General features: G+C 53.9%; 52 protein-coding genes and 2 pseudogenes (1 of these 54 running past the window's edge). 32 read left to right on the plus strand and 22 right to left on the minus strand.

Features of this window, described 5'->3' with window-relative positions; genetic code table 11:
* Positions 1–190, minus strand: a pseudogene (locus BV390_RS31315) (hypothetical protein); the annotation flags it as partial.
* A gap of 58 nt (positions 191–248) precedes the next feature.
* Here BV390_RS31315 and BV390_RS25620 point away from each other — a divergent pair.
* Positions 249–950, plus strand: a complete 702-nt coding sequence (locus BV390_RS25620) for a FadR/GntR family transcriptional regulator (RefSeq protein ID WP_032690145.1) — start codon at positions 249–251, stop codon at positions 948–950.
* A gap of 12 nt (positions 951–962) precedes the next feature.
* Positions 963–2,360 carry a multidrug transporter subunit MdtD gene (gene mdtD / locus BV390_RS25625; RefSeq protein WP_032690146.1) on the plus strand — a complete coding sequence of 466 codons (1,398 nt, stop codon included), beginning with the start codon at positions 963–965 and terminating at the stop codon, positions 2,358–2,360.
* Here mdtD and rbsR read toward each other — a convergent pair.
* The 7 genes from rbsR to kup form a co-directional block, all read right to left on the minus strand.
* Positions 2,357–3,340, minus strand: coding sequence for a ribose operon transcriptional repressor RbsR (rbsR, locus tag BV390_RS25630; protein WP_032690147.1), 984 nt, complete (start codon positions 3,338–3,340; stop codon positions 2,357–2,359). The genes mdtD and rbsR overlap by 4 nt on opposite strands.
* A 12-nt stretch (positions 3,341–3,352) precedes the next feature.
* Positions 3,353–4,285 carry a ribokinase gene (gene rbsK, locus BV390_RS25635; RefSeq protein ID WP_162180056.1) on the minus strand — a complete coding sequence of 311 codons (933 nt, stop codon included), beginning with the start codon at positions 4,283–4,285 and terminating at the stop codon, positions 3,353–3,355.
* 99 nt (positions 4,286–4,384) lie between these two features.
* Positions 4,385–5,275: a ribose ABC transporter substrate-binding protein RbsB gene (gene rbsB, locus BV390_RS25640; protein ID WP_004869247.1), complete on the minus strand. Its 891-nt coding sequence runs from the start codon at positions 5,273–5,275 to the stop codon at positions 4,385–4,387.
* A 27-nt stretch (positions 5,276–5,302) separates the two neighbouring features.
* Positions 5,303–6,268: a ribose ABC transporter permease gene (gene rbsC / locus BV390_RS25645; RefSeq protein WP_004869245.1), complete on the minus strand. Its 966-nt coding sequence runs from the start codon at positions 6,266–6,268 to the stop codon at positions 5,303–5,305.
* Positions 6,269–6,273: 5 nt separating this feature from the next.
* The gene (gene rbsA / locus BV390_RS25650) at positions 6,274–7,779 is read right to left on the minus strand and encodes a ribose ABC transporter ATP-binding protein RbsA (RefSeq protein WP_032690149.1); all 1,506 of its coding nucleotides are present in this window, start codon (positions 7,777–7,779) and stop codon (positions 6,274–6,276) included.
* Between the two features lie 10 nt (positions 7,780–7,789).
* Positions 7,790–8,209: a D-ribose pyranase gene (gene rbsD / locus BV390_RS25655; RefSeq protein ID WP_032690150.1), complete on the minus strand. Its 420-nt coding sequence runs from the start codon at positions 8,207–8,209 to the stop codon at positions 7,790–7,792.
* A gap of 185 nt (positions 8,210–8,394) precedes the next feature.
* Entirely contained in the window at positions 8,395–10,263 is a 1,869-nt protein-coding gene (gene kup, locus BV390_RS25660) for a low affinity potassium transporter Kup (protein ID WP_004869240.1), read from the minus strand.
* Positions 10,264–10,480: 217 nt separating this feature from the next.
* Here kup and ravA point away from each other — a divergent pair, with 217 nt between their 5' ends.
* Both ravA and viaA read left to right on the plus strand, forming a co-directional pair.
* Positions 10,481–11,980, plus strand: a complete 1,500-nt coding sequence (ravA, locus tag BV390_RS25665; RefSeq protein ID WP_032690151.1) for an ATPase RavA — start codon at positions 10,481–10,483, stop codon at positions 11,978–11,980.
* On the plus strand, positions 11,977–13,425 hold the full coding sequence (viaA, locus tag BV390_RS25670) for an ATPase RavA stimulator ViaA (RefSeq protein ID WP_032690152.1): 1,449 nt from the start codon (positions 11,977–11,979) through the stop codon (positions 13,423–13,425). The genes ravA and viaA overlap by 4 nt, the downstream gene beginning before the upstream one ends.
* Before the next feature lie 17 nt (positions 13,426–13,442).
* Here the strand turns inward: viaA and asnA are convergent, their stop codons facing one another.
* The gene (gene asnA, locus BV390_RS25675; protein ID WP_085397467.1) at positions 13,443–14,435 is read right to left on the minus strand and encodes an aspartate--ammonia ligase; all 993 of its coding nucleotides are present in this window, start codon (positions 14,433–14,435) and stop codon (positions 13,443–13,445) included.
* Between the two features lie 153 nt (positions 14,436–14,588).
* Between asnA and asnC the strand changes: the two genes are divergently transcribed.
* The 13 genes from asnC (at position 14,589) to BV390_RS25740 (ending at position 26,084) form a co-directional block, all read left to right on the plus strand.
* On the plus strand, positions 14,589–15,047 hold the full coding sequence (gene asnC, locus BV390_RS25680) for a transcriptional regulator AsnC (protein WP_004869233.1): 459 nt from the start codon (positions 14,589–14,591) through the stop codon (positions 15,045–15,047).
* Between the two features lie 91 nt (positions 15,048–15,138).
* Positions 15,139–15,579: an FMN-binding protein MioC gene (gene mioC / locus BV390_RS25685; protein WP_004869231.1), complete on the plus strand. Its 441-nt coding sequence runs from the start codon at positions 15,139–15,141 to the stop codon at positions 15,577–15,579.
* 381 nt (positions 15,580–15,960) lie between these two features.
* Complete coding sequence (mnmG, locus tag BV390_RS25690; RefSeq protein WP_032697069.1) at positions 15,961–17,850, plus strand: tRNA uridine-5-carboxymethylaminomethyl(34) synthesis enzyme MnmG; 1,890 nt, start codon at positions 15,961–15,963, stop codon at positions 17,848–17,850.
* 114 nt (positions 17,851–17,964) lie between these two features.
* Positions 17,965–18,588, plus strand: a complete 624-nt coding sequence (rsmG, locus tag BV390_RS25695) for a 16S rRNA (guanine(527)-N(7))-methyltransferase RsmG (protein ID WP_085397468.1) — start codon at positions 17,965–17,967, stop codon at positions 18,586–18,588.
* 614 nt (positions 18,589–19,202) lie between these two features.
* Positions 19,203–19,583, plus strand: coding sequence for a F0F1 ATP synthase subunit I (gene atpI / locus BV390_RS25700; RefSeq protein WP_004869225.1), 381 nt, complete (start codon positions 19,203–19,205; stop codon positions 19,581–19,583).
* 8 nt (positions 19,584–19,591) lie between these two features.
* On the plus strand, positions 19,592–20,407 hold the full coding sequence (gene atpB, locus BV390_RS25705; protein ID WP_004869223.1) for a F0F1 ATP synthase subunit A: 816 nt from the start codon (positions 19,592–19,594) through the stop codon (positions 20,405–20,407).
* 47 nt (positions 20,408–20,454) lie between these two features.
* A complete protein-coding gene (atpE, locus tag BV390_RS25710; protein WP_000429386.1) occupies positions 20,455–20,694 on the plus strand; it encodes a F0F1 ATP synthase subunit C in 240 nt (79 codons plus the stop codon).
* Positions 20,695–20,748: 54 nt separating this feature from the next.
* Positions 20,749–21,219: a F0F1 ATP synthase subunit B gene (gene atpF, locus BV390_RS25715; protein WP_004869221.1), complete on the plus strand. Its 471-nt coding sequence runs from the start codon at positions 20,749–20,751 to the stop codon at positions 21,217–21,219.
* A gap of 14 nt (positions 21,220–21,233) precedes the next feature.
* A complete protein-coding gene (gene atpH, locus BV390_RS25720; RefSeq protein WP_004869220.1) occupies positions 21,234–21,767 on the plus strand; it encodes a F0F1 ATP synthase subunit delta in 534 nt (177 codons plus the stop codon).
* A 12-nt stretch (positions 21,768–21,779) separates the two neighbouring features.
* Complete coding sequence (gene atpA, locus BV390_RS25725; protein WP_004869219.1) at positions 21,780–23,321, plus strand: F0F1 ATP synthase subunit alpha; 1,542 nt, start codon at positions 21,780–21,782, stop codon at positions 23,319–23,321.
* Positions 23,322–23,371: 50 nt separating this feature from the next.
* Entirely contained in the window at positions 23,372–24,235 is an 864-nt protein-coding gene (gene atpG, locus BV390_RS25730) for a F0F1 ATP synthase subunit gamma (RefSeq protein WP_004869218.1), read from the plus strand.
* A 26-nt stretch (positions 24,236–24,261) separates the two neighbouring features.
* Positions 24,262–25,644, plus strand: coding sequence for a F0F1 ATP synthase subunit beta (gene atpD / locus BV390_RS25735; protein WP_004869217.1), 1,383 nt, complete (start codon positions 24,262–24,264; stop codon positions 25,642–25,644).
* Between the two features lie 20 nt (positions 25,645–25,664).
* Positions 25,665–26,084 (plus strand): F0F1 ATP synthase subunit epsilon, encoded by a 420-nt coding sequence (locus BV390_RS25740; RefSeq protein ID WP_004869216.1) that lies wholly within the window; start codon positions 25,665–25,667, stop codon positions 26,082–26,084.
* A 420-nt stretch (positions 26,085–26,504) separates the two neighbouring features.
* Here the strand turns inward: BV390_RS25740 and BV390_RS25745 are convergent, their stop codons facing one another.
* Entirely contained in the window at positions 26,505–28,676 is a 2,172-nt protein-coding gene (locus tag BV390_RS25745) for a right-handed parallel beta-helix repeat-containing protein (protein ID WP_085397469.1), read from the minus strand.
* A 345-nt stretch (positions 28,677–29,021) separates the two neighbouring features.
* On the opposite strand from BV390_RS25745, the gene glmU reads away from it, so the two are divergent.
* From glmU to phoU, 7 genes are all read left to right on the plus strand, one after another.
* Positions 29,022–30,392 carry a bifunctional UDP-N-acetylglucosamine diphosphorylase/glucosamine-1-phosphate N-acetyltransferase GlmU gene (gene glmU, locus BV390_RS25750; RefSeq protein WP_032690157.1) on the plus strand — a complete coding sequence of 457 codons (1,371 nt, stop codon included), beginning with the start codon at positions 29,022–29,024 and terminating at the stop codon, positions 30,390–30,392.
* Between the two features lie 187 nt (positions 30,393–30,579).
* The gene (glmS, locus tag BV390_RS25755; RefSeq protein WP_032690158.1) at positions 30,580–32,409 is read left to right on the plus strand and encodes a glutamine--fructose-6-phosphate transaminase (isomerizing); all 1,830 of its coding nucleotides are present in this window, start codon (positions 30,580–30,582) and stop codon (positions 32,407–32,409) included.
* 340 nt (positions 32,410–32,749) lie between these two features.
* Positions 32,750–33,790 carry a phosphate ABC transporter substrate-binding protein PstS gene (gene pstS / locus BV390_RS25760; RefSeq protein WP_032690159.1) on the plus strand — a complete coding sequence of 347 codons (1,041 nt, stop codon included), beginning with the start codon at positions 32,750–32,752 and terminating at the stop codon, positions 33,788–33,790.
* 121 nt (positions 33,791–33,911) lie between these two features.
* Positions 33,912–34,871, plus strand: coding sequence for a phosphate ABC transporter permease PstC (pstC, locus tag BV390_RS25765; RefSeq protein WP_004869204.1), 960 nt, complete (start codon positions 33,912–33,914; stop codon positions 34,869–34,871).
* The gene (pstA, locus tag BV390_RS25770; protein ID WP_032690160.1) at positions 34,871–35,761 is read left to right on the plus strand and encodes a phosphate ABC transporter permease PstA; all 891 of its coding nucleotides are present in this window, start codon (positions 34,871–34,873) and stop codon (positions 35,759–35,761) included. The genes pstC and pstA overlap by 1 nt, the downstream gene beginning before the upstream one ends.
* 45 nt (positions 35,762–35,806) lie before the next feature.
* On the plus strand, positions 35,807–36,580 hold the full coding sequence (gene pstB, locus BV390_RS25775; RefSeq protein WP_004869200.1) for a phosphate ABC transporter ATP-binding protein PstB: 774 nt from the start codon (positions 35,807–35,809) through the stop codon (positions 36,578–36,580).
* A gap of 51 nt (positions 36,581–36,631) precedes the next feature.
* A complete protein-coding gene (gene phoU / locus BV390_RS25780; RefSeq protein WP_004869199.1) occupies positions 36,632–37,357 on the plus strand; it encodes a phosphate signaling complex protein PhoU in 726 nt (241 codons plus the stop codon).
* 97 nt (positions 37,358–37,454) lie between these two features.
* Here the strand turns inward: phoU and yieH are convergent, their stop codons facing one another.
* Entirely contained in the window at positions 37,455–38,120 is a 666-nt protein-coding gene (gene yieH, locus BV390_RS25785; RefSeq protein ID WP_085397470.1) for a 6-phosphogluconate phosphatase, read from the minus strand.
* A 168-nt stretch (positions 38,121–38,288) separates the two neighbouring features.
* Between yieH and BV390_RS25795 the strand changes: the two genes are divergently transcribed.
* On the plus strand, positions 38,289–39,626 hold the full coding sequence (locus BV390_RS25795; RefSeq protein ID WP_004869195.1) for an NCS2 family permease: 1,338 nt from the start codon (positions 38,289–38,291) through the stop codon (positions 39,624–39,626).
* A 55-nt stretch (positions 39,627–39,681) separates the two neighbouring features.
* Here BV390_RS25795 and BV390_RS25800 read toward each other — a convergent pair whose 3' ends face one another.
* The 11 genes from BV390_RS25800 to BV390_RS32140 all read right to left on the minus strand — a co-directional run bounded on the left by BV390_RS25800 (position 39,682) and on the right by BV390_RS32140 (position 48,130).
* On the minus strand, positions 39,682–40,248 hold the full coding sequence (locus BV390_RS25800; RefSeq protein WP_032690162.1) for an NADPH-dependent FMN reductase: 567 nt from the start codon (positions 40,246–40,248) through the stop codon (positions 39,682–39,684).
* 37 nt (positions 40,249–40,285) lie between these two features.
* Entirely contained in the window at positions 40,286–40,870 is a 585-nt protein-coding gene (locus BV390_RS25805) for a hypothetical protein (protein ID WP_181890566.1), read from the minus strand.
* A gap of 310 nt (positions 40,871–41,180) precedes the next feature.
* Positions 41,181–42,140 carry an HTH-type transcriptional regulator YidZ gene (yidZ, locus tag BV390_RS25810; protein ID WP_032690164.1) on the minus strand — a complete coding sequence of 320 codons (960 nt, stop codon included), beginning with the start codon at positions 42,138–42,140 and terminating at the stop codon, positions 41,181–41,183.
* A complete protein-coding gene (locus tag BV390_RS25815) occupies positions 42,109–43,293 on the minus strand; it encodes an MFS transporter (RefSeq protein ID WP_032698485.1) in 1,185 nt (394 codons plus the stop codon). Before BV390_RS25815 ends, yidZ begins: the two co-directional genes overlap by 32 nt.
* A 118-nt stretch (positions 43,294–43,411) precedes the next feature.
* Positions 43,412–43,816: a GNAT family N-acetyltransferase gene (locus tag BV390_RS25820; RefSeq protein ID WP_032690166.1), complete on the minus strand. Its 405-nt coding sequence runs from the start codon at positions 43,814–43,816 to the stop codon at positions 43,412–43,414.
* A gap of 181 nt (positions 43,817–43,997) precedes the next feature.
* Positions 43,998–45,362, minus strand: coding sequence for a tRNA uridine-5-carboxymethylaminomethyl(34) synthesis GTPase MnmE (gene mnmE, locus BV390_RS25825; protein ID WP_064384771.1), 1,365 nt, complete (start codon positions 45,360–45,362; stop codon positions 43,998–44,000).
* Positions 45,363–45,445: 83 nt separating this feature from the next.
* Complete coding sequence (gene yidC, locus BV390_RS25830) at positions 45,446–47,092, minus strand: membrane protein insertase YidC (RefSeq protein WP_032690168.1); 1,647 nt, start codon at positions 47,090–47,092, stop codon at positions 45,446–45,448.
* A gap of 2 nt (positions 47,093–47,094) precedes the next feature.
* A complete protein-coding gene (yidD, locus tag BV390_RS25835) occupies positions 47,095–47,352 on the minus strand; it encodes a membrane protein insertion efficiency factor YidD (protein ID WP_015585463.1) in 258 nt (85 codons plus the stop codon).
* Positions 47,316–47,675, minus strand: coding sequence for a ribonuclease P protein component (gene rnpA / locus BV390_RS25840; RefSeq protein WP_085397471.1), 360 nt, complete (start codon positions 47,673–47,675; stop codon positions 47,316–47,318). The genes yidD and rnpA overlap by 37 nt, the downstream gene beginning before the upstream one ends.
* Positions 47,676–47,690: 15 nt before the next feature.
* Positions 47,691–47,831, minus strand: coding sequence for a 50S ribosomal protein L34 (rpmH, locus tag BV390_RS25845; RefSeq protein WP_004871828.1), 141 nt, complete (start codon positions 47,829–47,831; stop codon positions 47,691–47,693).
* 218 nt (positions 47,832–48,049) lie between these two features.
* Complete coding sequence (locus BV390_RS32140; RefSeq protein WP_418325380.1) at positions 48,050–48,130, minus strand: hypothetical protein; 81 nt, start codon at positions 48,128–48,130, stop codon at positions 48,050–48,052.
* Between the two features lie 322 nt (positions 48,131–48,452).
* On the opposite strand from BV390_RS32140, the gene dnaA reads away from it, so the two are divergent.
* The 7 genes and pseudogenes from dnaA to BV390_RS25880 form a co-directional block, all read left to right on the plus strand.
* Positions 48,453–49,859, plus strand: a complete 1,407-nt coding sequence (gene dnaA, locus BV390_RS25850) for a chromosomal replication initiator protein DnaA (protein WP_032690170.1) — start codon at positions 48,453–48,455, stop codon at positions 49,857–49,859.
* A gap of 4 nt (positions 49,860–49,863) precedes the next feature.
* Positions 49,864–50,964 carry a DNA polymerase III subunit beta gene (gene dnaN, locus BV390_RS25855; RefSeq protein WP_004869173.1) on the plus strand — a complete coding sequence of 367 codons (1,101 nt, stop codon included), beginning with the start codon at positions 49,864–49,866 and terminating at the stop codon, positions 50,962–50,964.
* 139 nt (positions 50,965–51,103) lie between these two features.
* The gene (recF, locus tag BV390_RS25860; protein WP_032690172.1) at positions 51,104–52,177 is read left to right on the plus strand and encodes a DNA replication/repair protein RecF; all 1,074 of its coding nucleotides are present in this window, start codon (positions 51,104–51,106) and stop codon (positions 52,175–52,177) included.
* A 28-nt stretch (positions 52,178–52,205) separates the two neighbouring features.
* Positions 52,206–54,620: a DNA topoisomerase (ATP-hydrolyzing) subunit B gene (gene gyrB, locus BV390_RS25865; protein WP_004869170.1), complete on the plus strand. Its 2,415-nt coding sequence runs from the start codon at positions 52,206–52,208 to the stop codon at positions 54,618–54,620.
* 213 nt (positions 54,621–54,833) lie between these two features.
* Positions 54,834–55,646: a sugar-phosphatase gene (gene yidA / locus BV390_RS25870; protein ID WP_032690173.1), complete on the plus strand. Its 813-nt coding sequence runs from the start codon at positions 54,834–54,836 to the stop codon at positions 55,644–55,646.
* Positions 55,647–55,909: 263 nt separating this feature from the next.
* A complete protein-coding gene (locus tag BV390_RS25875; protein WP_064794057.1) occupies positions 55,910–57,043 on the plus strand; it encodes a BamA/TamA family outer membrane protein in 1,134 nt (377 codons plus the stop codon).
* A 339-nt stretch (positions 57,044–57,382) separates the two neighbouring features.
* Positions 57,383–57,671 (plus strand): annotated as a pseudogene (locus BV390_RS25880) (DUF3748 domain-containing protein) (its annotated part continues 914 nt past the right edge of the window); the annotation flags it as partial.

Here is a 57,671-nt window from a genome sequence, read left to right on the forward strand (position 1 = left end):
GTTGGCGTTCATCTCTGAACCCCGCTGACCCGGCGGCTTGCGTGCCGTTGTTCCGTGTCAGTGGAGGCGCATTATAGGGAGTTCTGAGACGTTGACAAGCCCTGTTTAAAAAAAACTTTTCAACCGTCTCTTTTTTCACCAAACCAGCTCGTAACGTGGCAAAAAACCAGCGTTTTGCTGTTTTAACCAACGAAATAGTCCACCAGATGGCATACTGATACAGATAAAAAGAGAAAGGAACGGCATATATGTCTTTAAGCGCACAGCAACTGGCGGCACAAAAGAACATCTCCTGGGTATTAGCAGAGAAACTGGCTCAAAAAATCCTGACCGGCGAATACCCGCCGGAAAGTATTCTTCCAGGCGAAATGGAATTGGGCGAACAGTTTGGCGTGAGTCGCACCGCGGTACGCGAAGCGGTTAAGACGCTTACCGCCAAAGGGATGCTGTTGCCGCGCCCGCGTATCGGTACCCGAGTCATGCCACGCAGTAGCTGGAACTTCCTCGACAAGGAGCTGCTCTCATGGTGGTTAACGGAAGATAACTTTGAAGAGGTGGTGAGCCATTTCCTGGTTATGCGCAGCAGCCTTGAGCCTCAGGCCTGTTTTCTGGCGGCCACCTTTGGCAACGCAGAACAAAAGGCCCAGCTCAATACCTTAATGGAAGAGATGGGCCAGTTAAAAAAACGCTTTCTGCGCGAACGCTGGATAGAAGTCGATATGGCCTGGCATGAGCACATCTATGAAATGAGCGGAAATCCGTTCCTGATCGCTTTCGCTTCTCTGTTTCATTCGGTCTACCACACCTACTTCACTTCGATTACTCAGAACGAAGTGGTAAAGCTGGATCTCCACCAGGCCATTGTCGACGCTATCCAGGATAGCGATGGCCCGCGAGCGCTTAACGCCTGCCAGACGTTATTGAACGCACCAAACCATTCAGGCAAGTAACAAGGGTTCCGCATGAGCGAAAAAAAAGGGCGCAGTATGGCCGGACTGCCGTGGATTGCAGCCATGGCTTTTTTTATGCAGGCGCTGGATGCCACGATTCTCAACACCGCCCTTCCCGCCATTGCGCATAGCCTAAACCGTTCACCGCTGGCCATGCAGTCTGCCATTATCAGCTACACATTAACGGTCGCTATGCTTATCCCGGTCAGCGGCTGGTTAGCTGACCGCTTCGGCACCCGTAAGGTGTTTATCATTGCCGTCGGCCTGTTTACGCTCGGTTCACTGGCCTGCGCCCTCTCTAGTTCATTAATGGAGCTGGTTATCTTTCGCGTAATTCAGGGGATAGGCGGCGCCATGATGATGCCGGTGGCGCGTCTGGCATTATTAAGAGCCTACCCGCGCAGCGAACTGCTCCCCGTACTGAACTTCGTCACTATGCCCGGACTTGTTGGCCCGATTCTTGGGCCGGTGCTCGGCGGCGTGCTGGTCACCTGGGCCAGCTGGCACTGGATTTTCCTCATTAATATTCCTATCGGCATTATCGGGATACTGTACGCGCGCAAATATATGCCGGATTTCACCACGCCGCGCCGCCGTTTCGATACCAGCGGTTTTCTGTTGTTTGGATTGAGCCTGGTACTGTTTTCCAGCGGCATCGAACTGTTTGGCGAGAAAATCGTCGCAACCTGGATAGCTCTTTCGGTCATTGCCCTTAGCGTTATACTGCTGCTGGCCTATATCCGCCACGCGCGTCGCCACCCGACTCCGCTGATCTCGCTTTCTTTATTTAAGACGCGCACCTTTTCGGTCGGTATTGCCGGTAATCTGGCCACCCGTCTGGGCACCGGCTGTGTGCCGTTTCTGATGCCCTTGATGTTGCAGGTCGGTTTTGGCTATCCAGCGATCGTCGCAGGCTGCATGATCGCTCCCACCGCAATCGGCTCGATTATCGCGAAATCAACCGTGACTCAGATTTTACGCTGGCTCGGCTATCGGAAAACCCTGGTCGGCGTCACCATTTTTATCGGACTGATGATTGCCCAGTTCTCCTTCCAGTCTCCGGCAATGCCTGTCTGGATGCTCTTGCTACCGCTGTTTGTGCTGGGGATGGCGATGTCCACCCAGTTCACATCGATGAATACCATCACGCTGGCCGATTTGACCGATGATAACGCCAGCAGCGGCAATAGCCTGCTGGCCGTGACGCAACAGCTATCCATTAGCCTCGGGGTCGCCATTAGTGCCGCAGTGCTACGTTTTTATGAAGGGTTCGACAGCGCCAGTACCGTTGAGCAGTTCCACTACACCTTTATTACGATGGGGGCGATTACCGTGGTTTCGGCGCTGACATTTATGCTGTTAAGAGCGAAAGACGGCCGCAACCTGATTAAAGAGCGGCATAAGCGTTAAACGGAGCCGCGAACGACCAGCTCCGGGGTGAGCTGAACGCGTTGCTGCTTCTGACCCGGATCGGCCATGCGATGAATCAGCACGTCGATGGCCAGTTCGCCCAGTTCATCTTTCGGCTGATGGATGGTAGTCAGTGGCGGCGTCATATAGCGCGCCAGTTCGATATCGTCATACCCCACCAGCGCCATATCCTGCGGAATTCGTAACCCGGCCTGATACAGCGATTGATATGCCCCAACGGCCATCGCGTCGTTGCCGACGAAGACCGCCTGCGGCCGCTCGGGTAAGGCGAGCAGCTTTTGCATGGCGCTAAATCCGCCGCCAAATTCGAAATCACTGGTAATGACATAACCGTCCATCACCGGAAGCCCGGCGCGCGCCATCGCCGCGTGATATCCCTCCAGGCGCAGGCGCGACGGCGTTTTATCCAGCGGCCCTGCAATACAGGCCACGCGGGTATATCCTTTATCAATCAGATACTGGGTTGCCATATCGCCGCCCAGCAGCGAGTTGTCCTGAATCAGATCGCTATCGCCGTCGAACGGCGCCCAGTCCATCATCACCGTAGGGACTGACGGGTAGCGCTGCATAATTTCCGGTGAAGGCTGATGCGTTTCGGTACACAGCAGCAGCAGACCATCGACGCGTTTTTGCATCAGCGTCTCAAGATTGCGGTTCATGCGCTGCTCATCGCCTTCGGTATTACACAGCACCAGACTATAGCCTCGCTCAAAACAGCTGCGCTCCACGCCGCGCACCAGTTCCGAATAAAACGGATTGGTACTGGCGGTGATCAGCATGCCAATGGTCCGGGTCTGGTTTAATTTGAGGCTACGCGCCAGCGCAGACGGCGCATAGTTAAGGTTTTTAATCGCCGCATCAACTTTGGCGGTAATCGCCTCGCTGACGAAGCGATCTTTATTAATGACGTGAGAAACTGTTGAAGTGGAAACGCCCGCCTCGCGGGCTACATCCTTCATGGTAGCCAAACGTTACCCCTGTTGACGTAAAAACTCGTCGATTTCTTCGCGCCATGGTACGGAAGGCTGTGCGCCTTTACGGGTAACGGCAATCGCCGCCGCGGCATGGGCAAAACGGATCGCTTCGTCCAGCGCGATTCCTTCCAGTAAGGCCGTCACAAAGGCGCCATTAAAGGTATCACCAGCGGCAATGGTATCGATGGCCTGAACTTTAAAACCGGGAACCCGACGGCCTTGACCTTCATGGCTGACCCATACGCCCCGGCTGCCAAGCGTAATCATCACGATACCAATGCCTTTGTCATGCAGCACACGGGCCGCGTTAGCCGCATCGTCATCGTTTTCCACGCGGATGCCGGTCAGCTTCTCGGCTTCGGTTTCGTTAGGCGTAATGATATCCACCAGCGCGAGCAGTTCATCTGACAACTCACGCGCCGGTGCCGGGTTAAGCACCACGGTGGTTTGATGCTGATGCGCGATTTTTGCTGCCGCCAGCACGCTTTCCAGCGGTGACTCCAGCTGCATCAGCAGCGCCTGAGCACCCGCAATACGCACTTTTTCCGCCTCAACCTGCTCGACAGAGAGCGCGGCGTTAGCTCCGGCATGAATACCGATGACATTCTCACCTTCGGCGTTAACAAAAATCAGCGCCACGCCGGTCGATTGATCTTTGACCGCCCGCACCGGCGCAACATCGATACCATCGCTCTGGAGCTGGCGACGAACGCGTTCACCGATATCGTCATCGCCGGTACAGGCAATAAACGCAATATCCGCGCCGCTTCGCCCGGCGGCGACGGCCTGGTTAGCCCCTTTACCGCCGAAAGCCACCTGATAATGATGACCGGTGACGGTTTCGCCCGGCGTCGGGAAAGATTCAAGGTTAAGAATGTGATCGGCATTGATGCTGCCAAGGACGACAAGTTTGCCTGCGGTTTTCATTATTTCTGTTCCCGGGAAAGCGCGCCACCGGATTCCGGTGGCGCATGCCCTGCTTTTCTTTTTTATATTGTCCCTCGGACCGTTTCCGACCCGAATCGCATATTACTGCTTAATGACCAGCTTCAGCTCAACCGGATAGCTGGCATCCACTTTCTCACCCTTCAGCACTTTATCAGCAGTTTCGACGCCTTTCACGCCGATCTGCTCTGGCAACTGAGCGATGGTCGCTGCCAGTTTGCCACTATTTACGGCTTTTTCGCCATCCGGAGTACCGTCAAATCCAACCACCATCACATCGGATTTGCCTGCCGTTTGTAATGCACGCAGCGCACCCAGCGCCATTTCATCATTCTGCGCAAATACCGCTTTCACATCAGGATGGGCGGTCAGCAGGTTCTGCATGACGTTCAGACCTTTGGTACGGTCGAAGTCCGCCGGCTGGCTGGCCAGAACATTGAATTTGTGCGCGGCAACGGCCTGCTTAAAGCCCTCACCACGTTCACGAGCCGCGGAAGTCCCTGCAATACCCTGCAGTTCAATCACTTTCGCGCCTTCACCGGCTTTCTTCGCAATGTAGTCGCCGGCCATCTTACCGCCCAGCACGTTATCAGACGCGATATGGCTGACGACGTCGCCTTTCGAAGCCTGACGGTCGAGGGTAATCACCGGGATCTTCGCCTGGTTAGCCATCTTCACGGCGTTACCTACCGCATCAGAATCGGTAGGGTTAATCAGCAGCAGCTTCGCGCCACGGACCGTTAAATCCTGTACGTTCGCCAGCTCTTTCGCCGGGTTGTTCTGCGAATCCAGTACGACAAGGTTGTAGCCCAGTTTGTCCGCTTCTTTCTGCGCCCCCTCTTTCAGGGAAACAAAGAACGGGTTATTCAGGGTAGAGATAACCAGGGCGATAGTATCTTTCGCCATCGCGTTGGCGCTGACGGTTGCACTGAGAGCCACAGCAGAGACCAGGGTCGCCAGTTTTTTCATATTCATAGTTAAGATGTCCTGTAGAGTTCTGAGTTACTGCTTTTTGTTGTCTACCAGCACCGCCAGCAAAATTACCACCGCTTTCACGATCATCTGGTAATAGGAAGAAACGCCTAATAGATTCAAACCGTTGTTCAGGAAGCCAAGGATCAACGCGCCAATCAAGGTACCGACAATACGCCCTTTACCCCCCGCCAGACTGGTGCCGCCGAGCACAACCGCCGCGATAGCATCCAGTTCATAACCGGTACCCGCCGTCGGCTGCGCGGAAGAGAGGCGCGCCACTTCGATAATCCCTGCCAGCGAAGCCAGCAGGCCGCATAACGAATAGACGATGATTTTCACTTTATTGACGCTGATGCCGGATAAGCGGGTCGCCGCCTCGTTACCGCCCAGCGCATAGATATAACGACCCAGCCGCGTATGGTGCAGCATGTACCAGGCCGCCAGAAAGACGATTGCCATAATCCATACCGGCGTCGGAACCCCTAACGGGCGCCCGATACCAAACCAGCCAAACAGGTCGGCGTTATCGGTAAACCCGGTGTTCACCGGACTGCCGTTGGTGTACACCATCGTCACCCCGCGCAGGAGCAGCATCATCACCAGGGTGGCGATAAAGGCCTGAACACGCCCTTTCGCCACAATCACGCCGGTCACCGCGCCAATTGCCGCGCCTAAAGCAAGCGCTGCGGCAATCGCTACCAGCGCATTCACCTCCAGCCCCACAATCGATGCCGCAACCGCACCGGTCAGCGCCAGCAGGGAGCCGACGGACAGGTCGATCCCCGAGGTCAGAATGACCAGCGTCATTCCGACGGCCATAATGGCGTTGACCGACGTCTGCTGCAGGATATTGAAGAGGTTATTAACGGTAAAAAAGTTGGGGCTCATGGTCGAAACAATCGCTATCAGCACCAGCAGGGCAATCAACGACTTTTGCTCCATCAGCCATGCTTTTGTGAAATAGCGGCGACCAGTAACAGCCTGGGTTGTCATCTTTTTTACTCCTGATTCACACGGTTAAGCTTGCCCACAGCGGCAGCCATCAATACTTCCTGGGTGGCCTGCTCGCGTGTGAACTCACCGCCGAGATGCCCTTCATGCATCACCATGATGCGATCGCTCATGCCCAGCACTTCCGGCATCTCCGAAGAGACCAGAATGATGCTCAGACCATCGGCTTTAAACTGGTTGATCAGCTGATAGATCTCTTTCTTCGCACCAACGTCCACGCCGCGGGTCGGTTCATCAAGGATCAGCACCTTCGGCCGCGTCATCAGCCCGCGGGCGATGGCCACTTTTTGCTGGTTACCACCGGAGAGCAGGCCTATTGCCTGTTCCATCGACGGCGTTTTCACATTGAACAGGCGGATAAAATCGCTCACCGCCTGCTGCTCATCTTTGTGCTTCAGGCGGCCACCAGCATGGCTGAAATAGCGCAGCGCCGTTAACGACATGTTTTCTTTCACCGACATACCGAGCACTAAGCCATCACGCTTGCGGTCTTCGGAGATATAGACAATCCCGTTTGCCAGACCATCCTGAGGGGAACGGGTCACCACTTCATGGCCGTCGAGCGTGACGGAACCGCTGGTGCGCGGCAGCGCGCCGTACAGCACCTTCATCAACTCCGTTCGTCCGGCCCCCATCAGCCCGGCGACGCCGAGAATTTCGCCCTGACGGAGGGAAAAGGTCACATTTTCAACGCCCGGTCCGCACAGGTTGTCCACCTTCAGACGAACCGTACCGGGCGCTTTATCCAGGTGCGGATACTGATCTTCCAGCTTGCGGCCAACCATCATTTCGATCAGCAGATCTTCATTCAGACTGGCGACCTCGCGCTCGGCGATAAACTGCCCGTCGCGAAAGACCGTCACATCATCACAAATCTCGAAGATCTCTTTCATACGGTGGGAGATATAAACAATCCCGCGCCCCTGCGCTTTCAGCTCGCGGATGACGCGGAACAGAGATTCCGTTTCGGTATCGGTCAATGCATCCGTTGGCTCATCCATAATGATGACCTTCGACTCAAAGCTCAGCACCTTGGCGATTTCAACCATCTGCTGATCGCCAATCGACAGATCGCCCACCAGCTTCTGGCTGTTAAAGCGTAAATTCAGCTTTGCCAGCAGTTTGTCGGCTTCGGCATACATCGTTTTCCAGTCGATTTTGCCAAACCGGTTGACGAACTCACGACCGAGGAAAATGTTTTCCGCGATCGTCAGTTGTGGGATCAGGTTGAGTTCCTGGTGAATAATGCCGATACCGGCTTCCTGGGAGGATTTCGGTCCATTGAAGGTGACCTCTTTGCCGAGCCACAACAGCGAGCCGGCATCGCGGGTATAGATACCGGTCAGCACCTTCATCATGGTGGATTTGCCGGCACCGTTTTCGCCGACCAGCGCCATCACGCGGCCAGCATAGACATTGAGCGAGGCGCCGGAGAGCGCCTTAACGCCAGGGAACGCTTTATCGATCCCTTTTAATTGCAATAAGGCTTCCATATCGGCGACCTCAGAACGTCACGCCGGCACAGAGAATAACGTTCGCATACGGGGAACACTCCCCGCTGCGAATCACCGCCTGACTATCTGCGGTTTGTTTTTTAAACTGCTCATGACTGGTGTAACGAATTTCAATGGTGTTTCCCTGGTGTTGCTGCAGCAGCTCAAGGTGAGTGAGCAACGTCGCATGGAGCTGCGGATTGTGTGTCTTTATCTCTTCCGCCAGGATCGCCGCCTCAACCTGCATTTCCGCCGTCACCACCTCCAGAACCTGCATAAAGGAGGGAACGCCCTGGGTTAATGCCATATCGATGCGCGTGCTGCTGCGGGGAACCGGTAAACCGGCATCGCAGACCACCAGCGTATCGGTATGACCCAGGCGGGAGATAACCGAAGAAATATCAGCGTTAAGTACGGTGCCTTTTTTCATTTTTCTCTTTTGCTCCATTAGCGAAACGTTTCGCTGTCGCAAGTATTGTCAATACACGCATGAAAAACCATCACCAGAAGAGAGAAATGTGATCGCCATCGAAACGTTTCGCAAACGCCGGGAAGGAAAAGTGAAGCGGGGCAAAAAACCAAAAAAAGCCCTTCACGCGGAAGGGCTTCAGAGCATCAGATTTCGACCTGGGTACCGAGTTCAATCACCCGGTTTGGCGGGATTTCAAACTGATCCGGCGCCCTCAGGGCGTTACGCTGCAGCAGGAGGTACAGTTTTCCACGCAGACGCAAATACCATGGCCGTTTGCCGATAATCAGCGATTCATGCGACATAAAGAACGAGGTTTCCATCATCCGGCAGCTCAGACCTTCCAGCCCGCAGCGGTGGAACACCTCTTCCACGTTTGGCGTTTCGCGCCAGCCGTAGCTGGCCACCACGCGCCAGAACGACGGAGAAATCTGCTCGATCTGCACCCGGCGGACGTTATGCACATAAGGCGCATCTTCAGTACGCAGCGTCAGCAGAATCACGCGTTCATGCAGCACCTTGTTGTGCTTAAGGTTATGCAGCAGGGCAAACGGAATCACGTTCAGCGCACGGGACATATATACGGCAGTCCCCGGTACGCGAACCGGCGGTGATTTCTCGAGGGAAGAGATCATCGCTTCCAGAGAGTTACCGTGTTCATGCATCCGACGCAGCAGGCGGAAACGCTCGCTTTTCCAGGTCGTCATCACGGTGAACATCACCAGACCCAGGGTTAACGGCAGCCAGCCGCCGGAAACAATCTTATCGAGGTTGGCCGAGAACAGCGGAAAATCAATGCTCATAAAGGCGATAAGGAGCAGCGCGACAACGAACTTATTCCAGCGCCAGTTTTTACGTGCGACCGTAGTGAAGAGAATCGTGGTCAATACCATGGTTCCCGTTACCGCGATCCCGTACGCCGCCGCGAGGTTCGAAGAGTGCTCGAAGTTGATAATCACGATGACCACCGAGACATACAGCAGCCAGTTGATGAACGGAATATAGATCTGTCCGGACTCCATTTCCGAGGTATGAATAATCCGCATCGGCGACAGATATCCCAGACGAACCGCCTGGCGAGTCAGCGAGAAGACTCCGGAAATTACCGCCTGCGAGGCGATAACCGTCGCCAGCGCCGCAATGATCAGCATCGGAATCAGCGCCCATTCAGGAGCCAGCAGGAAGAAGGGGTTTTTGATCGCTTCCGGGTGCTGCAACAGCAGCGCTCCCTGCCCAAAGTAGTTCAGCACCAGCGAGGGCAGCACCACCGAAAACCAGGCCAGGCGAATCGGTAGTTTGCCAAAGTGCCCCATATCCGCATACAGCGCTTCGACACCGGTAATGGATAGCACCACCGCGCCCAGCGCAACAAAAGAGACGGTTTTATATTCAAGGAAGAAATGAACCGCCCAGTAAGGGTTTAGCGCCTGCAGCACTTCCGGGTTGGCGATAATGCTGCGCGCGCCCAGCACCGCCAGCAGCAGGAACCAAATCAGCATAATCGGCGCGAACAGCTTGCCGACCATACTGGTCCCGTGCTTCTGGATAGCAAACAGCAGCGTCAACACGATAATGGAGATGGGGACAATCCAGGTATCCAGATTAGGGGCGATAATTTCCAGCCCTTCAATCGCCGACATGACCGAAATCGCTGGCGTAATCACCACTTCACCATAGAAGAAGCTGCCGCCGATCAGGCCAAGAATAACCAGAACCGACGTCATTCGCGCAGACGTATTACGCCCCGCCAGCGACATCAGCGTCAGGATCCCCCCTTCACCGGCGTTATCTGCGCGCATTACGAAGGTGATATATTTGAGTGATACGGTAAAGATCAACAGCCAGAATATTAGCGACAGAAAGCCAAAAACAGCATCACGTTCAACGCCAAACCCAAACTGACCAGACAGACATTCCCGAAGTGTATACAGCGGACTGGTACCGATATCTCCGTATACCACGCCGATAGCCGCCAGCGTTATTGCTGGCAACGATTGCTTATTATCAGTGCTCATAGACTAGTCTTTTCGTTTATAAAACAAATGTGTGCCTAGTCCCTTGGCCCACAAAAAGCGCACAGTATGCACGATTATTTGCTGAATCGTACCCCTAACAAACATCATATTAACCTGGCTCAAAGAAAATAAATCGATTCTTCAGGCTATTACCATCCCTAATCAAACATCTATACTCGAATCAATAACGACACATGAAAAAGCACGCAACTCAATTATGGCTCAATCACATTTACTGGCAGAAAGAATTTCCCGGCTCAGCGCCTCCCTCGAAAAAGGTTTGTTCGAACGCAGTCACGCGATACGACTCTGCCTGCTTGCCGCACTCAGCGGCGAAAGCGTTTTTTTACTCGGTCCGCCGGGCATCGCTAAAAGCCTGATCGCCCGCCGCCTCAAATTCGCCTTTCAGCAAGCCCGCGCTTTTGAATACCTGATGACCCGCTTTTCTACTCCGGAAGAGGTTTTTGGCCCCCTCTCCATCCAGGCGCTGAAGGATGAAGGACGCTACGAGCGCCTGACGACAGGCTATCTTCCGGAAGCCGAAATCGTCTTCCTCGATGAAATCTGGAAAGCTGGCCCGGCTATTCTCAACACCTTACTGACGGCAATCAACGAACGTCAGTTCCGCAACGGGGCGAAAGAAGAAAAAATCCCCATGCGCCTGCTGGTGGCGGCCTCAAACGAATTACCGGAAGCGGACAGCAGCCTTGAAGCGCTGTACGATCGCATGCTCATCCGTTTATGGCTGGATAAGGTCCAGGATAAAACGAACTTCCGCTCGATGCTGATAAGCCAGCAGGATGAAAACAGCAACCCGGTCCCTGCCAGCCTGCAGGTCAGCGACGAAGAGTTCCGGCAGTGGCAGCAGGATATCAGCGCCGTGAAGCTACCGGACAGCGTGTTTGAGCTTATCTTCCAGCTCCGCCAGCAGCTGGATACGTTATCGGGTTCGCCTTATGTCTCGGATCGGCGCTGGAAAAAGGCCATTCGTCTGCTGCAGGCCAGCGCCTTCTTCAGCGGCCGGGATACCATTGCCCCTATCGATCTGATTTTGCTGAAAGATTGCCTGTGGCACGATATCGAAAGCATGAATCTGATGTCACAGCAGCTGGAAACCTTGATGACCAGCCATGCCTGGCAACAGCAGGCAATGCTGACCAAACTGGGCGCCATAACCCAAAGACGCATCCAAATCCAACAGCAGCACAGCGACAAAACCGCGCTGAAGGTCACGCGCCTCGGCGGGATGTTCAGCCGTAAACCGCATTATGAATTACCGTCTGAACTCAAGGATACCACGCTGACCCTGCTGCTCCAGCAGCCGCTTAAGCTGCACGATATGGAAGTTATTCATATAACCTTCGTCCGCGAAGAGCTCTCGCACTGGCTGGAAAAAGGCGGTGAAATCCGCGGCAAGCTTAACGGCATTGGTTTCGCCCAGCAGCTGAATATCGATGTCGATGCCAGCCAGCATCTGGTCGTTCGCGACGTCAGCCTGCAAGGCTCCCGCCTTTCGCTGCCCGGCAGCGAATCGCAAGAAAACATGCCGGCCGAAATCCGCCAGCAGCTGGAAGCGCTGGATGACGAATGGCACCAGCAACATAACCGCTTTAGCGAACAGCAAAAATGTCTGTTTATTCCCGGTGACTGGCTAGGACGTATTGAAGCCAGCCTGCAGGACGTCGGCACGCAGATTAAACAGGCGCGACAGCCATGACGCTGGATATGCTGAATGTCATGCTGGCAGTCAGCGAAGAGGGGATGATCGAAGAGATGCTGCTGGCGCTGCTGGCCTCTCCTCAGCTTGCCGTGTTCTTCGAAAAATTTCCGCGCCTGAAGAATATTATCGCCGCCGATATTCCGCGCTGGCGGGAAGCCGTCAGAGCACGACTCAAAGAGACGCCGATCCCGCCGGAGCTGGATGTTGAAGTCCAGAACTATCAGCGATCGCAGCTGCTCTCCACCTCGCAGTTCATCGTGCAGCTCCCGCAGATCCTTGGCCAGCTGCATCAGCTGCACTCGCCGTTTGCCGCCCAGGCGCAACAGCTGGTGGATGACAATGCGACCTTCACACCCGCACTACATACCCTGTTTTTACAGCGCTGGCGTCTGAGTCTGGTGGTGCAGGCAACCACACTCAACCAGCAGCTGCTGGATGAAGAACGCGATCAGCTGCTGAGTGAAGTCCAGGAGAGGATGACCCTGAGCGGACAGCTGGAACCGGTGCTGGTGGAAAACGATAACGCCGCGGGCCGGCTGTGGGATATGAGCGCAGGCGAGCTGAAGCGCGGCGACTATCAGCTGATCGTTCGCTACGGTGACTTTCTCAGCCAGCAGCCGGAGCTGATGCAGCTGGCTGAGCAGTTAGGCCGCTCGCGGGAAGCCAAATCGGTACCGAAAAAGGATGCGCCGATGGAAGCCTTTCGCAGCCTGGTTCGTGAGCCGGCAACGGTACCGGAACAGGTTGATGGCCTACAACAGAGCGACGATATCCTGCGCCTGCTGCCGCCGGAGCTGGCGACGCTGGGGATCACTGAACTGGAATTCGAGTTCTATCGCAAGCTGGTAGAAAAGCAGCTGCTGACCTATCGGCTACATGGCGACGCCTGGCGGGAAAAAATCACCGAGAGGCCGGTGACCCGACAAGATGTTGACGAACAGCCACGCGGACCTTTTATCGTCTGCGTCGATACTTCCGGCTCGATGGGCGGTTTCAACGAACAGTGCGCCAAGGCGTTTTGCCTGGCATTAATGCGGGTGGCGCTGGCGGACAATCGCCGCTGCTTTATTATGCTTTTCTCCAGTGAGGTCGTGCATTACGAGCTGACGGGCCCACAGGGTCTGGAGCAGGCGATCCGCTTCTTGAGCCAGCGTTTTCGCGGCGGTACGGATTTAGCCAGCTGTTTCCGTTCCATCATTGAGCGAATGCAAAACCCGCAGTGGGTCGATGCCGATGCGGTGGTGATTTCTGATTTTATTGCCCAGCGGCTGCCGGATGAGGTGATCAATAAGGTGGGGGAGCTACAGCGTAAGCATCATCATCGCTTTCATGCGGTAGCGATGTCTGTACATGGCAAACCCGGCATCATGCGCATCTTCGATCATATCTGGCGCTTTGATACCGGGTTACGTAGCCGCCTGCTGCGACGCTGGCGGCGTTAACGGATCTCTCGGGGCGATTAAAGGAGCGAAGCCACGCTCTCACGAACCTGCGCCGGCCATACGCCGCACTGTACCTGGCCGATATGATCCAGCTGCAGCAGCAGCATGGTAAGACGGGATTGGCCAATGCCGCCGCCGATGGTCTGCGGCATTTCACCGCGCAGCAGCGCCTGGTGCCACTCCAGCTTCAGACGATCCTCATCACCGGTGATCGCCAGCTGGCGCTTCATGGCCTCGGCATCCACGCGGATCCCCATAGAGGAGAGCTCGAAAGCGTCTTCCAGCACCGGGTTCCACACCAGAATATCGCCGTTCAGGCCGCTAAAGCCTTCCTCAACCGATGTACTCCAGTCATCATAATCCGGAGCACGAACGTCGTGACGCTGGCCATCAGAAAGCTTACCGCCAATCCCCATCAGGAATACGGCTCCCAGCTCTTTCGCAATCGCCCGCTCGCGGCCTTTAGCATCGAGACCCGGATAACGGCTCAGCAGCGTCTGGCTATGGACAAACTGAATCTGTTCCGGCAGGAACGGCGTCAGGCCAAACTCTTTACATACAGCGGCTTCGGTCGCTTTAATCCCGGCGTAGATAGCCTCTACGGTTGATTTTAATGTGCCGGCATGGCGTTCATCATCACCCATCACGCGTTCCCAGTCCCACTGGTCGACGTAAACAGAGTGGATGGCGGTCAGTCGGTCTTCATCGGGGCGAAGGGCCTTCATGTGCGTGTACAGCCCTTCGCCCGCGCTGAAGTCGTGTTGTCCCAGGGTTTGACGTTTCCACTTCGCCAGTGAATGAACCACTTCGAACTGGGCGTCTGGCAGCGTTTTCACTTTCACCTGAACCGCTTTCTCGCAACCAGACAGGTTGTCCTGAGTCCCGTCTCCTACGCGGCTTAAGATAGGTGCCTGGACTTCAATCAGACCAAGCTTCTCTTCCAGCTGGCGGGAAAAGTGAGACTTAACGAAACTAATCTGGCGTTGTTTTGCGATGTATGCGGTTTTCATTTTTTTATTACTCCTGCGTCCTGTTGATATTGATTAAGCAACAAAAATGGCCACCAATACAATAATCAAACAACAAAAAGCCATGTTCACTTTTGATTCATTAAAATATACGGCTAATATAGAAAGAATCTTCAAACATCATAAGAAAAACCTATGGAAAATTATCAGATCGACAATCTGGACCGCGGCATCCTGGAAGCTTTAATGGCCAATGCCCGTACCGCCTATGCCGAACTGGCCAAACAGTTTGGCGTCAGCCCGGGGACGATTCATGTTCGCGTAGAGAAGATGAAACAGGCAGGGATCATTACCGGCGCCCGTATCGACGTGAACCCCAAACAGCTCGGTTACGACGTCTGCTGCTTTATCGGCATCATTTTGAAAAGCGCCAAAGACTATCCCTCCGCGCTGGCCAAACTCGAAAGTCTCGACGAGGTCACCGAGGCCTACTACACCACCGGGCACTACAGCATCTTTATTAAGGTGATGTGCCGCTCGATCGATGCCCTGCAGCAGGTACTTATCAACAAGATCCAAACAATCGATGAAATTCAGTCCACCGAGACCCTGATCTCCCTGCAGAACCCGATCATGCGGACCATCCGCCCGTGATCGGGCTTTTTTAATCCCACATTTTCCACAGGTAGATCCCAGCTCTCACACAGCGTACAATGTGCCACTCTGAATAATTGAGCAGACGATCATGGCAGACATTACGCTTATCAGCGGCAGTACCCTGGGCAGTGCGGAATATGTAGCGGAGCATCTGGCTGAAAAGCTGGAAGAGGCGGGCTACAGCACCGAAATCCAGCACGGTCCGTTGATCGAGGATCTGCAGGCTGAGGGGATCTGGTTAGTTATCTCCTCTACACATGGTGCAGGTGATATCCCTGATAATCTGCTGCCGTTCTATGAAGCGCTTCAGGAAAAGCAGGCAGACCTGTCCGCCGTTCGTTTTGGCGCCGTGGGCATCGGCAGCCGCGAATACGACACCTTCTGCGGCGCCATCGACAAAATCGACAGCGCATTGAAGGCATGTGGCGCACAACAGATCGGCGAAACGCTGAAGATAAATGTCCTGGAACATGAAATTCCGGAGGATCCGGCTGAGATTTGGGTCGGATCCTGGAAAGATTTGCTCTAAGTTTTGTAAAGATCGTCCGATCTTCTGTGGATAACTACACTTAAAAGCTCTGATCAACCGGTAGTTATCCAACGTATAACCAGTGGCTGCTTTTTGACCTGTGTATAACCCTTCATTTTGATCCCAGCTTATACGGAACAGGATCACCGATCATTCACAGATAGTGATCCTTCTTAAGCATTTGATCTTAAAACGCGGATCTGGCTTATCCACAGAAAGGTTCGATCCTAATAAGAGATCACAATAAAACAGATCTCTAAATAAAAGATCTTCTTTTTAATACTCAAGATCCCGGAGCTTTCTCGATCGACTAAAGTTGAGTAGAATCCACGGCCCGGGCTTCAATCCATTTTCAAACCGCTTTATGCGAGGCATACCACCATGTTTTATCAGGATCCTTTTGACGTCATCATCATTGGCGGGGGTCATGCAGGCACTGAGGCCGCGATGGCCGCAGCGCGAATGGGTCAGCAGACCCTGCTTTTGACACACAATATCGACACGTTGGGGCAGATGAGCTGCAACCCGGCGATTGGCGGCATTGGGAAAGGACACCTGGTAAAAGAAGTGGATGCGCTTGGCGGACTGATGGCGAAAGCGATCGACCAGGCAGGCATTCAGTTTAGGATACTAAACGCCAGCAAAGGACCGGCGGTACGAGCGACACGAGCTCAGGCAGACCGCGTACTCTATCGTCAGGCGGTACGCACTGCGCTGGAAAACCAGCCCAACCTGATGATCTTCCAGCAGGCGGTTGAGGATCTGATTGTTGAAAACGATCGGGTTGTCGGAGCCGTTACCCAGATGGGACTGAAATTCCGCGCCAAAGCGGTGGTCCTGACCGTCGGTACCTTCCTTGATGGCAAGATCCATATCGGACTGGATAACTACAGCGGTGGCCGCGCAGGCGATCCGCCGTCCATCCCGCTTTCTCGCCGCTTACGTGAGCTGCCGCTGCGCGTCAGCCGCCTGAAAACCGGTACGCCGCCGCGTATTGATGCCCGTACCATCGACTTTAGCGTTCTGGCGCCGCAGCATGGTGATAACCCCATGCCGGTCTTCTCGTTCATGGGCAATGTGGCTCAGCATCCGCAGCAGGTACCGTGCTATATCACGTATACCAACGAAAAAACCCACGACGTGATCCGTAATAACCTCGATCGTAGCCCAATGTATGCCGGGGTGATTGAAGGGATCGGCCCGCGTTATTGCCCGTCGATCGAAGATAAAGTGATGCGTTTTGCCGATCGTAACCAGCATCAGATCTTCCTCGAGCCTGAAGGGCTGACATCTAATGAAATTTATCCAAACGGTATCTCCACCAGCCTGCCGTTTGACGTACAAATGCAAATTGTTCGCTCTATGCAAGGCATGGAGAACGCCAGAATCGTTCGTCCAGGCTACGCTATTGAGTACGACTTTTTCGACCCGCGCGATCTGAAGCCGACGTTGGAAAGTAAATATATCCACGGTCTGTTCTTTGCCGGACAAATTAACGGCACCACCGGTTACGAAGAAGCTGCCGCTCAGGGGCTGCTTGCCGGCCTGAACGCCGGTCGTTTCTCTGCGGAAAAAGAGGGTTGGGCGCCGGCGCGTTCAGAAGCCTACCTCGGCGTGCTGGTCGACGATCTGTGTACTCTGGGAACGAAAGAACCGTACCGGATGTTTACTTCACGCGCCGAATATCGTCTGATGCTGCGCGAAGATAACGCCGATCTGCGTCTGACGGAACAGGGACGTGAACTGGGTCTGGTCGATGATGAACGCTGGGCGCGTTTCAATGAGAAGCTGGAAAGCATTGAGCTGGAGCGTCAGCGTCTGAAAACCACCTGGGTTTATCCGGCGGCAGACAGCGCAGAAGAAGTGAATGCTCACCTGACTGCACCACTTTCTCGCGAAGCGAGCGGAGAAGATTTACTCCGTCGTCCGGAAATGACCTATGAGCAGCTGGTTCAGCTGTCACCGTTCGCACCGGGCCTCGAAGATGTGCAGGCCGCAGAACAGGTCGAAATCCAGGTGAAGTACGAAGGGTATATTGCTCGTCAGCAGGAAGAGATCGAAAGACAGCAGCGTAATGAGAATACGATCCTGCCGGCAACGCTTGATTATCGTCAGGTGATCGGGTTGTCGAATGAAGTGATTGCCAAGCTCAACGATCACAAACCGTCTTCAATCGGTCAGGCTTCGCGTATTTCCGGCATCACGCCAGCGGCGATTTCTATTTTGCTGGTCTGGTTGAAAAAGCAGGGGATGCTGCGCCGTAGCGCCTGATTGCCCTGAGAGGCGGAATTTGGCGGATAGCAGACTGCGCCTCCGCCCTTTTGATTCACCGGCCCGGTAAGCGTCATCGCCTCCGGGCTCATTATTTCTGGACAGGTACTGAACGTGCTCAACAAACTTTCTAGTCTGCTGGCTGAAGCCGGTATTTCGCTCACCGATCACCAGAAAAACCAGCTGGTGGCCTATGTTGGAATGCTGGATAAGTGGAACAAAGCCTACAATCTGACTTCCGTTCGCGATCCGAATGAGATGCTGATTCGCCATATCCTCGATAGCATTGTTGTTGCGCCGTATCTGCAGGGAACGCGTTTTATCGACGTCGGAACAGGGCCAGGGCTACCGGGAATCCCGCTGGCGATAGTTCTTCCGCAAGCACATTTCACGCTGCTGGACAGCCTTGGTAAGCGCGTGCGTTTTCTTCGTCAGGTCCAGCATGAGTTAAAACTGGATAATATTGCTCCGGTACAGAGCCGGGTGGAAGATTTCCCCGCTGAGCCGCCGTTCGATGGCGTCATCAGCCGCGCATTTGCCTCTCTGAATGACATGGTCAGCTGGTGTCATCATCTGCCGTCAGAAACCGGCTGCTTCTATGCGTTGAAAGGGGTGGCCCAGGAAGATGAAATGGCAAATCTTCCCAACGGATATACCGTCAGCGAGATCATCAGGCTGCATGTTCCTGAGCTGGAAGGGGAGCGTCACCTGGTGGTTATTAAGCCAAAAATGATTTAGTTTTTATCAAAAAATGTGAAAAAAATGAGACCGTAGCATGTTACAAAAATAAATGTGACTGCGAGCTATTCCCGGAGCATTTTAACCATGTTTTTACTATGGGTTATCTCGAAGTTAACTTTGACGGTTGGTTAACCCATAAAATAGTCAACATTGAAAATATCAGTACGCTAAAAATCGAGCGCCTGACAGAGCATACAGATGTTAAATATTTATTATAAATGTCAATAAAAGGTTTTCATTGTATGCGTGGTTGTTTTATAAAAACTGCTCATTTTTTATCTTTAATATCAAAAAGATGAAAACAGACAATTTATGAACGGAATTAATTCGCATTCCTCTAAAATGTTTAATATGTGATCTGGTGCACGCTTTAATCTCTGTGTTTTCTCAGTATTTGCAGTTTCGTATGACGGCTCACAGATTGGCAAAATGCAGGAAAAGTTGCCAGCTGGAAAATAATTAAACATTTATTCACTATTTTGCTACTTATTGTTTGAAATCACGGGGCGTCACCGTATAATTTGTCCGCTTTTTGATGCTTGACTCTTCGTCTTAAAGGACGTTTTATACGACACGCGACATACCTCGAAGGGAGCAGGAGTAAAAACGTGATGTCTGTGTCGCTCTTGAGTCGAAACGTTGCTCGTAAGCTTCTGTTTATTCAGTTACTGGCAGTAATAGCAAGTGGACTGCTGTTCAGCCTAAAAGACCCCTTCTGGGGCGTCTCCGCTGTATGTGGAGGTTTGGCGGTTGTTTTGCCAAACATGTTGTTTATGATTTTTGCCTGGCGTCATCAGGCGCATACACCATCTAAAGGCCGAGTGGCCTGGACCTTCGCCTTCGGCGAAGCTTTCAAGGTGTTGCTGACCTTTGCCCTCCTCGCGGTGGCGCTGGCTGTATTCAAAGTGGTATTCATGCCGCTGATAGTGACGTGGGTTTTGGTGCTGGTGGTACAAATTCTGGCACCAGCTGTAATTAACAACAAAGGGTAAAAGGCATCATGGCTGCAGAAAATATGACGCCGCAGGAATACATAGGCCACCATCTGAATAACCTTCAGCTGGACCTGCGTACTTTCTCGCTGGTGGATCCGCACAACCCCCCGGCCACCTTCTGGACGCTCAACATTGACTCCATGTTCTTCTCAGTGGTGCTCGGTCTGTTGTTCCTTACCATTTTCCGTAGCGTTGCGAAAAAAGCGACCAGCGGTGTTCCTGGTAAACTCCAGACGGCTATCGAGATGACCATTGGCTTCGTCCATGGCAGCGTCAAAGACATGTATCATGGCAAGAGCAAGCTGATTGCTCCGCTGGCCCTCACCGTGTTTGTCTGGGTATTCCTGATGAACCTGATGGACCTGCTGCCAATCGACCTGATTCCTTACATCGGCGAACACATTTTCGGCCTGCCTGCACTGCGCGTGGTTCCGTCTGCTGACGTGAACATCACCCTGTCGATGGCGCTTGGCGTGTTTATCCTGATTCTTTTCTACAGCATCAAAATGAAAGGCGTGGGTGGGTTCGTTAAAGAACTGACGCTGCAGCCGTTCAATCACTGGGCATTCATTCCTGTCAACTTAATCCTTGAAGGGGTAAGCCTGCTGTCCAAACCGGTTTCACTTGGTCTGCGACTGTTCGGCAACATGTATGCCGGTGAGCTGATTTTCATTCTGATTGCTGGTCTGCTGCCGTGGTGGTCACAGTGGGTTCTGAATGTGCCATGGGCCATTTTCCACATCCTGATTATTACGCTGCAAGCCTTCATCTTCATGGTTCTGACGATCGTCTATCTGTCGATGGCATCTGAAGAGCATTGATTTTTACCAACATACTACGTTTTTACTGAAACAAACTGGAGACTGTCATGGAAAACCTGAATATGGATCTGCTGTACATGGCTGCCGCTGTGATGATGGGTCTGGCGGCGATCGGTGCTGCGATCGGTATCGGCATCCTCGGGGGCAAATTCCTGGAAGGCGCAGCGCGTCAACCGGATCTGATTCCTCTGCTGCGTACTCAGTTCTTTATCGTTATGGGTCTGGTGGATGCTATCCCGATGATCGCTGTAGGTCTGGGTCTGTACGTGATGTTTGCTGTCGCGTAGTAAGTTGTTCGAAAGAAACCTAAGCCACAGAGTTAATTTAAGAGGTATTGTGCTGTGAACATGAACGCAACAATCCTCGGCCAGGCCATCGCGTTTGTTCTTTTCGTATGGTTCTGCATGAAGTACGTATGGCCGCCGTTAATGGCTGCCATCGAAAAACGTCAGAAAGAGATTTCTGACGGTTTGGCTTCTGCAGAACGCGCTAAGAAAGATTTGGACCTTGCACAGGCCAACGCGACCGACCAGCTGAAAAAAGCGAAAGCGGAAGCTCAGGTCATCATCGAGCAAGCGAACAAGCGTCGCTCTCAGATGCTGGACGAAGCTAAAGCTGAAGCAGAACAGGAACGCACCAAAATCGTCGCACAGGCGCAGGCTGAAATCGATGCCGAACGTAAACGTGCTCGCGAGGAGCTGCGTAAGCAGGTCGCAATCCTGGCTGTTGCTGGCGCCGAGAAGATCATCGAACGTTCCGTGGATGAAGCTGCTAACAGCGACATCGTGGACAAACTTGTCGCTGAACTGTAAGGAGGGAGGGGCTGATGTCTGAATTTGTAACGGTAGCTCGCCCCTACGCCAAAGCAGCTTTTGACTTTGCCGTCGAACACAAAAGTGTTGAACGCTGGCAGGATATGCTGGCGTTTGCCGCTGAAGTGACCAAAAACGAACAAATGGCAGAGCTTCTGTCCGGTGCTCTGGCGCCGGAAACGCTCTCTGACGCGTTCATTGCGGTATGCGGTGAGCAACTGGACGAAAATGGCCAGAACCTGATTCGGGTTATGGCTGAAAATGGTCGTCTGCAAGTGCTCCCGGATGTTCTTGAGCAATTCATTCACCTGCGCGCTGCCAGTGAGGCAACCGCAGAGGTCGATGTTATTTCTGCCTCCCAGTTGAGTGAAGCACAGCTTGAGAAGATCGTCGGCGCGATGGAAAAACGTCTGTCACGCAAAGTTAAGCTGAATTGCAAAATCGATAAGTCTGTTATGGCAGGTGTTATCATCCGTGCGGGTGATATGGTCATTGATGGTAGCGTACGCGGCCGTCTTGATCGCCTTGCAGACGTCTTGCAGTCTTAAGGGGACTGGAGCATGCAACTGAATTCCACCGAAATCAGCGAACTGATCAAGCAGCGCATTGCTCAGTTCAATGTGGTGAGCGAAGCTCACAACGAAGGTACTATTGTTTCCGTCAGTGACGGTGTTATCCGCATCCACGGCCTGGCCGATTGTATGCAGGGTGAGATGATTTCCCTGCCGGGTAACCGTTACGCTATCGCACTGAACCTGGAGCGCGACTCCGTAGGTGCAGTAGTAATGGGTCCGTACGCTGACCTCGCCGAAGGCATGAAGGTTAAATGTACTGGCCGTATCCTTGAAGTTCCGGTTGGCCGTGGCCTGCTGGGTCGCGTGGTGAACACCCTGGGTGCACCTATCGACGGTAAAGGTCCGGTTGAGCACGATGGCTTCTCGCCAATCGAAGTTATCGCTCCGGGCGTTATCGAACGTCAGTCCGTCGATCAGCCGGTACAGACCGGTTACAAATCCGTCGATGCCATGATTCCAATCGGCCGTGGCCAGCGTGAGCTGATCATCGGTGACCGTCAGACCGGTAAAACCGCGATGGCAATCGATGCGATCATCAACCAACGTGATTCCGGCATCAAGTGCGTGTACGTAGCTATTGGCCAGAAAGCGTCCACCATTTCTAACGTGGTACGTAAACTGGAAGAGCACGGCGCGCTGTCCAACACAATCGTTGTCGTGGCGACCGCTTCTGAATCTGCTGCACTGCAATACCTGGCGCCGTATGCCGGTTGCGCAATGGGCGAATACTTCCGTGACCGCGGTGAAGATGCGCTGATCGTTTACGATGACCTGTCTAAACAGGCCGTTGCTTACCGTCAGGTTTCCCTGCTGCTCCGTCGTCCGCCAGGACGTGAAGCATTCCCGGGCGACGTGTTCTACCTCCACTCCCGTCTGCTGGAGCGCGCATCCCGCGTTAACGCGGAATACGTTGAGAAATTCACCAAAGGTGAAGTCAAAGGTAAAACCGGCTCCCTGACCGCACTGCCGATTATCGAAACCCAGGCGGGTGACGTTTCTGCGTTCGTTCCGACCAACGTAATTTCCATTACCGATGGTCAGATCTTCCTGGAAACCAACCTGTTTAACTCTGGTATTCGTCCTGCGGTTAACCCGGGTATCTCCGTATCCCGTGTTGGTGGTGCTGCTCAGACCAAGATCATCAAGAAACTGTCCGGTGGTATCCGTACCGCGCTGGCACAGTATCGTGAACTGGCTGCGTTCTCTCAGTTCGCATCCGATCTGGATGAAGCAACCCGTAAACAGCTGAGCCATGGTCAGAAAGTAACCGAGCTGCTGAAACAGAAACAGTATGCACCGATGTCTGTAGCACAGCAGGGTCTGGTCCTGTTTGCTGCTGAACGCGGTTACCTCGAAGATGTGGAACTGGCGAAAATCGGTAGCTTCGAAGCCGCTCTGCTGGCTTACGTTGACCGTGACCACGCTCCGCTGATGCAAGAGATTAACCAGACCGGTGGCTATAACGACGAGATCGAAGGCAAGCTGAAAAGCATCCTCGACTCCTTTAAAGCAACCCAGTCCTGGTAAAGTCTGGCGGCTTGCCTTAGGGCAGGCCGCAAGGCATTGAGGAGAAGTTCATGGCCGGCGCAAAAGAGATACGTAGTAAGATCGCAAGCGTCCAGAACACGCAAAAGATCACTAAAGCGATGGAAATGGTCGCCGCTTCCAAAATGCGTAAATCGCAGGAGCGCATGGCGGCCAGCCGTCCTTATGCAGATACCATGCGCAAAGTGATTGGTCACCTTGCAAACGGTAATCTGGAATATAAGCACCCGTACCTGGAAGAACGCGACGTTAAACGCGTGGGCTACCTGGTGGTGTCGACCGACCGTGGTCTGTGCGGCGGCTTGAACATTAACCTGTTCAAGAAAGTGCTGGCAGATATGAAAGTATGGTCCGATAAAGGCGTTCAGTGCGACATCGCAATGATCGGCTCTAAAGGCGTATCTTTCTTTAGTTCCGTCGGTGGCAATATTGTCGCCCAGGTGACTGGCATGGGAGATAACCCATCGCTGTCCGAACTGATCGGCCCGGTAAAAGTGATGTTGCAGGCCTATGATGAAGGCCGTCTGGACAAGCTGTACGTTGTCAGCAACAAATTTATTAATACCATGTCCCAGACTCCGACCATCACTCAGCTGCTGCCGTTACCGGCATCAGAAGATGCTGAGCTGAAGCGTAAATCCTGGGATTATCTGTATGAGCCAGACCCGAAAGCGCTGCTGGATACCCTCCTGCGTCGTTATGTCGAGTCCCAGGTTTATCAGGGCGTGGTAGAAAACCTGGCCAGCGAGCAGGCCGCACGTATGGTGGCGATGAAAGCCGCAACCGATAATGGCGGCAGCCTGATTAAAGAGCTGCAGTTGGTATACAACAAAGCTCGTCAGGCCAGCATTACTCAGGAACTCACCGAGATCGTCGGTGGTGCATCCGCGGTATAACCAGGTTAATTCGTAGAGGATTCAAGATGGCTACTGGAAAAATTGTCCAGGTAATCGGCGCCGTGGTTGACGTCGAATTCCCTCAGGATGCCGTACCGCGCGTGTACGATGCTCTTGAGGTACAGAATGGTAATGAGAGCCTGGTGCTGGAAGTTCAGCAGCAGCTCGGCGGTGGTATCGTACGTGCTATCGCCATGGGTTCTTCTGACGGTCTGCGTCGTGGTCTGGAAGTTAAAGACCTTGAGCACCCGATCGAAGTCCCGGTTGGTAAAGCAACGCTGGGTCGTATCATGAACGTGCTGGGTCAGCCGATCGATATGAAAGGCGACATCGGCGAAGAAGAGCGTTGGGCTATTCACCGCGCAGCTCCGTCTTATGAAGAGCTGTCCAGTTCTCAGGAACTGCTGGAAACCGGCATCAAAGTTATCGACCTGATGTGTCCGTTCGCTAAGGGCGGTAAAGTAGGTCTGTTCGGTGGTGCGGGCGTAGGTAAAACCGTAAACATGATGGAGCTGATCCGTAACATCGCGATCGAGCACTCCGGTTACTCCGTGTTTGCGGGCGTCGGTGAACGTACTCGTGAGGGTAACGACTTCTACCACGAAATGACCGACTCCAACGTTCTGGATAAAGTATCCCTGGTTTATGGCCAGATGAACGAGCCGCCGGGAAACCGTCTGCGCGTTGCTCTGACCGGCCTGACCATGGCTGAGAAATTCCGTGACGAAGGTCGTGACGTTCTGCTGTTCGTCGATAACATCTATCGTTATACCCTGGCCGGTACTGAAGTATCCGCACTGCTGGGTCGTATGCCTTCAGCGGTAGGTTATCAGCCGACCCTGGCGGAAGAGATGGGTGTTCTGCAGGAACGTATCACCTCCACCAAAACCGGTTCTATCACTTCCGTACAGGCCGTATACGTCCCTGCGGATGACTTGACTGACCCGTCACCAGCCACCACCTTTGCTCACCTTGATGCAACCGTGGTACTGAGCCGTCAGATTGCGTCTCTGGGTATCTACCCGGCCGTTGACCCGCTGGACTCCACCAGCCGTCAGCTGGATCCGCTGGTTGTGGGTCAGGAACACTATGACACCGCACGTGGCGTACAGTCCCTGCTGCAACGTTATCAGGAACTGAAAGACATCATCGCCATCCTCGGTATGGATGAACTGTCTGAAGAAGACAAACTGGTGGTAGCTCGCGCACGTAAGATTCAGCGCTTCCTGTCCCAGCCGTTCTTCGTGGCAGAAGTATTTACCGGTTCTCCGGGCAAGTACGTCTCCCTGAAAGACACCATCCGTGGCTTTAAAGGCATCATGGAAGGCGAATACGATCACCTGCCAGAGCAGGCGTTCTACATGGTCGGTTCTATCGACGAAGCCGTGGAAAAAGCCAAAAAACTTTAACGCCTTAATCGGAGGGTGATATGGCAATGACTTACCACCTGGACGTCGTCAGCGCGGAGCAACAAATGTTCTCCGGTCTGGTCGAGAAAATCCAGGTAACGGGTAGTGAAGGTGAACTGGGTATTTACCCGGGTCACGCACCGCTGCTCACCGCCATTAAGCCTGGTATGATTCGCATCGTTAAACAGCACGGTCATGAAGAGTTTATCTATCTGTCCGGCGGCATTCTTGAAGTGCAGCCTGGTAGCGTGACCGTTCTGGCTGATACGGCAATTCGTGGCCAGGATCTCGACGAAGCGCGAGCCCTGGAATCGAAGCGTAAAGCGGAAGAGCACATTAACAGCTCTCACGGCGACGTGGATTACGCTCAGGCGTCCGCGGAACTGGCCAAAGCGATCGCCAAACTGCGCGTTATCGAGTTGACCAAAAAAGCGATGTAACACCGGCTTGAAAGTTAAAAAGCCAGTCTGGTTTCCAGGCTGGCTTTTTTTATGGCTTCGTTTCATATTTATCAAAACTAAAATGGCATTTTAATTTTTTGTGACGAGCATCTCATTTCTGTTGATCGGTTAAAAAATGAAGCGTAGACTTGTTTTTGTGATGTGAGTCACAAAACAAATCTACCAGAACACATTCTTTATCCAGGAAGTCATCATGAAACTGCTTAACAAAATCATCGCTTTCTTCAGTGCTATGAACGTCACTTTCGGTACCTTCAATCACTAAGTCGCCAACCTCTCTGCATTTGCGCTGTACCGCTAACGAAAACGACAACACATGCGGTGTGAAGCAGAACGAAAAAGGTCGCCCGAGGGCGGCCTTTGTGTTTTCTCAGCCGGATAAAGCGCAAGACGCCCTTGCTATCGACGGTTGAGAAAGTCTCCGGTAGCAAAACTGCCATCGGCATGACGCAGCAGCGGATCCGGTAGCGCCAGGGTTTGATAATCGGCGCTCAGAATGGTCTTCCCCTCTGCATTGACGCTTTTCCCGCCGCGAATAAAGTAGTTGTTATCTTTAATATTCCCGACAACGGCATCATCATATTTTCCGGGCTGGCTGCGCAGTGACAGGTTGTCGCTGAAATCGCCTTGAGTCTCTGGCTTACCGTATGGGCTGGGGCGGAAGAGATAGTTAAAGCGCTGGTTATCTACCGCGACGTTATTGACCACTACCAGCTTGCCGGGATTGAAATTATCGGTAAACCCATCCAGATGGTTACCGATAGCAATGCTGTTACGTATTTCGTGGGCAACCGGCTGCCCTTCCCCGCCGAGTTTAAAACCGTTACTGGTGTTATTGCGGGCAATTGAATTCTCGATCACCACAACGCCATTGGCGCCGTCTTCGATTTTGTTAAACAGGTCGAATCCGTCATCGATATTGTCGTGTGAGTAGCAACCTTCCAGACGATTACCTTCCCCTACCCGCATTTTTACCGCGAAACCATCGGCGTTAATCTTACCGGGATCCTCATTGCCGTAGGATTCAGAGTTCACGACCCGATTGTAGCTGGCCCATAGTGGGCGACCTGTTTTGTCCGGGGAGGATATCTGGATCCCGGTATCCTCGTTTTTGTAGGCCGTGACGTTCTCGATCAGGTTATGGCTACCCTGTATGCGCAGGCTTTTGTCTGTTATCGAGATGCCATTGATATGCCAGTAGTTGGCATCCAGCAGCAGGCCATGAATAACCGCCTTGCCGTTGGCCTGCAGCGTTTTTACCTTTTCTCTGAGCCCGCTGGCCTGAAGCGGAATCATCGTTTGCGGATAATCCCCGGCGGCTAAGATAATCTTTCCGCCCGGAGGCAACAAATCGACCGCGGTGGAGAGATCGAGCGGAGAATCCAGCGTCCCTTTCGCGTCAGACTGCCCCTCAGGGGAGACATGCAGCGTGTTCCCTTCAACACGCTGGTTGCGTTCAACCGTCAGGCTTTGCGTAATGGGTTTTTGGCCGCTGGCGGGAGTAAAAACAATTTCAAAGGTACTGTTCTCTTTGAGCGTCGCGGGTTGAGTAAACATCTCACCGGCTTTGACCTTTTTATTCATCCCAATCGTCACCTCATCCTGACGAACAGTGAAATCGCCGTCGTCACTGGCCCGGGCCTGCAATACGTAATCTGCGCTCTGGCTTTGTACGCCTGAGGCGATTTGCATCACCACCGGCCAGGTTTTGGCAACATAGGGCTGCGAAGCAACGATATTTGCCGGGGATGTCACCAGAGATGCATGGCTGACGGTGATTTTGGCGTTACGAGAAGCAAAAAAGCCAACGTAGTAATTGTCTTTATCCTGTTGCGTGATCAGATCGGCATGAGGCACTTTTTGACTCACCCACTTATCGCTGCCGACGGGCGCCCATGATGTGACAAATCCCTCGTTGGTACGTTCGAGTCTGAGCTGGAAGTCCGGTGTCTGCTTAAGATCGATATTCTCTTTATAACTCAGCCGGTTGATAGTCGAACCTGCGTTTCCCCACGGTTGCGCGATCCCTTCCCGGGTAATGGCCTGAAGTTTGACGCGCGAGCGATCTTTTTTATCCTGGGTCATAATCGCGTTCATGACCATATTGGATGCTGCCGGAAACTCTTCGTAGCCAACCACTAAAGGCTGCTGCCGCGGATGGCCGATAACATCGCGAACCAGCAGCCCTGCGCCCTCCTGTGCTGCCGGAAGGGCGCCATTTTCCGGACCAAATTGATCCACCGTCACCGTGGCCTGCAGGATGAAATTCTGTCGGGCCGGTAGTTCAGTATAAAAGAAGGTCAGACCGTCGTGCGAGTTGGCTATTTTTCCGCCCCGACTCTCAATGGTGACAGGAGCCTGGAGATTGGCAACATCCTGCGGAGCCAGTTTTTTTCCTGCTATCGTTACATCGTTAACGCCGATTTTTTCCGGCAGTACGTTGGAGGAAAAATTCACGTCAGTTGATTGACCAAAAGCGATGCCTCGCCAGACATGCTGCTCGTCAGCCTGCAGCGGTAATGCGATAATTGTGCTGCAAAGGGCTAATGCCAAAGGTATTTTTTTATTCATTTTTGTCTCCTGGGTAATTATTGAGCAGCATTATCATAATAATGAAATGGTGTTTCTATTTGTTGCGTCACAATTAACGAATATTGAAACTGTGTTTTATTTTATTACCTTGCTTTATTCAGGTGTCAAAAAAACAGGAAAAGCAGTGAGATAGCAGGGATTTATCTCCCTTATGCGCGTTTTTAGGAGATAAACTTATTTGCAGCGGTGAAAAAGAGCACCATAAAATGGTGTATATCGTTGAGCCAGGGCGTTTTATCCTCGTCTCGTTTCATGATGAAAAATATGTAGATATTTCAACGTGAAAGGCTTTTACTTTTCGTTCTAATTGTTGTCAGGATGCGTATGTCAAACAGTGCGATGAGCGTGGTTATCCTTGCCGCAGGCAAAGGGACCCGCATGTATTCCGATCTTCCTAAGGTGCTGCACTCCCTGGCCGGGAAGCCAATGGTGCAGCATGTTATTGATGCGACTAAAGATCTCGGTGCTTCGGCCGTACATCTGGTGTACGGGCACGGTGGCGATCTACTGCGCCAGACGCTGCATGAAGATAATCTTAACTGGGTCTTGCAAGCTGAACAGCTCGGTACCGGCCATGCCATGCAACAGGCGGCACCGTTCTTCCATGATGATGAAGACATCATGATGCTGTACGGCGATGTTCCGCTGATTTCCGTTGATACGCTACAACGCCTGCGCGCGGCGAAGCCACAGGGCGGCATTGGCCTGCTGACGGTGAAGCTGGACGATCCGAGCGGATATGGTCGCATTACGCGTGAAAACGGTCAGGTTACCGGCATCGTGGAGCATAAAGATGCCAGCGATACGCAGCGTCAGATTCAGGAAATTAACACCGGTATTTTGATCGCTGGTGGGGCGGATTTAAAACGCTGGCTGGCGAAGCTGACGAACAACAATGTGCAGGGTGAATACTACATCACCGATATTATCGCCATGGCGTATCAGGAAGGGCGTGAAATCGTTGCCGTTCATCCGCAGCGCTTAAGCGAAGTTGAAGGGGTAAACAACCGCCTGCAGCTGTCGCGTCTGGAGCGCGTTTATCAATCCGAACAGGCGGAAAAACTGCTGCTGGCAGGCGTGATGCTGCGCGATCCGGCGCGTTTTGATCTCCGCGGTACCCTGAAACATGGGCGCGATGTGGAGATTGATACTAACGTTATCCTCGAAGGCAACGTGGTTCTGGGTGAACGCGTGAAGATCGGCGCAGGCTGCGTGATCAAAAACAGCACCATTGGCGATGACTGTGAGATCAGCCCGTATTCGGTTGTGGAAGATGCTCATCTGCAGGCTGCCTGCACCATCGGTCCGTTCGCGCGCCTGCGTCCTGGCGCCGAACTGCTGGAAGGCGCGCATGTTGGCAACTTCGTAGAAATGAAAAAAGCGCGACTGGGTAAAGGCTCGAAGGCAGGTCATCTTTCCTACCTCGGCGACGCGGAAATCGGCGACAACGTGAATATCGGCGCCGGTACCATTACCTGTAACTACGATGGTGCAAATAAATTCAAAACCATTATCGGCGACGATGTGTTTGTCGGTTCCGACACTCAGCTGGTGGCGCCGGTGACCGTGGGTAACGGCGTCACGATTGCCGCCGGTACGACGGTCACGCGCGATATTGCCGACAACGAACTGGTTTTAAGCCGTGTGCCGCAGGTCCATAAACAGGGCTGGCAGCGTCCGGTGAAGAAGACGTAATGTTTGGATTGTCGCCGGGGGGGAAACCGCCCGGCGAACCAGGATGAGAGGATCAATATAGGTCCCCGTCCGCAGGCAGTACCATAAAAATAACCCCACTCTCTACAAGGCTCGGGGCGCCCGTAACGCGGGCAAATACAGGTCAGCGACAACGCATGGCATAACGCCATTATCAGGAAATTTAACTATGTGTGGAATTGTTGGCGCAGTCGCGCAGCGTGATATTGCTGAAATCCTTCTCGAAGGTTTACGTCGTCTGGAATACCGTGGATATGACTCTGCCGGTCTGGCAGTGGTTGATAACGCAGGGCATATGTCCCGCGTTCGTCGTCTCGGTAAAGTCCAGATGCTGGCTCAGGCGGTAGAAGAGCACCCGTTACACGGTGGTACGGGGATTGCCCATACCCGCTGGGCAACGCACGGTGAGCCGTCTGAAGGTAACGCGCATCCGCATGTTTCTGAACACATTGTGGTGGTCCATAACGGTATCATCGAAAACCACGAACCGCTGCGCGAAGAGCTGAAAGCGCGTGGTTACACCTTCGTCTCTGAAACTGACACCGAAGTGATTGCTCACCTGGTGCACTGGGAGCTGGAGCAGGGCGGCACGCTGCGTGAAGCGGTACTGCGAGCCATTCCTCAGCTTCGCGGCGCCTACGGTACGGTGATCATGGATTCCCGTGACCCGTCAACGCTGCTGGCAGCGCGTTCCGGTAGCCCGATGGTTATCGGCCTGGGTATGGGGGAAAACTTTATTGCATCCGATCAGCTGGCTCTGCTGCCGGTTACCCGTCGCTTTATCTTCCTCGAAGAAGGCGATATCGCGGAAGTGACTCGCCGCAGCGTGACCGTATTCGATACCAAAGGCGTGCAGGTGAAACGTCAGGAGATCGAATCTAATCTGCAGTACGACGCAGGCGACAAAGGCACCTACCGTCACTACATGCAAAAAGAGATTTACGAACAGCCGAATGCGATCAAAAACACCCTCACCGGGCGCATCAGCCATGGCGAAGTGGATCTCAGCGAGCTGGGCACGCATGCGAATGAAATGTTGTCTCAGGTTGAACATATCCAGATCGTAGCCTGCGGCACCTCGTATAACTCCGGCATGGTTTCTCGCTACTGGTTTGAAGCGCTGGCGGGCGTGCCGTGCGATGTGGAAATCGCCTCTGAATTCCGCTATCGCAAATCGGCGGTGCGTCGCAACAGCCTGATGATCACGCTTTCCCAGTCCGGTGAAACCGCGGATACGCTGGCCGCGCTGCGTCTGTCAAAAGAGCTGGGCTACCTCGGATCGCTGGCTATTTGTAACGTGGCGAGTTCTTCTCTGGTCCGCGAGTCCGATTTGTCGCTGATGACCAAAGCGGGCACTGAGATCGGCGTGGCCTCGACCAAAGCCTTTACCACTCAGCTGACCGTATTGCTGCTGCTGGTGGCAAAACTGGCGCGCCTTAAAGGTCTGGATGCCGCCGTCGAGCATGATATCGTTCATGGGCTGCAGGCGTTGCCGAACCGTATTGAGCAGATGCTGTCGCAGGATAAGCGTATTGAAGCGCTGGCCGAGAACTTCTCCGATAAGCACCATGCGCTGTTCCTTGGCCGTGGCGATCAGTATCCGATCGCGCTGGAAGGGGCGCTGAAGCTGAAAGAGATCTCTTATATCCACGCGGAAGCCTATGCGGCCGGTGAGCTGAAGCACGGTCCTCTGGCCCTGATTGACGCTGAAATGCCGGTGATCGTCGTTGCGCCGAATAACGAATTGCTGGAGAAGCTGAAATCCAACATTGAAGAAGTTCGCGCGCGTGGCGGCCAGCTGTATGTCTTTGCCGATGGCGAGGCGGGTTTCAACAGCAGCGACAATATGCACATTATTGAAATGCCGCATGTTGAAGAGGTGATTGCGCCGATCTTCTACACCGTGCCGCTGCAGCTGCTGGCCTATCACGTTGCGCTGATTAAAGGCACTGACGTCGACCAACCGCGTAACCTGGCGAAATCGGTCACCGTAGAATAAGCCAACACGCATCAGACAAAGGGCTGCCATCCGGCGGCCCTTTTTTTATTTCCGGCGATCGTTTTTCAGTGCTCTGGTGAAAAATGCCGCTGCGCGGGTTTATGACAAACCGTCATCTTCGACTACGATTTTAAGTGTCATAAAAAGAAAATTTTTCTGCAATCTTACGGTCACTTAAATAATTAACAGTATGATTTATATTGTTTTTATTTTCACCAGTCGGCTGTCCTTTTGAGTGTCATAAAACTGTAATAATTCGTACATTTTACTGTCACCTCTTTGTCCTATTTTGCTCACCATAGCCTCGAAACAACGATTTACGAATCCAGCAGGAGACATTATGAACGTTATGCGTACCACCGTCGCAACAGTTGTCGCCGCGACCTTATCGATGAGCGCTTTCTCTGCATTTGCAGCTGCAAGCCTGACTGGCGCGGGCGCAACTTTCCCTGCACCGGTGTATGCCAAATGGGCTGATACCTATCAGAAAGAAACCGGCAATAAAGTGAACTACCAGGGCATTGGCTCTTCCGGTGGTGTAAAACAAATTATTGCTAACACCGTCGATTTCGGTGCTTCTGATGCTCCTCTGGCCGATGACAAACTGGCTCAGGAAGGCCTGTTCCAGTTCCCGACCGTTATCGGTGGCGTGGTTCTGGCAATCAACCTGCCTGGCGTGAAGTCGGGTGAGCTGGTTCTGGACGGTAAAACTCTGGGTGATATCTACCTGGGCAAAATTAAAAAGTGGGATGACGAAGCGATCGCTAAACTCAACCCGGGTATGAAGCTGCCGTCTCAGAACATCGCCGTGGTTCGTCGCGCCGATGGTTCCGGTACTTCCTTCGTGTTCACCAGCTACCTGGCGAAAGTGAACGAAGAGTGGAAATCTAAGATTGGCGCGGGTTCTACCGTTAACTGGCCGACCGGTCTTGGCGGTAAAGGTAACGACGGCATCGCCGCTTTCGTTCAACGTCTGCCGGGCTCCATTGGTTACGTAGAATACGCGTATGCGAAGCAGAACAACCTGGCCTACACCAAACTGCTTTCCGCAGATGGCAAGCCGGTCAGCCCGACGGAAGATAACTTCGCTAACGCGGCTAAAGGTATCGACTGGAGCAAATCCTTCGCACAGGATCTGACTAACCAGAAAGGTGAGAATGCATGGCCGATCACCTCAACCACCTTTATCCTGGTACACAAAGCCACGACCAAACCAGAACAGACTGCTGAAGTGCTGAAGTTCTTCGATTGGGCGTACAAAAATGGCAGTAAAGAAGCCAACGCACTGGATTACGCAACGCTGCCGGAAAGCGTGGTTGAGCAGGTTCGCGCTGCATGGAAAACCAACGTGAAAGACAGCAGCGGTAAAGCGCTGTACTAAATACCGCCAGACTTTAAGCTGTCCGCCAGTGGCAGCTTAAAGGATGATGTGTATAGCATTACCTTTGCCCGAAAGGTCAGTAAAATACTGGCCTTTCGGGCCCGAACTTAAAGAGTAATCTATGGCTGCAACCAAGCCGGCATTTAACCCTCCGGGGAAAAAGGGTGACATAATTTTCGGCGTGCTGGTCAAACTGGCGGCGCTGATTGTGCTATTGATGCTGGGCGGCATCATCGTTTCCCTCATCATCTCTTCATGGCCAAGCATTCAGAAGTTTGGTTTTTCCTTTTTGTGGACCAAAGAGTGGGATGCGCCCAACGAAATTTTCGGTGCGCTGGTGCCTATCTATGGCACGCTGGTGACCTCATTTATTGCGTTGCTGATCGCCGTTCCGGTGAGCTTTGGTATCGCGCTGTTCCTGACGGAGCTCTCCCCTGCCTGGCTGAAACGCCCTCTTGGTATCGCCATTGAACTGTTGGCGGCCATCCCAAGTATCGTTTACGGCATGTGGGGCCTGTTTATCTTTGCCCCGCTGTTTGCTACCTACTTTCAGGAGCCGGTGGGCAACGTCCTGTCGACGATTCCGTTTGTCGGGGCGCTGTTTGCCGGTCCGGCATTTGGTATCGGTATTCTGGCGGCGGGCGTTATTCTGGCCATCATGATTATTCCGTACATCGCCGCCGTCATGCGCGATGTGTTTGAACAAACGCCGGTGATGATGAAAGAGTCGGCCTACGGTATCGGCTGTACGACCTGGGAGGTTATCTGGCGTATCGTCCTGCCATTTACCAAGAACGGGGTTATCGGCGGCGTGATGCTCGGTCTGGGGCGCGCGCTGGGGGAAACCATGGCGGTGACCTTCATTATCGGCAACACCTACCAGCTGGATAGCGTTTCACTGTATATGCCGGGGAACAGTATTACTTCCGCCCTGGCGAATGAGTTTGCCGAAGCGGAAACCGGGCTGCATGTGGCGGCGCTGATGGAGCTGGGGCTGATTCTGTTTGTGATTACCTTTATTGTTCTGGCCGCATCGAAGTTTATGGTGATGCGTCTGGCGAAGAGTGAGGGGGCGCGCTAATGGCAACGATTGAATTGCAAACCAGCACAGAGCTGGCTGAATCGCGTCGTAAGATGCAGGCTAAACGCCGGCTGAAAAACCGTATCGCCCTGACCCTGTCAATGGGAACCATGGTCTTCGGGCTGTTCTGGCTTATCTGGATCCTGATGTCCACCGTGACCCGCGGTATTGATGGCATGAGTCTGGCGCTGTTTACCGAAATGACGCCGCCGCCGAACACCGCGGGCGGTGGTCTGGCGAATGCCCTGGCGGGCAGCGGCCTGCTGATCCTGTGGTCGACGGTTTTCGGTACGCCGCTAGGCATTATGGCGGGTATCTATCTGGCGGAATACGGGCGTAAGTCTGTGCTGGCGGAAGTGATCCGGTTTATTAACGATATCCTGCTTTCCGCGCCGTCCATCGTCGTGGGTTTGTTCGTCTACACCATCGTGGTTGCGCAGATGCAGCACTTCTCCGGCTGGGCTGGGGTTATCGCCCTGGCGTTGCTGCAGGTGCCTATCGTGATTCGTACCACCGAGAATATGCTGAAACTGGTGCCGGACAGCCTGCGTGAAGCGGCCTATGCGCTGGGTACGCCGAAGTGGAAAATGATTTCTGCCATCACCCTGAAGGCCTCGGTGTCCGGCATCATGACGGGGATCCTGCTGGCTATCGCGCGTATCGCCGGTGAAACGGCGCCGCTGCTGTTCACTGCGCTCTCCAACCAGTTCTGGAGCACCGATATGATGCAGCCAATTGCCAACCTGCCGGTGACCATTTTCAAATTTGCCATGAGTCCGTTCGCGGAGTGGCAGCAACTGGCATGGGCCGGGGTACTGCTTATCACCCTGTGCGTATTGCTGCTGAACATTCTGGCGCGCGTGGTTTTCGCGAAGAATAAACACGGTTAATTTTTGCGGCGCGGCGAAATGCGGCGCCGAATGAGGAAGAGATTGATGAGTATGGCGAATGCGACCCCGGGTAAACTTTCAGTTCGTAACCTGAACTTCTACTACGGAAAATTCCATGCCCTGAAAAATATCAACCTGGATATCACCAAAAACCAGGTTACGGCGTTTATCGGCCCGTCAGGCTGCGGTAAATCGACCCTGCTGCGGACATTCAACAAGATGTTCGAGCTCTACCCGGAGCAGCGTGCGGAAGGCGAAATCCTGCTGGATGGCGATAATATTCTGACCAATACTCAGGATATCGCTCTGCTGCGTGCCAAAGTCGGTATGGTTTTCCAGAAGCCGACGCCGTTCCCGATGTCGATTTATGACAATATCGCCTTTGGCGTTCGCCTGTTTGAAAAGCTGTCGCGTGCCGATATGGACGAGCGCGTGCAGTGGGCCTTGACCAAAGCCGCATTATGGAACGAAACCAAAGATAAACTGCATCAGAGCGGATATTCTCTCTCCGGCGGTCAGCAGCAGCGTCTGTGCATCGCGCGCGGTATCGCGATTCGTCCGGAAGTGCTGTTACTGGATGAACCGTGTTCAGCGCTGGACCCGATCTCCACCGGGCGCATTGAAGAGCTGATCACCGAACTGAAACAGGACTACACCGTCGTTATCGTTACCCACAACATGCAGCAGGCTGCGCGTTGTTCAGACCATACGGCATTTATGTATCTTGGCGAGCTGATTGAATTCAGTAACACGGACGATCTGTTTACCAAGCCCGCGAAGAAACAAACTGAAGATTATATTACTGGCCGCTACGGTTGATTGCCCTTCTGCTTTCACAGGATTTAACCCGTTGGGCATTCAGGAGACACCATGGACAACCTAAATCTTAACAAACATATTTCTGGCCAGTTCAATGCAGAACTGGAGTATATCCGCACTCAGGTGTTGACCATGGGTGGGCTGGTGGAACAGCAGCTGTCTGATGCCATCACCGCGATGCACAATCAGGACAGCGATCTGGCAAAACGCGTGATTGACGGCGATAAGCAGGTCAACATGATGGAAGTGGCCATTGATGAAGCCTGCGTGCGTATCATCGCCAAGCGTCAGCCAACCGCCAGCGATCTGCGTTTAGTCATGGCAATTATCAAGACTATCGCCGAGCTGGAACGTATCGGTGACGTGGCGGATAAAATTTGCCGTACCGCGCTGGAGAAGTTCTCCCAGCAGCACCAGCCGCTGCTGGTGAGCCTGGAATCGCTGGGGCGTCATACCGTGCAGATGCTGCATGACGTGCTGGATGCCTTCGCTCGCATGGATCTCGATGAGGCGGTGCGTATCTATCGCGAAGATAAGAAGGTGGATCAGGAATATGAGGGCATCGTGCGTCAGCTGATGACCTATATGATGGAAGATTCACGTACGATTCCAAGCGTGCTGACCGCGCTGTTCTGCGCCCGTTCTATCGAGCGTATCGGCGACCGCTGCCAGAATATTTGCGAATATATTTTCTACTTCGTCAAAGGCCAGGATTTCCGCCACGTTGGTGGCGATGAGCTGGATAAGCTGCTGGCGGGTAAAGACCCGAAAGAGTGATCCGCCGTAAAATGCCCGGAGGCGCTATGCTTACCGGGCCTTTAACACCACGGATCCTGTAGGCCGGATAAGCGCTAGCGCTATCCGGCTTTTTTCATTAACGCGTAATATTCCATCCACGGGCTTTCCACAGCGCGGGCAGCTGTGCCAAATCAGTAAAGGTCGTCACTTTTGGATGATCGATCGGTTTGTTGTGCGAGTCGGCGCAGAAGTAAAAGACTTCCATTCCTGCCTCAATCCCGGACTGAGCGCCTGCGCTGGAATCATCCACCAGAATGCAGTTTTCGACGTTAACGTTCATGGCCTTTGCTGCATGGAACATCAGTGCCGGATCGGGTTTCCAGCGCTGAATATCGTAACCGCTGTACAGTCGGTCGGGAAAATGGCGCAACATGCCGGTTCTTCCCAGCGAGTGCTGCATTTTACTGACCGGGCCGTTAGAGACCACGCACATTGGCACGCTGACCGCATCCAGCAGCGTTTCCGCTCCTGCAATCGCTTCCAGTTCAGAATCAAACAGGCGCGCGACTTCGGCGCGGTAGAGGGGTTCGAGCTCTGGTTTTTGTAGATTAACGCCGTGCTCTTCGTTGATGGTATCAATGATCTCGTAGAGCTTTACGCCTTTGAAACGCTTAAAAATCTCGTCTAAATCCAGGGTAATGCCGAACGCTTTGAACATGTGAACATAGGCGCGGGAACAGGTCACTTCGCTGTCGACCAGCGTGCCGTCGCAGTCAAAAAACAGGGCTTCTATTTGGGACATGCCGTTTCCATTTTAACAAGTTAACGTTTTCGTCCTGCCTATTCACAAGACGCAATCGTTGCCGTATAAGCAAATTCAATGAAAAAAATTACCATACAACTGCCCCCGGTGTCGCATTTTGGTATAGGATAGCGACGAATTTTCCCTCCTTTTGTTCGGAAACCGATAATGAGTCAACAACAAACCAGCCAGTCTTCTGGCCAGGGTCTGCTGGAGCGCGTATTCAAACTACGTGAACACGGCACGACGGCACGTACCGAAGCGATAGCAGGTTTCACCACCTTTTTGACAATGGTCTACATTGTTTTCGTTAACCCACAAATTCTTGGCGTAGCGGGTATGGATACCAGCGCTGTCTTTGTGACGACCTGTCTTATCGCCGCCTTCGGTAGTATTTTGATGGGGCTGTTTGCTAACCTGCCGGTTGCGCTGGCGCCGGCAATGGGGCTGAATGCCTTCTTCGCCTTTGTCGTCGTCCAGGCGATGGGGCTGCCGTGGCAGGTGGGGATGGGGGCTATTTTCTGGGGCGCCGTTGGTCTGCTGCTGCTGACTATTTTCCGCGTACGTTACTGGATGATCGCCAATATTCCCGTCAGCCTGCGCGTGGGGATCACCAGCGGTATTGGGTTGTTTATCGGCATGATGGGGCTGAAAAATGCCGGCGTGATTGTCGCAAACAAAGACACCCTGGTGAGCATCGGCAACCTGACCTCCCACAGCGTGCTGCTGGGGATTCTCGGCTTCTTTATTATCGCTATTCTCGCTTCCCGTAACATTCATGCTGCGGTACTGGTCTCCATCATCGTTACGACGCTGCTGGGCTGGATTCTGGGTGATGTTCACTACACCGGTATTGTTTCCGCTCCGCCGAGCATTACATCGGTGATTGGCCATGTTGATTTGGCCGGCTCCTTTAATCTCGGTCTGGCGGGTATCATCTTCTCCTTTATGCTGGTCAACCTGTTCGACTCCTCCGGAACTCTGATCGGCGTGACCGACAAAGCCGGCCTGGCCGATGAAAAAGGCAAATTCCCGCGGATGAAGCAGGCGCTGTTTGTTGACAGTATCTCATCGGTGGCAGGGTCCTTTATCGGCACCTCGTCTGTGACCGCCTATATCGAATCCTCTTCCGGTGTTTCCGTGGGCGGACGTACCGGTCTGACGGCGGTGGTGGTGGGGATTCTGTTCCTGCTGGTGATCTTCCTGTCGCCGCTGGCCGGCATGGTGCCGGCGTATGCCGCAGCAGGTGCGCTGATCTATGTGGGCGTACTGATGACATCCAGCCTGTCGCGCGTGAAGTGGGACGACCTGACGGAAGCGGTGCCGGCCTTTGTGACGGCGGTGATGATGCCGTTCAGCTTCTCGATTACCGAGGGGATTGCGTTAGGCTTTATCTCTTACTGCGTGATGAAGATTGGTACCGGTCGCCTGCGCGACCTCAGCCCGTGCGTGATTATCGTCTCGCTGCTGTTCGTACTGAAAATCGTGTTTATCGATGCGCACTAAGCGTCGTGCATGTCGTGCATAATGAAAAAGCCCGGCAGCGATGCCGGGCTTTTTTTTACGCTTTTACTCGCTGAATATACTCGGCAAAGGCGCTCAGCTGCCCACTTAAATGGTCGAGCGTGCTCTGATCGACCACCTCTCCCGATTGCGGATCGACCTTGTTCTGAATCACGCCGCCCATAAACTCAGGCTTGTTCATCACCATCGCATCGAGGAACACCAGAATTTGACGCAGGTGATACTGGCAGCGCGCGCCGCCAATTGCGCCCATGGAGCTGGTTTGAATCAGGACCGGTTTGCCGGACAACGGTTGTTCAGGCAGGCGCGACAGCCAGTCAATGGCATTTTTCAGGCCGCCTGGAACGGAATAGTTATATTCAGGCGTAACGATAACAACGCCGTCGGCTTCGCGAATCTGTTGTGCAATATCCTGCACGCTTTGCGGAAACCCGTCTTCCTGCTGGATATCCGCGTCATATAACGGAATGTCGCCAATCGATGGCAGCGCGACGATCTCCATGCCCGCCGGCGCAATGCCAGGCAGGGTGCGTGCAACCATGCCATTAAAAGACCCCTTGCGCAGACTTCCGAGTAGCGTAACAACTTTCAACGTATCAGACATGATTGCTCCTTTGCATCATGATGGCCGGACAGACCGGTCAGTTGAGGGAGAGTGCTTTTTCTATGGGCAGGCTGGTAAAGCGCATCAGACGGGCAGAGGACTCCTTTGCTCGCATCTGTGCGTCCGGCAGACTACGCCAGCCTTCCTGACAATTGTATTCCCAGACTTTAAGCGGGCCGATGGCCGGCGTGGCGGCAATCGACCAGACCAGTATCGTTTCCGCATCGCACAGGGCTTCAACAGGCTGCATGTTGGTGGTTCGCAGTCGGCCCGCGCCGGGTAGCAGCTGCAGACGAACGGGCGCTTCAGCGGTTAACTTCAGCACGCTCCGGCGCAGCGCCACCAGCTGGGCGCGCGCTTCGTCAGGGTCGTGCTGGATGTTAATCCATAAATTCTCATTGCTGTTGAACACGTAGCGGTTGGCATCGTGCAGCGGGTGGACGCCGCGTGAGGCGTGCTGAAGCTCCATATCCAGTCCGCAATCACCTTCCGTCGTCAAGCTCACGCCGACAATGTTTCCGGCATAGGAAATGGAAAATCGGGGCAGGTGGGGATCGCGAAAAACGGGCCTGCCGTTATCTTCGCTGATGATTTCGGGGAGCTCACTAATGCCATACAGCATAAACAACAGTTCGGCGAGCAGTGAACGTGATGCGCGATAGCGGGCCTGTCGGTATTCTGGCAGGCGCTGTGCGGATTGATGACAGGCCGCGGACAGTCGTGTCGATAGCGGCTCCCTGGTGCTGAGTATCCCTCTTGCAAAATGCGTTGCCATTCGTCGCTCCGTGATTAATGGTCAGAGAAAAAGTTGTGGGGATCTATTATCACCTGGTATTGATAGGTTTTAATGCGGAAATCCCCCCTTGAAAAGGGATTTGCGCGATTTTTACAATTTCTTGCGCAGTCAGGCGGGGATGGCAGGAGAAATCACGTCAGAGGGGGTCCGCATAGAGCCGCTTAAACGTTTCTCTGAGCCAGACTATCTTCGGGTTGTCGCTGTTGCGTTTGTGCCATAGCAGGGTAAAGGGCACCCGCGTTTTTTCCAGCAATAGCGGCTCCAGCGGAAGCGGCCGCGACACCAGCGGCAGATGGTGCTGCCGGTTATAGTGATGGCAATAACGTGGCGCGGTGGCCAGCATCGTGTGATTCGGCTGGGCGGCCATAAACAGCGATTGTTCAAATCCCGGCAGCGTTAACGCAACGGTACGTTTATGCCCCTGCTCGTGGAGAACGTCATCCAGCGCCCAGGTATCACTCTGTTCCCAGCTGATATTGATATGCGGATAGCGTAAAAAGGTCTCCAGATTCCACTCTTCGTCGAGTGCCGGGTGATCCGCGCGCAGCCAGACCTGAGGCAGGTCGGTAAACAGGACTTCAAAATCGATATACCACGGCAGCTGGCTGAGCTGCTCCCGTGAACGCGGATGCGTTTCACGTCCGCAAAAGCCGATATCGACCTCACCGCGAATGATCGCGTCCAGCGAGTCGTAGTCCCAGTTGCGCAGGCGAATTAGCGCCTGGGGATAGCGCTGGTAGATTTGCTGCGACAGCGAATTAAACAGGATCATCAGCAGCGGTGTTTCCGCCGCCAGTTCAAACTTCAGACCGCTCGGCATGATGTGGTGGGGTTTATCGAGGATCTGGTTGCCCATCTGCATCCAGTCCGCCAGATCCTGCTCCATGCTGGTCATCAATGGCGTCGGCGACAGACCGAGCGGCGTTTTGACGAATAGCGGATCGTCAAACCAGGTACGCAGTTTAGCTAATGATTTACTCACCGCCGACGGCGAAACGTTCATGCGTTTCGCCGTGCGGGTGACGCTGAGCTCCTGGGTCAGAAGCTGCAGACAGAGTAATAAATTAAGATCGAGACTCGACAGGGATTTCTTCATTATGTTGCGCAGCCCGAACAGAGGAAGCGGCCAGAATCAGAACAATACTCACTATGCTACAGCCAATGAGAATCCCGATCAGCATATTCATGGCACTTAACCCGATGATGGCGGCCAGCCAAATCCACAGCGAAGAGCCGCAAACCTGAGCAATGCCCAGTACCGAGCTGGCAACCCCGGCACGCAGGGTAAAGGGCCCCAGGGCCTGGCTCATAGCAACGCCAAAGCCCACTGAGAAGCCAGCGCAAATCAGCGCCAGACCCAGCATAGTTACCGTCTGGCTGGTGGCAAGGCTGAGCAAAGTCCCGGCCGTAAAGAACATGACCTGTGACGTCAGCATCAACGTCCGCGGTTTAAACAGGGTGAGCGCAAAGGGCGTTGAGAACGACACCGTCATGCTGACCAGCGCCATTAAGGCCATCGCCATCGAATATTGTCCGCGATCGAACCCCATCTCTTCCATCATCAATACCGGGGAGACGTTAACGTAGGTGAGGATCGCCGTTACGCTGAGGGTCGTAATGACGATACGGCTGAGGAAAAAGCGGTTCAGCAGGGATTCCGTGGCATTTTTCTGCCCGGCGAGAGTATGCGAAGGGGCTGCCGGCCGCGTTTCCCGCAGCATAAAGACCGAGAGCAGGCCGACCATCACTCCCATGCCGGTCATGGTGTAGAACAGGCTCTGCCACGGGTATTTCAGCATAATCAGGTGACCCAGAACGGGAGCCAGGACCGGGATAATGCAGGTGATGCCATTTAACAGCGACAGCACCCTGGCGCGACGACGATCGTCGAGCGTATCGCGCAGCACGGCGAAAGCGACGACATAACAGCTCCCCGCCCCGATGCCCTGGATAAAACGCCCGACGAGGAAGAGATCGCTGGTCTGCGCGTGCGCACAGAGCAGCGAAGCCAGAATAAATGTCGTCGAACCGAAAATGGCGACCGGTTTACGCCCGGATTTATCGGCTGCTCTGCCGGCAAACAGCATCGCGGCGGCCATGCCCGCAAGGTAAACCGAGAACGCAATATGCAGCTGTGCTTCGCTGGCGCCGAGGTCCTGCGCAATACGCGGCAAACCCACCAGATACATATCGATGCCGGATGGATAGAGTAAAACCAGCGCAAAACTGCAGATAAGAAAGCGTGCCATAAGACCCCCGCGAGAATAGAGGCGTACAGAGTAATGGCTATTGCGCGGCAGTACGAGTTGCCATTTGGACAACAATGATTTCCTGAGAGGAAAAACCCTCGTTGCGTTCTGCGATAAACTACCAGACTCTGGCCATTCCTTCGCTGGCCGGGCGCACCGGGGTAAACCCAAACTTCGCGTACAGCCCGGGGACGTCGGCGACCAGCGTGACATAGGCGCCCTGGCAGGCGTTAGCGTCCAGCCAGCTGACGATCTTTTCCATGATGACTCTTCCCAGCCCTTTCCCCTGGTGCGCCGGATCGACCGCCACATCGACGATGTCGAAATTCACCGCGCCATCACCGACGATGCGCCCCATGCCCACGGGAACGCCTTGCCAGAGGATATGCACGCCATAGCAGCTGCGCGGCAACCCGGCCTTCACGCCCTCCAGCGGGCGCGGGGACATGCCGGCAATAAGGCGTAAACGGCAAAAATCCTCTGCCGACGGGACGGTCTCGATAACGGTGTAATCAGAAGTCATGACGTTATCCTGCTGTGGGAGGGTCATGACATTTAATGATGCCACGTTACAGGAAGCAACCTTGCGTCGGTGGGATCGTGAGGTTAAAGGGAAAACCCCCTGCCAGAGAAATAAAAAAACCTGCATAAACATTATGTTGATGCAGGTTAGTTCATGCTCACCAATGCGCAGTGATGCCGCGTTATTTCCCGATACAGAAGCTGGAGAAAATGCGCCCCAGCAGGTCATCAGAGGTAAACTCGCCGGTGATTTCGCTCAGCGCCTGCTGCGCGAGCCGCAGCTCTTCCGCCAGCAGCTCTCCGGCCCAGGCGCCAAGCAGCTGCGCTTTGCCCTGCTGTAGATGGCTGGCGGCTTCTGACAGCGCCTGCAGGTGGCGACGACGGGCGAGGAAACCGCCTTCCATATTGGTATCGAAGCCCATGCTCTGCTTGAGATGGTTGCGCAGGACATCTATGCCCTCTCCGGTTCGCGCCGACAGCCGAATCAGCGAGTGGCCATTCACTTCACTGATACCCAGCGTTTCGCCGGTGATATCGGCTTTATTTCGGACTACGGTAATCGGCAGTTTCGCCGGTAAACGCTCGATAAAGTCTGGCCAGATCTCCGCCGGGTCGACGGCGCGGGTGGTCGTACCGTCCACCATGAACAGTACCCGATCGGCCTGCTCGATTTCCTGCCAGGCACGTTCAATACCAATGCGTTCAACCTCATCATTGGCATCGCGGAGTCCTGCGGTATCAATGATATGCAGCGGCATGCCGTCGATATGGATATGCTCGCGCAGCACATCGCGGGTGGTTCCGGCAATATCGGTCACGATCGCCGCTTCGCGTCCGGCCAGCGCGTTCAGCAGGCTCGACTTCCCGGCGTTCGGGCGGCCGGCTATCACCACTTTCATCCCTTCTCGCAGCAGGCTGCCCTGGCGGGCCTCGGCGCGAACGGCATCAAGATCGGCAATCACGCCGTTGAGCTGGGCTTCAATTTTACCGTCGGAGAGGAAATCTATCTCTTCATCCGGGAAGTCGATAGCGGCTTCAACATAGATACGCAGATGGGTCAGCGCTTCCACCAGATGATTCACCCGGGCAGAGAAGGCGCCCTGCAGCGAGTTGAGCGCCGAGCGTGCTGCCTGCTCGGAGCTGGCGTCAATCAGGTCAGCAATCGCTTCAGCCTGGGCAAGATCGAGCTTATCGTTAAGAAATGCGCGTTCAGAGAACTCCCCGGGCCTGGCGATACGCACGCCGGGCAGCGTCAGGATTCGTTTCAGTAGCAGATCCAGAATCACCGGGCCGCCGTGGCCCTGGAGTTCCAGGACATCTTCACCGGTAAAGGAGTTCGGGCCGGGGAACCATAGCGCAATACCCTGATCCAGCGGCGTGCCGTCGGTATCTTTAAAGGGCAGATAATCGGCGTAGCGCGGTTTTGGCAGCTTGCCGAGAACCGCTTGCGCGACGTCGCGCGCTTTGAGGCCGGAGATGCGCAGGATGCCCACACCACCGCGTCCCGGTGGGGTTGCCTGGGCGACGATAGTGTCGTTATGGCTCATGATGACTCTCTATGTAAATGTAAAAAAGGCGGTCTATTGACCGCCTTCTCTGGCATTGATTCTACTGCGGCTTAAGCAGAGTATCAGCTCTTTTTCTTCTCGCGGCTATGCAGACCACGCTTCTCGAGACCACGGTAAATCAGCTGCTGCTGAATAATGGTCACCAGGTTGCTGACGATATAGTAAACCACCAGACCTGACGGGAACCACAGGAAGAACACCGTAAAGATGACCGGCATAAAGGTCATGATCTTCTGCTGCATCGGGTCGGTCACGGTGGTCGGAGACATCTTCTGAATGAAGAACATCGTCGCGCCCATGATGATCGGCAGGATGTAGTACGGGTCTTGCGCTGACAGGTCGTGGATCCACAGGATAAACGGCGCATGACGCAGTTCAACCGAGGCGCTCAGCATGTAGTACAGCGCAAGGAAGATTGGCATCTGAATAATCAGCGGGAAGCAGCCACCCAGCGGGTTGACCTTTTCTGCTTTATACAGGGCCATCATTTCCTGGCTTTGGCGCTGTTTGTCATCGCCCAGACGCTCACGCATTGCCTGAATCTTCGGCTGCAGCATGCGCATCTTCGCCATGGAGGTGTACTGCGCTTTGGTCAGCGGGTACATGATGCCACGAACGATAAAGGTGATAACGATAATCGAGAAGCCCCAGTTACCGAGGAAGCTGTGGATGAATTTCAGCAGCTTAAACAGCGGTTGGGAGATGAACCACAGCCAGCCGTAGTCGACGGTCAGATCCAGGTGCGGCGCGACGGCAGCCATTTTGTCCTGAATGGCCGGACCGACCCACAGAATGCTTTCCAGCTTGTCGGTTTGACCCGGCTGTACCAGTACCGGCTGCGATTTATAGCCGATTGCGACAACACCGTTGCCGAGGTTGGCGGTGTAGAAGCTGTTGGTACCAGCGTTATGCGGAACCCATGCGGTGGTGAAGTACTGCTGCAGCATCGCCACCCAACCGTCTTTGGTGCTGACGTTCAGGTTTTCGTTATCGACGATGGTATCGAATTTATATTTTTCGTATTTCGATTCCGACGTTGAGTACGCGGCACCACGGAAGGTGTGCATCGTAGACAGGCCACCGGTTTGGGTATCGCGGCTGGTTGGCAGGTTGGCAGTCTGTTTCAACTGACCGAAGGTAGAAATCTCCAGCGGTTTTTCACCAACGTTCTGCACGTTATAACCCACGTTCACCGCATAATCACCGCGTTTCAGCGTGAAGGTTTTGGTGAAGACGTTGCCTGCTTTATCGGTATACGTCAGCGGAATGACGATTTCGTTCTGGCCTTCCGCCAGCACAAACGCATCTTTATCGACGTTATACAGCGGGCGGGCTCCATTAGCCGGGTTATCCGGGCCATCACGACCGGTTAAGCCGCTTTGAGCCTGATAGATAAACTGTGGCGTGGTTTCCAGTAACTGGAACGGTTCAGTCGACTTCAGTGCTTTCGGATAAGCCGGAAGCAGCGCTTGCTCCACATCACCACCGCGGGTGTTGATGGTCAGCTCAAGCACATCGGTTTTTACCGTAATCAGTTTCCCCTGGCCACTGGCCGGTACGCCCTGGTCGGCGGCGCTACCCGCTGCTGTGGTCGTTGTCTGCGTGGTCTGTTGCTGAGCCTGAGGATTGTTATCCTGCTCCCAGGCTTGCCAGATCATGAAAGACACGAACAACAAAGCGATGATAAGAAGATTGCGTTGCGAATCCATCGTTAGTGTTCTCTGGTATCAAATGGTCCAGGCGGGACGGGATCGTCACCACCAGGGTGTAAAGGGTGGCATTTTAATACGCGTTTCACTGTCAACCAACTGCCTTTTATCACTCCAAACCTGCGCAATGCCTCAATTCCGTAGCTTGAACAGGTTGGCGTGAAACGACAATGCGGCCCGAGTAGCGGACTAATCAGGCGCTGATAGACCCGAATAAGGCCTATCAGGACCCGGGAGCCAGGCGACAATGGCGGCGCCATAATTTTTCCAACGCTTCCGAGAGAGCACGGTTATCGAGGTCAACAACCCCTTTCTTTGCCACCACCACGAAATCCATTGGCGGGAGTTCATGTTGACGCAAACGAAAACTTTCACGCGTCAGACGTTTAATCCGATTGCGTTCATGTGCGCGTTTGACGTTTTTCTTGGCGACGGTAAGACCGATGCGGGGATGCCCCAGCGAATTCAGGCGGCCGAGGATGGTGATTTGCGGCGTGCCAGCCCGTTGTGGCTGCTGGAAGACGAAAGTGAAATGACTGGGAGTTAACAAACGTAACTCCCTGGGAAATGCGAGCTTAACCACGCAGGGTTAGCTTTATTACTTGGAAACGGTCAGACGAGCACGGCTTTTAGCACGACGACGTGCCAGAACCTGACGACCATTTTTAGTAGCCATACGTGCACGGAAGCCGTGAGAACGGTTGCGCTTCAGTACAGACGGTTGAAAAGTGCGTTTCATGGCGGTTTCTACCTAAACTTGAATAATTTCACTGACTTTTGCGTATACCCGAACGAACTTCGAACGACTTACGCGGCAGCGATGGTGATTAAAGAGGCCGGATTGTAATAATTGTACACTCCGGAGTCAATTCTCTTTCCTTATTTCTCGCACCTTGTCGCACAAAAAATGACCTGCGACAGGCAACGGAAAACGGGCATTACGCGCCGGGTGGAGGATTATACGGCCTGACGGGTAAAGCGCAAGGATCGTAAAGGATCTTTGTTAGATCGTTTAGGCCCTAAACCAGCATAGCTCATTAAATTTTCCAATATGTGGGCGAAATCGTGCCTCACTCCTCTCCGGATCGATTACACTTACCCGGCTTTGATCCTTCCTGTGGATAAATCGGGAAGAATCTGTTGAGAAACACAAGATATCTTTCTCAGTTTAGGCTATGATCCCCGGTCCTGATCGCGATCCACCGATCCGCATCGGATAAATACCGCAGATAGCGGTTCGCGCGTCACCCCTTTTGTGCAGGGGCTTTTCGGCCAATGCTGGGTCTTGTCGACGTGTGCCAACAATCACGATTGTTTCTTTTTTTCTTTATATCGATTTTATGTTCGAGTGGAGTCCGCCGTGTCACTTTCGCTTTGGCAGCAGTGTCTTGCCCGATTGCAGGATGAGTTACCAGCCACAGAATTCAGTATGTGGATACGCCCGTTGCAGGCGGAATTGAGCGATAACACGTTGGCACTGTATGCGCCAAACCGTTTTGTGCTCGATTGGGTAAGGGATAAATACCTCAATAATATCAATGGACTCCTCAATGATTTTTGCGGTGCTGATGCCCCACAACTGCGATTTGAAGTCGGGACTCGCCCGGCGGTGCAGGCGCAGCGCGGCGCGGTAAATACGCATGTTGCCACCGCCGTACCGGCAGCGCAGGTTCAGACGGCGCGCGTCGCGCCAACGATCGTGCGTCCCGGCTGGGATAACGTCCCGGCACCGGCGGAGCCTACCTACCGCTCTAACGTTAACGTTAAGCACACCTTCGACAATTTTGTGGAAGGTAAATCTAACCAGCTGGCTCGTGCGGCGGCGCGTCAGGTCGCCGATAACCCGGGTGGCGCATATAACCCTTTATTCCTTTATGGCGGTACCGGTCTGGGTAAAACCCACCTGTTGCACGCGGTCGGTAACGGCATTGTTGCGCGCAAACCCAACGCCAAAGTGGTCTATATGCACTCGGAGCGTTTTGTTCAGGACATGGTTAAAGCGTTACAGAACAACGCCATTGAAGAGTTTAAACGCTACTACCGCTCCGTCGACGCCCTGTTGATCGATGATATTCAGTTCTTTGCCAATAAAGAGCGCTCTCAGGAAGAGTTTTTCCACACCTTTAATGCTCTGCTGGAGGGTAATCAGCAGATCATTCTCACTTCGGATCGCTATCCGAAAGAGATCAATGGTGTTGAGGATCGTCTGAAATCCCGCTTTGGCTGGGGGCTGACGGTAGCGATCGAGCCGCCTGAGCTGGAAACCCGCGTGGCGATCCTGATGAAAAAAGCCGACGAAAACGACATTCGTCTGCCGGGAGAAGTGGCCTTCTTTATTGCCAAGCGTCTACGCTCTAACGTACGTGAGCTGGAAGGGGCGCTGAACCGCGTTATCGCCAATGCCAACTTTACCGGCCGGGCGATCACCATCGATTTCGTGCGTGAAGCGCTGCGCGATCTGCTGGCGCTGCAGGAAAAACTGGTCACCATCGACAATATTCAGAAGACGGTGGCGGAATATTACAAGATTAAGGTAGCGGACCTGTTGTCGAAACGCCGCTCCCGTTCGGTGGCGCGTCCACGCCAGATGGCGATGGCGCTGGCGAAAGAACTGACCAACCACAGTTTGCCGGAAATCGGCGATGCGTTTGGCGGTCGCGACCATACCACCGTGCTACACGCCTGCCGTAAGATTGAGCAGCTGCGTGAAGAAAGCCACGATATCAAAGAAGACTTTTCCAATTTAATCAGAACATTATCCTCGTGACGCTATGAAATTTACCGTAGAACGTGAACATTTATTAAAACCGCTGCAACAGGTGAGCGGTCCCTTAGGGGGTCGTCCGACGCTGCCAATTCTCGGTAACCTGCTGCTTCAGGTCTCGGATGGCGCGCTGTCGCTGACCGGTACGGACCTCGAAATGGAAATGGTGGCGCGCGTTGCGCTGATTCAACCGCATGAGGCGGGTGCAACGACCGTTCCGGCGCGAAAATTCTTTGATATCTGCCGCGGCCTGCCCGAAGGCGCGGAGATTGCCGTTCAGCTGGAAGGCGATCGGATGCTGGTGCGTTCCGGACGCAGCCGTTTTTCGCTGTCGACCCTGCCCGCTGCCGATTTCCCGAATCTTGATGACTGGCAGAGTGAAGTCGAATTTACCCTGCCGCAGGCGACGATGAAGCGCCTGATTGAAGCCACGCAGTTTTCGATGGCGCATCAGGATGTGCGTTATTACTTAAACGGCATGCTGTTTGAAACCGAAGGTGACGAACTGCGTACCGTTGCCACCGACGGACACCGTCTGGCGGTCTGTTCAATGCCGCTGGGTGAATCGTTGCCGAACCATTCGGTGATCGTGCCGCGTAAAGGGGTGATTGAGCTGATGCGCATGCTTGATGGCGGCGATACGCCGCTGCGCGTGCAGATTGGCAGCAACAATATTCGCGCCCACGTCGGTGATTTTATCTTCACATCGAAGCTGGTTGACGGTCGTTTCCCTGATTATCGCCGGGTATTGCCGAAGAATCCCGATAAACATCTGGATGCCGGCTGCGATATTCTTAAGCAGGCCTTTGCCCGTGCCGCGATTCTGTCGAACGAAAAATTCCGCGGCGTGCGTCTCTATGTCAGCGAAAATCAGCTGAAAATCACCGCCAATAACCCGGAACAGGAAGAAGCGGAAGAGATTCTCGACGTTTCCTACTCCGGCAGCGAGATGGAAATCGGCTTTAACGTCAGCTATGTGCTGGATGTGCTTAATGCGCTGAAGTGCGAAAATGTGCGTATTTTGCTGACCGACTCGGTATCGAGCGTGCAGATTGAGGATGCGGCATCACAATCCGCAGCTTACGTTGTCATGCCTATGCGCTTGTAAAGAATATCGGGCTATCTGACTTGTTATTCTGGCTCCGGGCAGTGCTCGCAATCCTCACGTACTTTAGTACGCTCCGGTTGCTGCGCGCTGGCCGTAACCAGACTAACTGCGACGATAATGCCCTGGTTATGAGCTGACTATGTCGCTATCCCGACTCCTGATCAAAGATTTCCGCAACATTGAAAATGCGGATCTCGCCTTATCTCCCGGCTTTAACTTTCTGGTTGGCGCCAACGGCAGCGGCAAAACCAGTGTGCTCGAGGCCATCTATACGCTCGGCCACGGTCGGGCGTTTCGCAGCTTGCAAATTGGCCGGGTGATTCGCCATGAGCAGGAGTCGTTCGTGCTGCACGGACGCCTGCAGGGCGAAGAGCGTGAAATCTCCATTGGCCTGACTAAAGATAAACAGGGCGACAGCAAGGTTCGTATTGACGGTAGCGACGGCCACAAAGTGGCGGAACTGGCGCACCTGATGCCGATGCAGCTGATTACGCCGGAGGGGTTTACATTACTCAACGGCGGCCCCAAATACAGAAGAGCGTTCCTTGACTGGGGATGCTTTCACAACGAAGCCGGATTCTTTACCGCCTGGAGCAATCTGAAGCGCTTGTTGAAGCAGCGTAATGCCGCGCTGCGCCAGGTCAGCCGCTATGCGCAGATACGTCCCTGGGATCTGGAACTGATTCCGCTGGCGGAACAAATCAGCCGCTGGCGTGCCGAATATAGCGCCGCGATCGTCGAAGACATGGCGGATACCTGTAAACAGTTTTTACCTGAATTCTCTCTGACCTTCTCATTCCAGCGCGGCTGGGAGAAAGAAACGGATTATTCCGAAGTGCTGGAGAGAAACTTCGAGCGTGACCGCATGCTGACCTACACCGCCCACGGCCCGCACAAAGCGGATTTCCGCATTCGTGCCGATGGTGCGCCGGTCGAAGATACTTTGTCACGTGGGCAGCTTAAACTCCTGATGTGCGCGCTACGACTGGCGCAGGGCGAGTTTTTAACCCGCGAAAGCGGGAGACGCTGTCTGTATCTGATAGATGATTTTGCCTCGGAACTTGATGACGCGCGGCGCGGACTGCTTGCCAGCCGCTTAAAAGCCACGCAGTCGCAGGTTTTCGTCAGCGCGATCGGCGCTGAACACGTAATGGACATGTCGGACAAAAATTCGAAGATGTTCACCGTGGAAAAGGGTAAAATAACGGATTAACCTAAGTTTAAATGAGCGAGAAACGTTGATGTCGAATTCTTATGACTCCTCCAGTATCAAAGTCCTGAAAGGGCTGGATGCGGTGCGTAAGCGCCCGGGTATGTATATCGGCGACACGGATGACGGCACCGGTCTGCACCACATGGTATTCGAGGTTGTGGATAACGCTATCGACGAAGCGCTCGCAGGTTACTGTAAAGACATCGTTGTCACTATCCATAGCGATAACTCTGTCTCCGTACAGGACGATGGCCGTGGTATTCCGACCGGTATTCACCCGGAAGAGGGGGTGTCGGCAGCTGAAGTCATCATGACCGTACTGCACGCAGGCGGTAAATTTGATGATAACTCCTATAAAGTCTCCGGTGGTCTGCACGGCGTGGGCGTCTCTGTAGTTAACGCCCTGTCACAGAAACTGGAGCTGGTGATTCAGCGCGACAACAAGATTCACCGCCAGATCTACGCCCACGGCGTACCGCAGGCACCGCTGGCCGTAACCGGTGATACCGAAAAAACCGGTACCATGGTGCGTTTCTGGCCGAGCTATGAAACCTTCACCAACGTCATCGAATTCGAATACGAAATCCTGGCAAAACGCCTGCGTGAGCTGTCATTCCTGAACTCAGGGGTGTCTATCCGCCTGCGCGACAAGCGTGACGGCAAAGAAGACCATTTCCACTACGAAGGCGGCATCAAGGCGTTCGTTGAGTATCTCAACAAGAACAAAACGCCGATCCATCCGAATATCTTCTATTTCTCCACCGAAAAAGACGGTATTGGCGTTGAAGTCGCGCTGCAGTGGAACGACGGTTTCCAGGAGAACATCTACTGCTTTACCAACAACATTCCACAGCGCGACGGCGGTACGCACCTGGCGGGCTTCCGTGCGGCGATGACCCGTACCCTGAACGCCTACATGGATAAAGAAGGCTACAGCAAAAAAGCGAAGGTCAGTGCCACCGGCGACGATGCGCGTGAAGGCCTGATTGCCGTGGTTTCCGTGAAGGTTCCGGATCCGAAGTTCTCCTCGCAGACCAAAGACAAACTGGTTTCCTCCGAGGTGAAAACGGCGGTAGAGCAGCAGATGAACGAACTGCTGAATGAATATCTGCTGGAAAACCCGTCTGACGCCAAAATTGTGGTCGGCAAAATTATTGATGCGGCCCGCGCGCGTGAAGCCGCGCGTCGTGCACGTGAAATGACCCGCCGTAAAGGCGCGCTGGACCTGGCAGGCCTGCCGGGTAAACTGGCAGATTGCCAGGAACGCGACCCGGCGCTCTCCGAACTGTACCTCGTGGAAGGGGACTCAGCGGGCGGTTCTGCGAAGCAGGGTCGTAACCGTAAGAACCAGGCAATCCTGCCGCTGAAGGGTAAAATCCTCAACGTCGAGAAAGCCCGCTTCGATAAAATGCTCTCTTCTCAGGAAGTGGCGACGCTGATTACCGCGCTGGGCTGCGGCATCGGTCGCGATGAGTACAACCCGGATAAACTGCGTTATCACAGCATCATCATCATGACCGATGCGGACGTCGACGGCTCGCACATTCGTACTCTGCTGTTGACCTTCTTCTACCGTCAGATGCCTGAAATTGTTGAACGTGGCCATGTCTACATTGCCCAGCCGCCGCTGTACAAAGTGAAGAAAGGCAAACAGGAACAGTACATCAAAGACGATGAAGCGATGGATCAATACCAGATCTCTATCGCCCTTGATGGCGCAACCCTGCACACCAATGCCAGCGCCCCGGCCCTGGCGGGTGAACCATTAGAGAAACTGGTTGCCGAGTTCAATGCGACGCAGAAAATGATTGTTCGCATGGAGCGCCGCTTCCCGAAAGCGCTGCTGAAAGAGCTGATTTATCAGCCGACGTTGAACGAAGCCGATCTGTCCGATGAGCAGACCGTAACCCGTTGGGTGAATTCGCTGGTGACCGATCTGAATGAGAAAGAGCAGCACGGCAGCCTGTGGAAATTCGATGTTCACGAAAATGCCGAGCTGCATCTGTTCGAACCGGTTATCCGCGTGCGTACCCACGGCGTGGACACCGACTATCCGCTGGATCACGAGTTTATCACCGGCGGTGAGTATCGTCGTATTTGCACGCTGGGCGAGAAACTGCGTGGGCTTATCGAAGACGACGCGTTTATCGAACGTGGCGAACGCCGTCAACCGGTAGCCAGCTTCGAGCAGGCGCTGGACTGGCTGGTGAAAGAGTCCCGTCGTGGTCTGTCTATCCAGCGCTATAAAGGGCTGGGCGAGATGAACCCGGATCAGCTGTGGGAAACCACGATGGATCCGGATAGCCGTCGTATGCTGCGCGTAACCGTGAAGGATGCGATTGCTGCCGATCAGCTGTTCACCACCCTGATGGGCGATGCCGTAGAACCGCGCCGCGCCTTTATCGAAGAAAATGCCCTGAAAGCGGCGAACATCGATATCTAAGCTCATCTTCTGGTCCCCGGTGGCGCGATGCCGGCCGGGGTTGCGGAATATGTTGCCCGGACAGGGTGCCTCGCGCCACTATCCGGGCGTTCCTCCGGCCTAAAAGAGGAATTCCTCGTTTCGATCCTATCCTCGTTTTCCCCTTCTTCTGTTGCTGTTTTTTGAGCGGAATCGCGTTAGCATGGCCCAGGACTCATCTTACCTGGGGATCTCATGGCTATTAAACTGATTGCAATTGATATGGACGGTACGCTGCTGCTGCCTGACCATACCATCTCTCCTGCTGTTAAAACCGCGATTGCCGCGGCGCGCGCGCGTGGCGTCAACGTTGTGCTCACCACCGGCCGTCCGTATGCCGGTGTGCATAGCTATCTGAAAGAGCTGCACATGGAGCAGCCGGGAGACTACTGCATCACCTACAACGGCGCATTAGTACAGAAGGCAAGCGACGGCAGTACCGTGGCGCAAACAGCGCTGAGCTATGATGACTACCGCTATCTTGAACAGCTTTCCCGCGATGTTGGCTCTCACTTCCATGCTCTCGATCGCAATACGCTATACACCGCGAACCGCGATGTGAGCTACTACACGGTGCATGAATCCTACGTGGCGACGATTCCACTGGTCTTCTGCGAAGCAGAAAATATGGACCCGAATATCCAGCTGCTGAAGGTGATGATGATCGATGAGCCGGCAATCCTTGACCAGGCTATCGCCCGCATCCCGGCGGAAGTCAAAGAGAAGTATACCGTGCTGAAAAGCGCGCCGTACTTCCTCGAAATCCTCGATAAGCGCGTCAATAAAGGAACCGGCGTGAAGTCTCTGGCCGATGCGCTGAATATCAAGCAGGAAGAGATCATGGCGATTGGCGATCAGGAAAACGACATTGCGATGATTGAGTTTGCCGGCGTCGGCGTGGCGATGGATAACGCGATTCCGAGCGTGAAGGAAGCCGCCAACTTCATCACCAAATCGAACCTTGAAGATGGTGTAGCCTGGGCGATTGAGAAGTACGTTTTATCCTGACCCGATCTTCAGGCCCGGCGTTTTCGGGCCTGATTCTGCCTTGATGATGCATTAAATTAACCGCTTAGGACATTTTTGCCTCACCGCACGCCTGTCCGCACAGAAGTCTCCCCTTCATTGCTGCAAATTCGATAAGCTTTCCTTCTTATATCGATGAACCCGTACCGCCCTCGAAAAAGCCACGCCGGATGCCAACTATAATCAAACCCGACGCGATTTCGTATTGCCGGCCGTCATCACCTTTATCTCGGAGAGAAACGTTTTTGAGCACGCTGCGTAGCGTCATTCTGTGTTGTACCGCATGCTCTTTTATCGGGCAGGCGCAGGCGTTGAGCCAGGAACATATTGATGACTGGCTGAAAAACCTGGGGGCCAGCGACCAGTTTGATGCTTCGAAAGGGATCGACTGGGGCGTGATGCCCGGGCCGTTCTACACGCCGGAGCTAGGTCTGGGAATCGGCACCGCAATGGTTGGCATGTATCGCCCCGATCCCGCCGATACCGTCAGTCAAAATTCGACGTTAACGCTCAGCGGCTACGCCAGTTCCACCGGCGCATTTGGTATTAGCGTAAAAAACTACGCCTTTTTTGCCGACGATCTCTGGCGCATCTTTGTCGAAGGTTCGCTGGCCAATACGCCAACGTATTACTGGGGACAAGGTTTCACTGCCGCCGATAACGACGGTGGCAAAGAGAAATATACCGCGCAGGTACTGACGCTGCGGCCCACCGTATATCGACAGCTGGTGGACAATATGTATCTTGGCGTGGGCTGGTCACTGGCCGCCCAGAATGCCGATGAGACGGACCGCGACGATTTGCCCAAAATTGAAAGCACTCCTCAGGGGCCCTCGGTATTCAGTTCTGGCTTCAGCATCGATGTGAACTGGGACGATCGGGATTTTGTTCCGAACCCTCGCCAGGGCCAGTATGCGGACCTCCGCTATACCCACTATGCTCCGGGGCTGGGGAGCGATACCCGATTTGATGAATGGCATCTTCACTACAGCCGCTACACCGCGCTCAGCGACAAAAGCGTCCTGGCGTGGGAGAGCGACGGAGTATTTACCCACGGCGATGTACCGTGGAGCATGCTGCCGCTTCTCGGCAGCGATGAACGCATGCGCGGCTATTATCAGGGGCGCTATCGCGATAAAAATGTGCTGAGCACCCAGCTGGAGTATCGTCGCCAGCTTACCTGGCGCCATGGCATTGTTGCCTGGGTTGGCGCAGGGACGATGGGACCTTCCGTTGATTCTCTGAATGACGGCCGTTGGCTACCGACGGCGGGCGTTGGCTATCGCTTTGAATTTAAACCGCGGGTGAATATTCGCCTCGACTATGGTATCGGCAAAGGCAGCAGCGGCTTTTACTTCCAGGTCGGTGAAGCCTTCTGATGTCGGGTTCTGTCCTTGTGAATCCACCTGCAGAAGTACCGTGGTGTCGCGGTTTACTCTCGTGGTTTACATCGCCATAGTCGACGTCGGTCGCTGCATTCGGGCTGGAACATCCGCTCATATTCAGGCGCGATTCGACACCACTAAAGCGGGAATAAGCAACGTTTTCCTGCGCTTGCCTGGTTTGTGCGCGTTATCCCGGCCCGGTTCTGGTCTGTAGCGCTGCAATCGCGTTGCCGGGGCCACTCCTGTATCCTGCCGACGGGCGATGTTAAACGTGTAGGTTAATTCTGTCCGATGCTATACCCTGATGTGAACGTTGTGCATCAGGGTATCTCTATGAAACAAGTCACCTTTGCTCCCCGCCATCATCAGCTAACCAACACGCGCACCTGGACTGCGGACAGCCAGTGGCTGGCCTTTGACGTTCGTCCGTCGGGAGCCTCCTTTACCGGAAAGACGATTGAACGGGTTAATGTGCAAACCGGGGCCGTAGAGATCCTCTATGGTGCGGAACACGGGGCGCATGTTGGTGTGGTGACCGTTCATCCTGCGATGGATAAATACGTCTTTATACATGGTCCGGAACACCCGGATGAAAACTGGCAGTATGATTTCCACCATCGCC

The sequence above is a fragment of the Klebsiella sp. YJ genome (assembly GCF_002108615.1).
GTDB lineage: Bacteria > Pseudomonadota > Gammaproteobacteria > Enterobacterales > Enterobacteriaceae > Klebsiella > Klebsiella planticola.

Coding starts and splice junctions, on each gene's coding strand:
- BV390_RS25620 (WP_032690145.1), top strand. CDS start 249: ATGTCTTTAAGCGCACAGCAACTGGCGGCACAAAAGAACATCTCCTGG.
- mdtD (WP_032690146.1), top strand. CDS start 963: ATGAGCGAAAAAAAAGGGCGCAGTATGGCCGGACTGCCGTGGATTGCA.
- rbsR (WP_032690147.1), bottom strand. CDS start 3,340: ATGAAGGATGTAGCCCGCGAGGCGGGCGTTTCCACTTCAACAGTTTCT.
- rbsB (WP_004869247.1), bottom strand. CDS start 5,275: ATGAATATGAAAAAACTGGCGACCCTGGTCTCTGCTGTGGCTCTCAGT.
- rbsC (WP_004869245.1), bottom strand. CDS start 6,268: ATGACAACCCAGGCTGTTACTGGTCGCCGCTATTTCACAAAAGCATGG.
- rbsA (WP_032690149.1), bottom strand. CDS start 7,779: ATGGAAGCCTTATTGCAATTAAAAGGGATCGATAAAGCGTTCCCTGGC.
- rbsD (WP_032690150.1), bottom strand. CDS start 8,209: ATGAAAAAAGGCACCGTACTTAACGCTGATATTTCTTCGGTTATCTCC.
- kup (WP_004869240.1), bottom strand. CDS start 10,263: ATGAGCACTGATAATAAGCAATCGTTGCCAGCAATAACGCTGGCGGCT.
- ravA (WP_032690151.1), top strand. CDS start 10,481: ATGGCTCAATCACATTTACTGGCAGAAAGAATTTCCCGGCTCAGCGCC.
- viaA (WP_032690152.1), top strand. CDS start 11,977: ATGACGCTGGATATGCTGAATGTCATGCTGGCAGTCAGCGAAGAGGGG.
- asnA (WP_085397467.1), bottom strand. CDS start 14,435: ATGAAAACCGCATACATCGCAAAACAACGCCAGATTAGTTTCGTTAAG.
- asnC (WP_004869233.1), top strand. CDS start 14,589: ATGGAAAATTATCAGATCGACAATCTGGACCGCGGCATCCTGGAAGCT.
- mioC (WP_004869231.1), top strand. CDS start 15,139: ATGGCAGACATTACGCTTATCAGCGGCAGTACCCTGGGCAGTGCGGAA.
- mnmG (WP_032697069.1), top strand. CDS start 15,961: ATGTTTTATCAGGATCCTTTTGACGTCATCATCATTGGCGGGGGTCAT.
- atpI (WP_004869225.1), top strand. CDS start 19,203: ATGTCTGTGTCGCTCTTGAGTCGAAACGTTGCTCGTAAGCTTCTGTTT.
- atpB (WP_004869223.1), top strand. CDS start 19,592: ATGGCTGCAGAAAATATGACGCCGCAGGAATACATAGGCCACCATCTG.
- atpE (WP_000429386.1), top strand. CDS start 20,455: ATGGAAAACCTGAATATGGATCTGCTGTACATGGCTGCCGCTGTGATG.
- atpH (WP_004869220.1), top strand. CDS start 21,234: ATGTCTGAATTTGTAACGGTAGCTCGCCCCTACGCCAAAGCAGCTTTT.
- atpA (WP_004869219.1), top strand. CDS start 21,780: ATGCAACTGAATTCCACCGAAATCAGCGAACTGATCAAGCAGCGCATT.
- atpG (WP_004869218.1), top strand. CDS start 23,372: ATGGCCGGCGCAAAAGAGATACGTAGTAAGATCGCAAGCGTCCAGAAC.
- atpD (WP_004869217.1), top strand. CDS start 24,262: ATGGCTACTGGAAAAATTGTCCAGGTAATCGGCGCCGTGGTTGACGTC.
- BV390_RS25740 (WP_004869216.1), top strand. CDS start 25,665: ATGGCAATGACTTACCACCTGGACGTCGTCAGCGCGGAGCAACAAATG.
- BV390_RS25745 (WP_085397469.1), bottom strand. CDS start 28,676: ATGAATAAAAAAATACCTTTGGCATTAGCCCTTTGCAGCACAATTATC.
- glmU (WP_032690157.1), top strand. CDS start 29,022: ATGTCAAACAGTGCGATGAGCGTGGTTATCCTTGCCGCAGGCAAAGGG.
- glmS (WP_032690158.1), top strand. CDS start 30,580: ATGTGTGGAATTGTTGGCGCAGTCGCGCAGCGTGATATTGCTGAAATC.
- pstS (WP_032690159.1), top strand. CDS start 32,750: ATGAACGTTATGCGTACCACCGTCGCAACAGTTGTCGCCGCGACCTTA.
- pstC (WP_004869204.1), top strand. CDS start 33,912: ATGGCTGCAACCAAGCCGGCATTTAACCCTCCGGGGAAAAAGGGTGAC.
- pstA (WP_032690160.1), top strand. CDS start 34,871: ATGGCAACGATTGAATTGCAAACCAGCACAGAGCTGGCTGAATCGCGT.
- pstB (WP_004869200.1), top strand. CDS start 35,807: ATGAGTATGGCGAATGCGACCCCGGGTAAACTTTCAGTTCGTAACCTG.
- phoU (WP_004869199.1), top strand. CDS start 36,632: ATGGACAACCTAAATCTTAACAAACATATTTCTGGCCAGTTCAATGCA.
- yieH (WP_085397470.1), bottom strand. CDS start 38,120: ATGTCCCAAATAGAAGCCCTGTTTTTTGACTGCGACGGCACGCTGGTC.
- BV390_RS25795 (WP_004869195.1), top strand. CDS start 38,289: ATGAGTCAACAACAAACCAGCCAGTCTTCTGGCCAGGGTCTGCTGGAG.
- BV390_RS25800 (WP_032690162.1), bottom strand. CDS start 40,248: ATGTCTGATACGTTGAAAGTTGTTACGCTACTCGGAAGTCTGCGCAAG.
- BV390_RS25805 (WP_181890566.1), bottom strand. CDS start 40,870: ATGCTGTATGGCATTAGTGAGCTCCCCGAAATCATCAGCGAAGATAAC.
- yidZ (WP_032690164.1), bottom strand. CDS start 42,140: ATGAAGAAATCCCTGTCGAGTCTCGATCTTAATTTATTACTCTGTCTG.
- BV390_RS25815 (WP_032698485.1), bottom strand. CDS start 43,293: ATGGCACGCTTTCTTATCTGCAGTTTTGCGCTGGTTTTACTCTATCCA.
- BV390_RS25820 (WP_032690166.1), bottom strand. CDS start 43,816: ATGACTTCTGATTACACCGTTATCGAGACCGTCCCGTCGGCAGAGGAT.
- mnmE (WP_064384771.1), bottom strand. CDS start 45,362: ATGAGCCATAACGACACTATCGTCGCCCAGGCAACCCCACCGGGACGC.
- yidC (WP_032690168.1), bottom strand. CDS start 47,092: ATGGATTCGCAACGCAATCTTCTTATCATCGCTTTGTTGTTCGTGTCT.
- yidD (WP_015585463.1), bottom strand. CDS start 47,352: ATGGCGCCGCCATTGTCGCCTGGCTCCCGGGTCCTGATAGGCCTTATT.
- rpmH (WP_004871828.1), bottom strand. CDS start 47,831: ATGAAACGCACTTTTCAACCGTCTGTACTGAAGCGCAACCGTTCTCAC.
- BV390_RS32140 (WP_418325380.1), bottom strand. CDS start 48,130: ATGAGCTATGCTGGTTTAGGGCCTAAACGATCTAACAAAGATCCTTTA.
- dnaN (WP_004869173.1), top strand. CDS start 49,864: ATGAAATTTACCGTAGAACGTGAACATTTATTAAAACCGCTGCAACAG.
- recF (WP_032690172.1), top strand. CDS start 51,104: ATGTCGCTATCCCGACTCCTGATCAAAGATTTCCGCAACATTGAAAAT.
- gyrB (WP_004869170.1), top strand. CDS start 52,206: ATGTCGAATTCTTATGACTCCTCCAGTATCAAAGTCCTGAAAGGGCTG.
- yidA (WP_032690173.1), top strand. CDS start 54,834: ATGGCTATTAAACTGATTGCAATTGATATGGACGGTACGCTGCTGCTG.